Annotated in this window: 56 protein-coding genes, 3 pseudogenes and 1 riboswitch (1 of these 60 cut by a window edge); of the genes and pseudogenes, 15 read left to right on the top strand and 44 right to left on the bottom strand. The window is 48.4% G+C overall.

Annotated features, from left to right (window positions below; all coding sequences use genetic code 11):
* Both AC27KL_RS19180 and AC27KL_RS19175 read right to left on the bottom strand, forming a co-directional pair.
* Positions 1-550, bottom strand: partial view of a winged helix-turn-helix domain-containing protein gene (locus AC27KL_RS19180; protein WP_487170690.1) — the 5' portion only. Its footprint begins 2,090 nt before the window's first position; the window shows 550 of its 2,640 coding nt (coding positions 1-550); the start codon lies at positions 548-550; its stop codon lies off the left edge, out of view.
* A gap of 446 nt (positions 551-996) precedes the next feature.
* Complete coding sequence (locus AC27KL_RS19175) at positions 997-1,611, bottom strand: nucleotidyltransferase family protein (RefSeq protein ID WP_487170689.1); 615 nt, start codon at positions 1,609-1,611, stop codon at positions 997-999.
* Between the two features lie 260 nt (positions 1,612-1,871).
* Between AC27KL_RS19175 and AC27KL_RS19170 the strand changes: the two genes are divergently transcribed.
* On the top strand, positions 1,872-2,084 hold the full coding sequence (locus tag AC27KL_RS19170; RefSeq protein WP_487170688.1) for a hypothetical protein: 213 nt from the start codon (positions 1,872-1,874) through the stop codon (positions 2,082-2,084).
* 10 nt (positions 2,085-2,094) lie between these two features.
* Here AC27KL_RS19170 and AC27KL_RS19165 read toward each other — a convergent pair whose 3' ends face one another.
* The 4 genes from AC27KL_RS19165 to AC27KL_RS19150 form a co-directional block, all read right to left on the bottom strand.
* Positions 2,095-3,645 (bottom strand): hydantoinase/oxoprolinase family protein, encoded by a 1,551-nt coding sequence (locus tag AC27KL_RS19165; protein ID WP_487170687.1) that lies wholly within the window; start codon positions 3,643-3,645, stop codon positions 2,095-2,097.
* On the bottom strand, positions 3,638-4,741 hold the full coding sequence (locus AC27KL_RS19160; RefSeq protein WP_487170686.1) for an S-methyl thiohydantoin desulfurase family protein: 1,104 nt from the start codon (positions 4,739-4,741) through the stop codon (positions 3,638-3,640). Before AC27KL_RS19160 ends, AC27KL_RS19165 begins: the two co-directional genes overlap by 8 nt.
* Entirely contained in the window at positions 4,742-6,007 is a 1,266-nt protein-coding gene (locus AC27KL_RS19155; RefSeq protein WP_487170685.1) for a cytosine permease, read from the bottom strand. It lies immediately after the preceding gene.
* 131 nt (positions 6,008-6,138) lie between these two features.
* Positions 6,139-7,611: a PucR family transcriptional regulator gene (locus AC27KL_RS19150; protein ID WP_487170684.1), complete on the bottom strand. Its 1,473-nt coding sequence runs from the start codon at positions 7,609-7,611 to the stop codon at positions 6,139-6,141.
* A gap of 176 nt (positions 7,612-7,787) precedes the next feature.
* Here AC27KL_RS19150 and AC27KL_RS19145 point away from each other — a divergent pair, with 176 nt between their 5' ends.
* Positions 7,788-9,014 carry an IS256 family transposase gene (locus AC27KL_RS19145; RefSeq protein ID WP_474325210.1) on the top strand — a complete coding sequence of 409 codons (1,227 nt, stop codon included), beginning with the start codon at positions 7,788-7,790 and terminating at the stop codon, positions 9,012-9,014.
* Between the two features lie 543 nt (positions 9,015-9,557).
* Here the strand turns inward: AC27KL_RS19145 and AC27KL_RS19140 are convergent.
* The 3 genes from AC27KL_RS19140 to AC27KL_RS19130 form a co-directional block, all read right to left on the bottom strand.
* A complete protein-coding gene (locus AC27KL_RS19140; RefSeq protein ID WP_487170683.1) occupies positions 9,558-10,211 on the bottom strand; it encodes a lysozyme inhibitor LprI family protein in 654 nt (217 codons plus the stop codon).
* Between the two features lie 53 nt (positions 10,212-10,264).
* Positions 10,265-11,779, bottom strand: coding sequence for a serine hydrolase domain-containing protein (locus AC27KL_RS19135; RefSeq protein ID WP_487170682.1), 1,515 nt, complete (start codon positions 11,777-11,779; stop codon positions 10,265-10,267).
* 947 nt (positions 11,780-12,726) lie between these two features.
* On the bottom strand, positions 12,727-12,978 hold the full coding sequence (locus AC27KL_RS19130; RefSeq protein WP_487170681.1) for a DUF3024 domain-containing protein: 252 nt from the start codon (positions 12,976-12,978) through the stop codon (positions 12,727-12,729).
* A 416-nt stretch (positions 12,979-13,394) separates the two neighbouring features.
* Between AC27KL_RS19130 and AC27KL_RS19125 the strand changes: the two genes are divergently transcribed.
* Entirely contained in the window at positions 13,395-13,478 is an 84-nt protein-coding gene (locus tag AC27KL_RS19125; RefSeq protein ID WP_220687457.1) for a putative holin-like toxin, read from the top strand.
* Positions 13,479-13,847: 369 nt separating this feature from the next.
* Here the strand turns inward: AC27KL_RS19125 and AC27KL_RS19120 are convergent, their stop codons facing one another.
* From AC27KL_RS19120 to AC27KL_RS19105, 4 genes and pseudogenes are all read right to left on the bottom strand, one after another.
* Positions 13,848-14,873: a serine hydrolase domain-containing protein gene (locus AC27KL_RS19120; RefSeq protein ID WP_487170680.1), complete on the bottom strand. Its 1,026-nt coding sequence runs from the start codon at positions 14,871-14,873 to the stop codon at positions 13,848-13,850.
* A 242-nt stretch (positions 14,874-15,115) separates the two neighbouring features.
* Positions 15,116-15,619, bottom strand: coding sequence for a hypothetical protein (locus AC27KL_RS19115; RefSeq protein WP_487170679.1), 504 nt, complete (start codon positions 15,617-15,619; stop codon positions 15,116-15,118).
* Between the two features lie 242 nt (positions 15,620-15,861).
* Positions 15,862-16,236 (bottom strand): annotated as a pseudogene (locus AC27KL_RS19110) (lysozyme inhibitor LprI family protein); the annotation flags it as partial.
* Positions 16,237-16,296: 60 nt separating this feature from the next.
* Complete coding sequence (locus AC27KL_RS19105) at positions 16,297-16,917, bottom strand: GNAT family N-acetyltransferase (RefSeq protein WP_487170678.1); 621 nt, start codon at positions 16,915-16,917, stop codon at positions 16,297-16,299.
* Between the two features lie 317 nt (positions 16,918-17,234).
* Here AC27KL_RS19105 and AC27KL_RS19100 point away from each other — a divergent pair.
* A pseudogene (locus AC27KL_RS19100) lies at positions 17,235-17,433 on the top strand (hypothetical protein); the annotation flags it as partial.
* Between the two features lie 562 nt (positions 17,434-17,995).
* Here the strand turns inward: AC27KL_RS19100 and AC27KL_RS19095 are convergent.
* The 16 genes and pseudogenes from AC27KL_RS19095 to AC27KL_RS19020 form a co-directional block, all read right to left on the bottom strand.
* Positions 17,996-18,331: a hypothetical protein gene (locus tag AC27KL_RS19095; RefSeq protein ID WP_487170677.1), complete on the bottom strand. Its 336-nt coding sequence runs from the start codon at positions 18,329-18,331 to the stop codon at positions 17,996-17,998.
* Positions 18,332-18,560: 229 nt separating this feature from the next.
* Positions 18,561-19,016: a DinB family protein gene (locus AC27KL_RS19090; protein ID WP_487170708.1), complete on the bottom strand. Its 456-nt coding sequence runs from the start codon at positions 19,014-19,016 to the stop codon at positions 18,561-18,563.
* Between the two features lie 272 nt (positions 19,017-19,288).
* Positions 19,289-19,723 carry a hypothetical protein gene (locus AC27KL_RS19085; RefSeq protein WP_487170676.1) on the bottom strand — a complete coding sequence of 145 codons (435 nt, stop codon included), beginning with the start codon at positions 19,721-19,723 and terminating at the stop codon, positions 19,289-19,291.
* A 223-nt stretch (positions 19,724-19,946) separates the two neighbouring features.
* Positions 19,947-20,426: a GNAT family N-acetyltransferase gene (locus AC27KL_RS19080; RefSeq protein WP_487170675.1), complete on the bottom strand. Its 480-nt coding sequence runs from the start codon at positions 20,424-20,426 to the stop codon at positions 19,947-19,949.
* A 672-nt stretch (positions 20,427-21,098) separates the two neighbouring features.
* Positions 21,099-21,551 (bottom strand): NUDIX domain-containing protein, encoded by a 453-nt coding sequence (locus AC27KL_RS19075; protein WP_487170674.1) that lies wholly within the window; start codon positions 21,549-21,551, stop codon positions 21,099-21,101.
* A gap of 242 nt (positions 21,552-21,793) precedes the next feature.
* On the bottom strand, positions 21,794-22,504 hold the full coding sequence (locus tag AC27KL_RS19070; RefSeq protein ID WP_487170673.1) for a 3'-5' exonuclease: 711 nt from the start codon (positions 22,502-22,504) through the stop codon (positions 21,794-21,796).
* Between the two features lie 253 nt (positions 22,505-22,757).
* Positions 22,758-23,234, bottom strand: coding sequence for a GNAT family N-acetyltransferase (locus AC27KL_RS19065; protein WP_487170672.1), 477 nt, complete (start codon positions 23,232-23,234; stop codon positions 22,758-22,760).
* 225 nt (positions 23,235-23,459) lie between these two features.
* Complete coding sequence (locus tag AC27KL_RS19060; RefSeq protein ID WP_487170671.1) at positions 23,460-23,999, bottom strand: hypothetical protein; 540 nt, start codon at positions 23,997-23,999, stop codon at positions 23,460-23,462.
* Positions 24,000-24,262: 263 nt separating this feature from the next.
* On the bottom strand, positions 24,263-24,799 hold the full coding sequence (locus AC27KL_RS19055) for a GNAT family N-acetyltransferase (protein WP_487170670.1): 537 nt from the start codon (positions 24,797-24,799) through the stop codon (positions 24,263-24,265).
* A 258-nt stretch (positions 24,800-25,057) separates the two neighbouring features.
* On the bottom strand, positions 25,058-25,696 hold the full coding sequence (locus tag AC27KL_RS19050; RefSeq protein ID WP_487170669.1) for a YdbC family protein: 639 nt from the start codon (positions 25,694-25,696) through the stop codon (positions 25,058-25,060).
* Positions 25,697-26,320: 624 nt separating this feature from the next.
* Positions 26,321-26,749: a hypothetical protein gene (locus tag AC27KL_RS19045; protein ID WP_487170668.1), complete on the bottom strand. Its 429-nt coding sequence runs from the start codon at positions 26,747-26,749 to the stop codon at positions 26,321-26,323.
* Positions 26,750-26,869: 120 nt separating this feature from the next.
* Positions 26,870-27,323: pseudogene (locus tag AC27KL_RS19040) on the bottom strand (tyrosine-type recombinase/integrase).
* 138 nt (positions 27,324-27,461) lie between these two features.
* Positions 27,462-29,000: a copper amine oxidase N-terminal domain-containing protein gene (locus tag AC27KL_RS19035; RefSeq protein ID WP_487170667.1), complete on the bottom strand. Its 1,539-nt coding sequence runs from the start codon at positions 28,998-29,000 to the stop codon at positions 27,462-27,464.
* Between the two features lie 295 nt (positions 29,001-29,295).
* The gene (locus tag AC27KL_RS19030; RefSeq protein WP_339322144.1) at positions 29,296-29,805 is read right to left on the bottom strand and encodes a GNAT family N-acetyltransferase; all 510 of its coding nucleotides are present in this window, start codon (positions 29,803-29,805) and stop codon (positions 29,296-29,298) included.
* Positions 29,806-29,935: 130 nt separating this feature from the next.
* Positions 29,936-30,487, bottom strand: coding sequence for a DUF2569 domain-containing protein (locus AC27KL_RS19025; protein WP_339322145.1), 552 nt, complete (start codon positions 30,485-30,487; stop codon positions 29,936-29,938).
* Positions 30,484-31,359 carry an SDR family oxidoreductase gene (locus AC27KL_RS19020; protein WP_487170666.1) on the bottom strand — a complete coding sequence of 292 codons (876 nt, stop codon included), beginning with the start codon at positions 31,357-31,359 and terminating at the stop codon, positions 30,484-30,486. The genes AC27KL_RS19025 and AC27KL_RS19020 overlap by 4 nt, the downstream gene beginning before the upstream one ends.
* A 231-nt stretch (positions 31,360-31,590) precedes the next feature.
* Here AC27KL_RS19020 and AC27KL_RS19015 point away from each other — a divergent pair, with 231 nt between their 5' ends.
* Together AC27KL_RS19015 and AC27KL_RS19010 are read left to right on the top strand one after the other, a co-directional pair.
* Positions 31,591-32,328: an MBL fold metallo-hydrolase gene (locus tag AC27KL_RS19015; protein WP_487170665.1), complete on the top strand. Its 738-nt coding sequence runs from the start codon at positions 31,591-31,593 to the stop codon at positions 32,326-32,328.
* Between the two features lie 207 nt (positions 32,329-32,535).
* Positions 32,536-33,627, top strand: a complete 1,092-nt coding sequence (locus AC27KL_RS19010) for a M24 family metallopeptidase (RefSeq protein WP_487170664.1) — start codon at positions 32,536-32,538, stop codon at positions 33,625-33,627.
* Between the two features lie 143 nt (positions 33,628-33,770).
* On the opposite strand, the gene AC27KL_RS19005 is transcribed toward AC27KL_RS19010, so the two are convergent.
* The 13 genes from AC27KL_RS19005 to cobD form a co-directional block, all read right to left on the bottom strand.
* On the bottom strand, positions 33,771-34,493 hold the full coding sequence (locus tag AC27KL_RS19005; RefSeq protein ID WP_487170663.1) for a queuosine precursor transporter: 723 nt from the start codon (positions 34,491-34,493) through the stop codon (positions 33,771-33,773).
* 310 nt (positions 34,494-34,803) lie between these two features.
* Positions 34,804-36,198 (bottom strand): L-cystine transporter, encoded by a 1,395-nt coding sequence (locus AC27KL_RS19000; protein ID WP_212952801.1) that lies wholly within the window; start codon positions 36,196-36,198, stop codon positions 34,804-34,806.
* A 358-nt stretch (positions 36,199-36,556) separates the two neighbouring features.
* A complete protein-coding gene (locus AC27KL_RS18995) occupies positions 36,557-38,101 on the bottom strand; it encodes a cobyric acid synthase (RefSeq protein ID WP_487170707.1) in 1,545 nt (514 codons plus the stop codon).
* Between the two features lie 77 nt (positions 38,102-38,178).
* Positions 38,179-38,988 carry an adenosylcobinamide-GDP ribazoletransferase gene (cobS, locus tag AC27KL_RS18990; RefSeq protein WP_487170662.1) on the bottom strand — a complete coding sequence of 270 codons (810 nt, stop codon included), beginning with the start codon at positions 38,986-38,988 and terminating at the stop codon, positions 38,179-38,181.
* A complete protein-coding gene (gene cobU / locus AC27KL_RS18985; protein ID WP_487170661.1) occupies positions 38,985-39,542 on the bottom strand; it encodes a bifunctional adenosylcobinamide kinase/adenosylcobinamide-phosphate guanylyltransferase in 558 nt (185 codons plus the stop codon). The genes cobS and cobU overlap by 4 nt, the downstream gene beginning before the upstream one ends.
* Before the next feature lie 5 nt (positions 39,543-39,547).
* Entirely contained in the window at positions 39,548-40,603 is a 1,056-nt protein-coding gene (cobT, locus tag AC27KL_RS18980) for a nicotinate-nucleotide--dimethylbenzimidazole phosphoribosyltransferase (RefSeq protein WP_487170660.1), read from the bottom strand.
* Positions 40,603-41,409: an ABC transporter ATP-binding protein gene (locus AC27KL_RS18975; protein ID WP_339322153.1), complete on the bottom strand. Its 807-nt coding sequence runs from the start codon at positions 41,407-41,409 to the stop codon at positions 40,603-40,605. The genes cobT and AC27KL_RS18975 overlap by 1 nt, the downstream gene beginning before the upstream one ends.
* Positions 41,406-42,452 (bottom strand): FecCD family ABC transporter permease, encoded by a 1,047-nt coding sequence (locus AC27KL_RS18970; RefSeq protein WP_339322154.1) that lies wholly within the window; start codon positions 42,450-42,452, stop codon positions 41,406-41,408. The genes AC27KL_RS18975 and AC27KL_RS18970 overlap by 4 nt, the downstream gene beginning before the upstream one ends.
* On the bottom strand, positions 42,452-43,450 hold the full coding sequence (locus AC27KL_RS18965) for an ABC transporter substrate-binding protein (RefSeq protein WP_487170659.1): 999 nt from the start codon (positions 43,448-43,450) through the stop codon (positions 42,452-42,454). Before AC27KL_RS18965 ends, AC27KL_RS18970 begins: the two co-directional genes overlap by 1 nt.
* 276 nt (positions 43,451-43,726) lie before the next feature.
* Positions 43,727-43,936: riboswitch (cobalamin riboswitch) on the bottom strand.
* A gap of 163 nt (positions 43,937-44,099) precedes the next feature.
* Positions 44,100-44,723 carry a histidine phosphatase family protein gene (locus AC27KL_RS18960; protein ID WP_487170658.1) on the bottom strand — a complete coding sequence of 208 codons (624 nt, stop codon included), beginning with the start codon at positions 44,721-44,723 and terminating at the stop codon, positions 44,100-44,102.
* A complete protein-coding gene (cbiB, locus tag AC27KL_RS18955) occupies positions 44,714-45,679 on the bottom strand; it encodes an adenosylcobinamide-phosphate synthase CbiB (protein ID WP_487170706.1) in 966 nt (321 codons plus the stop codon). Before cbiB ends, AC27KL_RS18960 begins: the two co-directional genes overlap by 10 nt.
* Positions 45,676-46,398: an adenosylcobinamide amidohydrolase gene (locus AC27KL_RS18950; RefSeq protein ID WP_487170657.1), complete on the bottom strand. Its 723-nt coding sequence runs from the start codon at positions 46,396-46,398 to the stop codon at positions 45,676-45,678. Before AC27KL_RS18950 ends, cbiB begins: the two co-directional genes overlap by 4 nt.
* A 218-nt stretch (positions 46,399-46,616) precedes the next feature.
* The gene (gene cobD / locus AC27KL_RS18945) at positions 46,617-47,720 is read right to left on the bottom strand and encodes a threonine-phosphate decarboxylase CobD (protein ID WP_487170656.1); all 1,104 of its coding nucleotides are present in this window, start codon (positions 47,718-47,720) and stop codon (positions 46,617-46,619) included.
* A 288-nt stretch (positions 47,721-48,008) separates the two neighbouring features.
* On the opposite strand from cobD, the gene lplA reads away from it, so the two are divergent.
* The 7 genes from lplA (at position 48,009) to AC27KL_RS18910 (ending at position 54,459) form a co-directional block, all read left to right on the top strand.
* Positions 48,009-49,013, top strand: coding sequence for a lipoate--protein ligase (gene lplA, locus AC27KL_RS18940; protein ID WP_487170655.1), 1,005 nt, complete (start codon positions 48,009-48,011; stop codon positions 49,011-49,013).
* Positions 49,014-49,758: 745 nt separating this feature from the next.
* Positions 49,759-50,220 carry a CBO0543 family protein gene (locus AC27KL_RS18935; RefSeq protein ID WP_487170654.1) on the top strand — a complete coding sequence of 154 codons (462 nt, stop codon included), beginning with the start codon at positions 49,759-49,761 and terminating at the stop codon, positions 50,218-50,220.
* Between the two features lie 59 nt (positions 50,221-50,279).
* Positions 50,280-51,071, top strand: a complete 792-nt coding sequence (locus AC27KL_RS18930; protein ID WP_487170653.1) for a hypothetical protein — start codon at positions 50,280-50,282, stop codon at positions 51,069-51,071.
* Between the two features lie 4 nt (positions 51,072-51,075).
* Entirely contained in the window at positions 51,076-51,537 is a 462-nt protein-coding gene (locus tag AC27KL_RS18925; RefSeq protein ID WP_487170652.1) for a hypothetical protein, read from the top strand.
* Between the two features lie 347 nt (positions 51,538-51,884).
* On the top strand, positions 51,885-52,331 hold the full coding sequence (locus tag AC27KL_RS18920; protein WP_487170651.1) for a copper amine oxidase N-terminal domain-containing protein: 447 nt from the start codon (positions 51,885-51,887) through the stop codon (positions 52,329-52,331).
* Positions 52,332-52,416: 85 nt separating this feature from the next.
* Complete coding sequence (locus AC27KL_RS18915; RefSeq protein ID WP_487170650.1) at positions 52,417-53,298, top strand: AraC family transcriptional regulator; 882 nt, start codon at positions 52,417-52,419, stop codon at positions 53,296-53,298.
* Positions 53,299-53,355: 57 nt separating this feature from the next.
* Positions 53,356-54,459 carry a DUF1835 domain-containing protein gene (locus tag AC27KL_RS18910; protein WP_487170649.1) on the top strand — a complete coding sequence of 368 codons (1,104 nt, stop codon included), beginning with the start codon at positions 53,356-53,358 and terminating at the stop codon, positions 54,457-54,459.
* Between the two features lie 82 nt (positions 54,460-54,541).
* On the opposite strand, the gene AC27KL_RS18905 is transcribed toward AC27KL_RS18910, so the two are convergent.
* Positions 54,542-54,802 (bottom strand): YqkE family protein, encoded by a 261-nt coding sequence (locus AC27KL_RS18905; protein WP_212952288.1) that lies wholly within the window; start codon positions 54,800-54,802, stop codon positions 54,542-54,544.
* 167 nt (positions 54,803-54,969) lie between these two features.
* Here AC27KL_RS18905 and AC27KL_RS18900 point away from each other — a divergent pair, with 167 nt between their 5' ends.
* Complete coding sequence (locus AC27KL_RS18900) at positions 54,970-55,872, top strand: DMT family transporter (protein ID WP_487170648.1); 903 nt, start codon at positions 54,970-54,972, stop codon at positions 55,870-55,872.
* Positions 55,873-55,911: 39 nt separating this feature from the next.
* A complete protein-coding gene (locus tag AC27KL_RS18895; RefSeq protein ID WP_036715721.1) occupies positions 55,912-56,709 on the top strand; it encodes a Cof-type HAD-IIB family hydrolase in 798 nt (265 codons plus the stop codon).
* A 133-nt stretch (positions 56,710-56,842) separates the two neighbouring features.
* Here the strand turns inward: AC27KL_RS18895 and AC27KL_RS18890 are convergent, their stop codons facing one another.
* Positions 56,843-57,613: an MBL fold metallo-hydrolase gene (locus AC27KL_RS18890; RefSeq protein WP_487170647.1), complete on the bottom strand. Its 771-nt coding sequence runs from the start codon at positions 57,611-57,613 to the stop codon at positions 56,843-56,845.
* Positions 57,614-57,671 lie beyond the last annotated feature (58 nt).

The following is a 57,671-nucleotide window of genomic DNA, read 5'->3' as shown; positions in this document are numbered from 1 at the left end:
GCTCTGTTAATTCGTTTTTTGCCCGTAATCTGGCGATCGGCAGCTGCGGCTCTTCGCGTGTCATGATGATCGAATGCATCCGTGATGGTTGATGATCGATAAGAAAAGACAGAGCATTTTGTACGGTTTGAGATTCAATGGCGTGGTAGTCGTCAAGAACGAGAATGAATGGATCTGAACCGGATGACGATATTTCATTGACTAAAGCCGTAAGTATGTATTTGACCGGCAACGGTTGCGGAGAATGCAACGCTTTCCATATACCTTGGTCGTTAACGTTAACGATGTTCTTTATTGCAGCAATAAGATGAAGAAGGAATCGCACAGGATCATTGTCCCCTTCATCCAGCGACAACCAGGCGGCCGGGCGTCTACAGTCAGCAAGCCACTCGCTGACCAACGTGGTTTTACCATAGCCGGCAGAAGCGGAGATCAGCGTTAGTTTTCTTTGCTGACCTTCGTACAAGCGTTCGAACAAATGTGAGCGGTGGACCACTTTCGATCGCGCTGGCGGAATGTGCAGCTTTGTGGTTAATATAGGTATGTTCATAAAATATCTACACCACGCTTTTCATTTTTATTACGCTTTCACCGCTATTGTGGTTAATACATTCATTCAGATGAATTATATTTGTTAGTAAAACTCTTTCATCCATACGGGAGATGATACCTCTGCCTTCTCGGTCCTATCCAATTACTTCCTTATTACATCTATATTTAACGATACAAATCCCAAATTTCCGTTCTGGTTTCGGTGGTCAAATTATGTACTACCTTATGACTTGCTGGCGGGTGATCTAGTTGGCCCTGGCCCATTTTTTCCCCTCTCTACTTGAATTACTTAAAATAAAATATTTGCGCTTGTGCAGTTAGCCGATGCGGATGTGTCCGCTAAATCCACCCTCTGCCGATCGCTTCTCCCGGACCGAGGGGCGGCGAAAGCCGACCCAAAGCTGAATACTTTGTTATGTGAAGTTCCTTGACTTCATCGAATTGCTAAAGCAATTCTTTAAACTGTTCTCTATTTGCATTTGATAATGCCTTCTTAAATAATTCCATATCATATCCATATGTCATTAATGCATTCAAAATTGCATCTATTCGATCTTGTCTATTTCTTCTAATGTTTGATTCCAATTGAATCTCTAAAGGAACTACCGGTATTTCATGGTTCTCGAATTTAACATACTTCATTAATTCCCAAATATATTTACCGCCTTCCCATATTCCTTCCCCTGTATCCGAATCGGGTATTCCAGCTGAATTTGATATTTGAACCACTTCCACAGTGAAATCCTGAATTTTCCATTTTCCTTTAGTCCAAGTGAAGCCAGAAGAAAATGATTGAGTAAAGAATGGTTCTTCATTTGAGGATAGCCATCCAACATCAGAATAAGAAAGATCAGATTTAGTCTTTAAGTTGAATGCCTTTAGGAGTTGAGCAATATCTTTAACATCTTCAATCTTCCGAACATAAATATCTAAATCATTTGGTATCATGATTGCTTTCTGCAATACAGATCCAACGGATCCGACGACAATCCATTGATTTGTTAGTTTGGATTCAGAGTAGAGATCGCAGAAAGTCTTTAGGGCTTGCTTCCAAGTCATAAAATTTAGACTCCTTTCTATTTCGCCCTTCATAGGAATTTCACATAACGTCGCTGTATTCACGAACCGAGAGGCTTAAGGCGCGTATGCACCGGGTCCAACGGACTTAGGCCTCGCGTGCATGATCTTCTCTGAAAATCCTCCGGCGGACCAAGGCAGTTTGTCCCCCCAGCGTAGATCGCTCTTATCTTGGGCTGGATCGTTTGTTGTCTGAGCTTCTTCCATGATTATACAACTGACCCCCAAGGAGCGAAAGCCCGATGACGCCAATCGGAATGCTGGCCATGTCCGGGGAAAATAAATTCCGTACCCATGATTTTATTCCGCTGCTCAGGATACCGATAATCATAAGTGCAAAGGTTCAGGGAGATTGCTTCATTCCAACTTCGATCCGGTTTTGGAAGAATGCTGGAATGAAAGACCCGCCGATAAACAAAAAAAGAGCCCCACACAAGTTGTCCAAACTCATGTGAGGCCTCTCTTCTACTTCATGTTTCCAACGACTTTCACTCTCAGTCTCGTCGCATTTCCCGGATGATAAGCCAGCGGGGTTTCTTCCACTTCCACGAGTTCCACCGTAGCCGGATCAGCGCCGGCCAGCACCGCTTGCTTCTCGGCTTTTTCACGCGCATCTCTTAATGATTCCTCGCGCGGCTCCGTAGAATAGATGTAAATTTGCTCATATTGTCCGCTGATTTGGGCAATACACGCGCCAATGGCGTTGGCTACGCCCCCGTTCTCAGGCTTAATCATACGGGATACCCCGCGAATAGTGTCCGGTATAACGACACTGCCGCCGCCTACCAAAACAAGCTCAACGTCTCCCGACGATGTCTTCATTTTATCAATGGCCTGCTCTATGATGGTTGCAATTTCAGCTTGCACTTTTTTAGCGAAGTCTTCATCCAGATGCGCCACCAAGCTCTTATCCCCGACATCCGCGAGACCCAGCCGAACGGCAATGTCTGTCGTAGTCAGCGTATTCCCGCCAAAAACCAGCGCTTCTTGTCCAATCTTGTACCCTACGCTGTCAGGGCCAACCGTAATTTTGCCGTTCTCCGAGCGCACAATGCTTCCGCCGCCCAGCCCGACGGAGATAATATCCGGCATGCGGAAATTCGTGCGGATATCGCCAACCTCGACCGCAACCGAGGATTCTCTCGGGAAGCCGTCCTGCAATACCCCGATGTCCGATGTCGTCCCGCCTACGTCGAGAACCATCGTATTCTTGATCTTCGCTAAATAGGAAGCCCCGCGAATACTGTTCGTCGGCCCGCAGGCAATGGTCAGGATCGGAAACTGTTTGGCATAATCAATCGACATCAAGGTTCCGTCATTTTGGCATAAAAACACGGCTGCGTCCGAGATGCCCTCTTCTTCCAACGCCTGAACAAAGCCCTCGGTCGTCGTTTTAATCACTTTGCACAATGCCGCATTGAGGATGGTCGCATTTTCCCGTTCGATCAAACCGACCGAACCGATCAATGAAGAACAGGAAACAGGAAATTCCGCTCCGTACATTTGATGGATGAGATCGCGAACTTGGAACTCCTGGTCATTTTTAAGGGATGAAAATACGCCGATGACCGCAATGGATTCAATACTACCGCGCCACTCTTCCAGAAGAGCCGTAATTTCGGTCTCATCGACTTCACCAAGCACTTGGCCGTCGTATTCATATCCGCCGTGGACGAGAGCGTATTTACCCGACAGCTTCTCCACCATATCCTCAGGCCAGGACGTATACGGGGCCACGGAAGCCGTTGCCGGGTAACCCAGACGAATGACGCCGACTTGGGCCAGCTTTTTACGCTCCACAATCGCATTCGTGCACTGTGTCGTACCTAACATGGCATGCGTAATTTGGGTTTTATCGATGTCCGCTTCCTGCAGCAACCTCCGGAGAGAGGTTTCGATGCCCGTTTTAATATCCAAGCTTGTCGGTGATTTCACCGCATGGATCAACTGGTGATTCTCATCCAAAATGATGGCATCCGTATTGGTGCCGCCCACATCGATCCCGATTCTATACATTTTCAGCCACCGCCTTTTTTACCAGTTCCTCGATCGGAACATAATCGTAATCATATCCGAAGTATCTTGGACCTGCCGTCTCGATTCCTTTTTCCGTTCTCCACTTTTCATGGGCCGGCAGCCCGATCACCCGTACGCGTTTCCCGTATTTCAGGCTCTCCGTGGTCACGGGCAACAGGGTTTCATAATCGACCAGACAGATCAAATCGGGAGTGATCGCGGCCACTTGACCATTCCGTTCGGCAACCAGGTTTTCATTTTGAAAATGAACCTTCATCTCCCCGGCTTTAAACGCTTCGATGCCTTCGAGATGCATCCGGCCGAGATTAAATCCGCCCTTGGTCTCCCGGATGACATCCACGATTTTACCTTGGAAAAGTTCATAGCCGGACACGAGTTTCAGCAGTTCTTGCAGCTTATCCTTGGCATCCCGGTTTTTCGATATAATGATTGCGCCAATCTGTTCGGACAGGGTCACGATATGGTGAACGCCGCTTTGCTTGATTTGAGCACCCGTTGCAGGATACAAGCTGACTAAGGCACTGGCCCCCATTTCGACCGTGGACACTCTGGCGAGCCGTTCTGTCCATTTATTATCAATGGTCTCAAAGATGCCGATGTTCCCTTTTTCATCCGTAATCGCCATCGGCGTCGCCGGAATGCCGTCCAGGTTAAACGTCACCATTTGCAGCTCCGGGAACGCCCGTCCCATACCGTCGCAGTCGATCAATGGCAATCCCAGCTGCGCCGCAACGACGATGGGAATCATGGAGTTGACGCCCCCCGCTTCCATCGGAAACGTGCCGGCGATCTGTTCTTTTCCCAAATAATTCGCTAATTTTTGGAACACCTTCACAAACTCGTCCCCTTTAGGGAACTTCTCCACCAATACGGAAGGCGCCCCCATCATCGCGGCCGGAATGAAAAAGTCCTCATCCTGAATCTCGTCGACCGAGTATAGTTTTACAGGACCATATTTATCAATGGCCGAAAGAGCCATCAATTTGCCGATATAAGGGTCTCCCCCTCCGCCGGTTCCCAGAAATGCCGCGCCGACGGCGATGTTTTCAACAGCTGCTTGATCTATATATCTCATTTACGTTTCCTCCAATATGACAGTCTTCTGAGCCGATAAACGATAACCGACATAATACATGACAAAAGAAATCACAATCCCGGCCAGCGGCTGATTCGGTACCTGCGGCAAGCTCGGGAAAAAGGACAACACGACAGGAGCACAAGCAATGACCGCGCCCGCAAGCCATGAGACAACGCCCAAAGCATTCACGCCTTCGACCTCCTGCCAGCGGCTCTTATCCCCTTTGCCAAGCACCCAGTACGAAGCGATCATCACGCCCGCCACCGGCGGAATCATAGCCGACAGGATGGACATGATCGGAGTAAAATAGTTGAGTATGCCGATGACAGCCAATACGGTCCCGATGGTTCCCGCAATGCCGATGGCCCACTTTTCCTTCTCCTTCGAAACGTTGAACACGTTGATTAAGGCAAAACCGCCTGAAATAACATTCACAAGGTTCGTCTTCCAGGTAGCCAGGATCAAAATCACACCGCCAATAAACGGCGTCGTGATGCTCAAAAAAGTGGCTGTAATATCGCTAGCCCGGTAAGCGATCGTCAGGACGGCTCCTGCACCGATCATCAGCAAACCCGCCGGAATAATTCCGAAAAGAGCAGCTTTCAGCACATCGGACCGTTTTCTCGAAAATTGCGAATAATCTCCCGCGATGACCGCTCCCAGCGCAAATGAACCCAGGGTTACCGCGAGTCCGTCCGTAAAGCTCATCACCGCCGCAGGTTTATAATTCTTGATGATCTGCAGGGAGTCTCCGGTCAAAGCTTCGATCAGACCAAACACGCTGATCCCGATCAATAAAGGAACGGCAATATAACTGATCACCCGCAGCACTTTAATGCCGTACATGGCTGAAGCTACCATCACGAGACCGCAGATGAGAGATGCCAGCGGCACCGGAAGGTGCATGCCGATCTCGGCCAGCAAGTTGGCCAGGGCTGCCCCGCACACATTCGCCTGGATCCCGAACCATCCGAGGCACGCAATGGCGAGGATGATCGAAAGAATCGTCCGAGATCCTTTTTTGCCAAACACTTGACCTGCGACCTGAACGGTCGGCCTTCCTAAATCCGTGCTTTGAATCCCCTGCAAAATCATGAGCAGCACAATGATGGCGTAGCCTGCCAACGTGACGAGCAATGCCTTTGATAACCCCATTCCTGCAACAAGCGCATTCCCTACCAACAAACTCGGGATGCTGATGACTGCACCAGCCCAGATGATCCCCAGACTGAACCAGGATTGATATTCTTTGGCGGATTTCATATGACCCCTCCTCACGTTTGTTCGTTCGAATCATTTTTCTCATTGTATAAGATGAAGCAGGGCAGCGTCTTTTTCAGAAAATAAAAAAAATCCCGAAGTTTTTGTCTGATTCGACAAAACCTCGGGACTTTTTAGTTATGAATAAGACGATAGACCATACAGGCGGTGTAAACATCGTACGATTCCGAATTGACGGTGACGTCATATCCGATGAGCTCGCTAATTTTTTTGATGCGGTATTTCACCGTATTTTTGTGGACGAACAAAAGCTTGCTGCATTCATCCATATTTCCCTTCGCATCCAGAAGAAAAGTCATCAGGGTTTTCAAAGCATCCGGGTCGTCCATGATCGGCTCCATGACGGACAAGCATTCCTCCGTAACCTCTTCCCCTTGCTTGCTGAGGTCTATGGCCCGTTTCATGGAACGGACTTCAGCCGCGGTATACAGTTTACGGTGATAATAGATGCGGTGAACCTCTTTTTCTACGCCGTTAACGAGTTGATACATCCGCCGTACGTCCTGCGTGTTCCGCATTCTCGGGGAATACACGACGCTAGAAATTTCAGCGACGAGACCCGTCGTTTCGATATATTCGGCTGCGATTTCATATTCATTGTATTTATAGGAGCAATTCCCCAGCAAAACGACAACGCAGTGATCGATCGTTTGAATGACCGCGGTTTTATAATATTGCGAAAGATGCGCTTTTAAGTCTTCCCTTATCCTTCTTTCCTCCGACAAATCCCGAATGTAAACGAGCCACATCATTTGGATGGCGGAAACGTCGATATGAAGCAAATGAGCCAGTCTTCGCATTTTTTCGCTTTCGTCGTTTACGATCGCTTTGACCAAAGCGTATTCGCTGACCTCGTTATGCTTGTCTCCCCACAAATTGATGGCCACCTGCACCACCTCGCTGATTTGATCCATCGTCTTCGGAGGCAGCTTCGCATTCTCTTTAATGAGAAACAGGTAAAGGATTTCCCCGTTTTTTTGATGAACACGTTTGTATTCAACAAAGCAGGATGAATTCAGTTCTCCTTCTCCCGTTCCGCCGTTCAAGATGGAAGGCGCCATGGACCGAATAAGACTCGCCACATCAAGCGATGAATTCCGCGGCCACATGACCCGGTTGATGATATCCAGGTTGCTGTTGGTCAGCACGATGTTCGCTTTCATCCGGTCTGACAGCAGTTTAAGGGTAATTTCCACGCTCCGCAAATGTTCCGGCAACAGTGAGACCTTTTCCAGCGATTCATTTACGAAATGCTCATTCACATTCTGATTGCTGACGATCGCCTCCATGACTTCATAAATGACTTCATTATACCTAAGAGTGTAGTCGTTTCTCGGCATGCAGATGATAATAAAATTCAGGGATTCGGCCAGCTCGACCACTTCATCGGCGATATCCGGCATCACAATGCCGACATAGTACAAAATCAATCCCACTTCGCCCAGGTCATGCAGATATTGAACCGTTTTGCACTGCTGCTCCACGCTGTCCTTAATGGAATAAAAAGAGCTGATGACCAGCTCTTCGGCATACCACTCTTCCTGAACGGTTTGAATGATTTGCGAAAAGAAATTGACATCTGCCACCTCTAAAACAGATAAAGAGGAAACGGTCTGATGAAGCCTGCTTGCTCCGGTGACAGTTGAGTCCGTATAATTGTGTAAAATGAATATCTCCTAAAAAATACTAGGAGCCATGTTCAAACATCCTCGGTTAGAATGAAGTTGACTAGACCACATTCCACAAGAGAGGAGAATTTGAAATGGCTCAATACCAGATTACCGTAGATTCACAACTTTTGCAGCAACTATTTTTGGGAAATTCTCAGGACACAGGGGTAGCTAAGTTGCTGGAATCGGTATTAAACCAAATTCTTCAAGCACAGGTGACGGAACAAATAGGAGCAGAACACTACGAAAGAACCGAAGAACGACAAGGATATCGCAACGGATCCTATCCCCATCAACTCACAACACGAGTAGGGACCCTCACCCTGCGGGTCCCTCGCATCCGTGGCGGCAAATTCTCCACGGAGTTGTTTGCCCGGTACCAGCGAAGTGAACAGGCATTAGTGCTGGCCCTCATGGAGATGGTCGTAAACGGGGTATCTACCCGAAAAGTTGCCCAAATTACCGAAGAACTATGCGGGACGAACTTTTCCAAGTCGACCGTCTCGGATCTGTGCAAGCGTCTCGATCCGGTCGTGACAGCGTGGAATAACCGCCCGCTCTCCGATAGCCGCTTTCCGTTCGTGTTGGTGGACGCTCTTTACCTCAAAGTTCGTGAAGACGGCCGCGTACGCTCGCGCGGTGTCATGATCGGTATCGGCGTCAATACGGACGGTTACCGGGAAGTGATGGGCCTTATGTTGGGCGATACCGAGTCCGAAGGGAGCTGGAGCGAGTTCTTTAACTGGCTCAAAAGCCGTGGCCTGCGTGGAGTCGACCTGATCGTCTCCGATGACCATGGCGGCTTGGTTCGCGCCGTTCGTCAGCATTTTCAAGGCGTAACGTGGCAGCGGTGCCAAACGCATTTCATCCGAAATGTGTTGGATGCTGCGCCGAAAGCGCTGAAAGAGGAGATTCATGGTCGCGTACGTACTATCCTGGATGCACCGGATGCGAAGATGGCCCGCCTCTTGCTGCAGCAAACCATAGCCGACTACGAAGACAAAGCTCCAAAAGCGATGGCTGTGTTGGAGTCCGGATTTGACGACGTTACAGCAGTGTTGGCGCTGCCTGAGAAGTACCGCAAGCGACTGCGTACAACCAACAGCGTTGAACGCTTGAATGAAGAAGTTCGTCGGCGGGAACGCGTGATTCGTATTTTCCCAAACCGCGAATCCGTCGTTCGGTTAATCGGTGCGTTGCTGATGGAACTTGACGAAAAGTGGGCTAGCGGCAAGAAATATCTCGACATGACCGAGTACTTGGAATGGCGCGAATCTCAAGCGACAAAGACCACGTCGAAGGTTACACGTATCGGGTAAAGGGGCTTTACATGGAGTGGCGGGCATGATAGGCTGTTCTGCCTTGGCGATTTAACGTCAGGACATATCGCCCAATCGCCAGTCATCATGCCTGCGGAGGCTCCATGTCAAGCCCCGGCTCGACACTTCTGAACCGAGGAAATTTACACAATATTTTGGACTTGATCCCGGTGACCACCTGAGCCCCTCTAAATGAAGGCAGCTGCAGTAAATCCTTAACGGTTACCCCAATTTAACCACCACTTTTTTGTTCGATTCAAGCTGCATTAGATAGGCTTTATTAATATTAGTATAACCCTCGTTAGGATAAGCAACCAAGTAAGTTCCATAATGTTCTTCCCTGTTAAGGATTTCTTATTACGAACCCAAATTCACGACAAAACCCAGTCTTAGATAGCTCTTATCTTAGGCCGGGTCGTTTATTGTCTGAGCGTTCTTCCATGATTATACATCTGACAACCAAGGGGTGGTAGTCCAGAAGGGTGAGTACATTGTTACGCGCAGTCTCTGTCTTCAAAACATCACTTGATCAAGATTCCAACTCTATTTTTTACTTTGGTATAAAAACTCAACTTCACCATCCAGCAAATATCGATATTCCAATAATTGCATTGTTCTTTCCCTTATTCTCTCCTTTATATCCGTGGCTAGACTTACAGGTCCTCGTGATCCAAGATATCCATTATAAATAAATGTCTCCTCTACAAATTTTGTCTCCTTTAAGTGATACTGTAACCATTCTTTCTGCGATTCAATGAGTGCTTCTCTTGGTTCTCTATCCAACTTCGAAAGAAGCTTCTTATATATTTGATTCAACTCTTTATCCCAAATCTCTGTATATTTGCCTTCCAACGCCCCCCATCCCAATGTTGTATTAATCTCTTTGGAATTTATTAATTCATTTAATTCGACTTCATAATCATGATCTATAGGATTTCGAAGCATTTCATCATAAAATTCTCCTTTCAATTCATAGTTCCCAATGCTCATGGTTAACACTTTATTGTTAGAAGAATCTGATCGACCTTCAGTTATTTCTTTCGATTCATTTCCATTACCTGTACTCACTACATCAGGAGGCAGTTCAGAATTCGTTATTGATTTAGTCTCGCTGTGCAAGGTAGTCGATTGACTACTATTTTGACAAGATGAAAACACTATCGTAATAAAAAATAATAAGAGTATCTTACCTTTCATAAATGATCTCCTTAAATATTATCTACCGGTAATGGCGCATAACGTTCAGGCATTCACGACGTTAAGAGATTTGGGAATCTAAATAAGATAATTCTGATTTTTTTAATATTAATTATGATCGATAAAATACAATTGATAGAAGTAAGCCCCATCCAAATAAATATTGAATACGACATCCACACCCATACCATTAAATAATTATTGTTTAATAAATAAGGAAAAATCATTACCAATACCAAAAGCATAATGCTTAAGATTAGTGCGATACTACTACCTGTCATTTTTCTGAATCTTGTCTTTTCATCTTTAATATTTAGTTCTATTCCTCTAAAGAATTTAATTACTTGGGCACATAAGATAACGACGGCTATTATTATTAAGAATGAAAATACCAAATCAATGAATAGATACACGTCCTCATAATTAAATTTATTCATGTGATTTCCATTCATATTCTCATAAATGTTATTAGCAATTTGCGATGGTGCAGTTGAATTCAAATTAGCCAAAACAAATATGGCCTGCTGCTTTTCTAAATCAATAAGAACCTGTGAGGAGTAATTAGGATTAGATCCATTATGACTAACAACTCTATTTTTCGTATCAATACTCCATCCGAATGAATAGTATTGATTTTCATCTTCGTATCCCGCCGTTTTGATGTCGACTTGATGAGATTGTTGTATCGCTTTCAATAAATGATCTGGTATGTCGCCTATCCCCATTTGGGCATTAATCCAGCGTTCTAAATCTTTTGTATTCGTTACCAAATAACCTGCAGCGATATTCCCATAATATCTAGGGGCATCATATTCTAAACTTCTTCCAAAAAAAACACGATAACCTTTGGTAAGTTTATCAGTTTTCTTTTCTTGACCTGTTGAAAAATAACTATCAGTCATCCCTAAAGGAACCAGTATGTTTTCAGTTATGTAATCCTGATAACGTTTGCCTGTAACTTTTTCAATAATCATCGCTAAAATATCATAATTAACTGTAGCATAATTATATGCTGTCCCAGGATACGTATCTAATGCAATGTCTGACACATTATGTATCGTTTTTTCAAGCATATCCTCCGTGGTACCTTCAGGAATTAACCGAATACTCCACGGTGGAATTCCACTTGTATGAGCTAACAACTGATGAATCGTAATATTAACTTTCTTACCCTTAATAGTTGGCTCAAACGATGGAATATAATCTGCAGTAGAATCTGAAAGAGATAAGTACCCCTCATTTTCTAATAGAATAACCGCCAAAGCCGTAAATGCCTTTGTAGTCGATCCCAACTCAAATAATGACTCTTCAGTTACCATCTTCTTATTATTAACATCTGCATATCCGTAATTTTTATATATTGTCTTGCCATGCTCTGATACTACCATAGCCACCCCTGGAGTCGCTGATTTGGCCATTATGGTTTCCACCATATTATCCGTATTATCATAATTCCCTGTCCTTATCAAACTTCCAAGTTCATCCCAACACGCTATAGTAGTAATGATTGTGATAAGTAGAATGACACATACTGTTGATGTGCCTGTTTTACTTAGCATTTTCTTCATTGTGGTTCTCCCTATTGTAAGTCTTCTAAAAAATAATGAACCAAACTATATCATTAAACACCATCCATAAATACCTACTTTGTGCCGTTATGGCATAGAGAGAAACATGTTCTTAAAGCCATTTAATTCTTTGCGCTGATTTCCGATTACGTTCTTGTATTCACGAACGAACCCAAGAGCCTTAAGGCGACATAGTCGCCGGCTGCGCTTGAGCAGTTAGACAGGATTGTCCGCCTGGGTTCACTTCCTCGAAACCGCTTGGGACGGACCAAGAGACGACGCCAGCCTATGTTAGCTGATGCCAGTGACATCTAGAGCTGCGTCCACATCTTCTTGATTAAAAATTTAAACCATCCTTGATATAAGGAATAAAAATATAGTTATGATCTATATAAATCAGGTAGTAAAGATAGCTTGCAATAATTATATGAACCAAAAAAAGATAGTAATAAACTCGCGGCTTTCTATAGAATAAATACAATAAAATCAGATTTACTATAATTCCGGCACAAATCCCTATGTATCTACTATAGATATTTATATTTAATATATGAGCTGCAGAGACTTGTTTGGTTTTTAAAGCCCATTCGAACGTAATTTTATCAGCTATTAAATAAAAAGAAATTGAATATATAAAAATCAAAAAAACTGTTAGAAGTACAATTAAAGCTGCTTTTATTATTTTCAATTTACCTTTCCTTCCTTGTATTGTTTAGATCGAATTCCCACAGTTGCTGCTAACGTTATTGTATCTTCGAACCCGAGAGGCTTAATGGAGCGCACGCGACCGGGTCCGGCGGACTTAGCCTCGCAGAGTTATCTGCCTGATTCAATTCACTGATATTCCTCGGTCAGATCAAAAGGGCTTGCCCCCGAAGCGGTGATATTTTGTTATAAGATGTCAATGCCTTCTCTGACTAACCCCAAAACATTCCTCTTTCATCTATCTACGATTTCCAATTGTTTTTCAAAGCTTTCATTCGGTTTAAAATCATCCACATATGCCATTTTCCCTTGCTATCTTTCCAATAAATCTTCCACTGATCGCCTCGAAATGCTGGTCGCTCCTCAATTAATGTCACATTGTTTCCTCTAATTTTGTAACTGATTTTAATTTGGTTTTGTAGATGTTTTGGTATTTTATCCTTTGTATAATTATCCATAATTCTACTTATTCTTGTTTTCGTAAATTCATCCATGAGATTACTCCTCCTGGCTTGAATTTAGATACTTTGGCGTTATTATCACGTGTTTCTAATATCGAATGCATTGATTTCTTATCACGTTACCACATCTATGACGCGACCCGGCTTTAGATAGCTTTTATCTTAGGCCGGGTCGTTTGTTGTCTGAATTTGCCCCTATGAGCTTCTTCTGACCAAGGGGCGAATGCCCCGCAACATAGATGCATTGTGAAGTGATATTACTGCCTTCTCTGTATTTACATTCCATATACGGTTTAGATAAATACATTTGTTTCCTGTTATTTCCTATGTATTCTAGTTATTTATAGTATTTTAATGATATTTCATCATGTTTTATATGTTATAATTTTCCAGTACAATATACGGCTATAAGGGCGGTCGGCTAATCTCCCAGAAGGGAGGTGATGCCCATGGAGGTCAAAGATGCTCTTTCCTTAATGTTCATGTTCGGCATGTTCATTTTGGCATTGCTCACCTACATGAAAAAGAAATAGACCGCCCTGGCTAGGATAACGGTCTATTTCCGACCCATCTTACGTGGCCGACTGCTCTTTATGCAGTTATTGTGCTTTGGAGTCGTGTTCCCGCACGGCTCCTTACTTATTCTTACCTCAGTATAACTCATTTTATAACGGTTTTATAGGTTTTGTTGATTATTTTTATCTATATAAGTCCGTAATGTTGTCTGCAGTAATTTCACTTGACGGTTCCGTGTCTACGAAACGACCCAGCCTTAGATCGCTCTTATCTTAGGCTCGGTCGTTTGTTGTCTAAGCTTCATCCATGATGATACATCTGGACAACAAGGGGCGATAGCTCCGTAGCGTGAATAAGCTGTTAAGCAATGCAACCTTGTGTTATTTTCATAGTTCTTTAAGAATTAATTCGTCAATTTTACTTGCTATCATACCAGCGCCCTTATTAATATTACCGATGATATGTGCATGTATCTTACTCTTTGCATAAATGGATGATTGCATAATTACCCCTGGGTCACTACCCATTACAAAGTATTTAAAGATAGTATCATCAACCATCAATATCCAAACACCGTATCCATAATAAATCTGGCCGTCCTCTTGAATATGAGGAGTCAATAAAATTTTAGTGTATTCTTGAGACAACAATCGATAATTAAACAATGCATCCCAGAATCTACTCATATCATATACTGTCGTAAATGCACCTCCATCCGGTCCACCTTTGATCGGAAGTGAATAGATATTAGTCTTCCAAGTTTGATCCCCATCAATGTACCCGATAGCCGTTCGCTCAGGTAGTTGATCCAATCTAAAATAACCTGAATCTAACATCCCTGAGCGTTGAAATATATTCTTATCAACGTATTCTGAGAATTCAATCCCTGTTATTTGCTCCACAACTAAACCTAGTAGAATAAAACCTGCATTATTGTAAGAGAATCTTTCTCCTGGAGAAAATTTCATTTGGACATTCTGAAACAGAGGCAAAAAATCTTTAGGTGATTGCATAGAATACATCGAATATTTCTTCCATAATTCTTCAAAATCACCCATTGAATCTTCATCAAAGTAATCTGGAATACCTGAACTATGGGTTAATAAATGATGTATTGTAATTTCAGGATCAAAATACGGAAAGGAAAAATTCAAACAATCTTTTAAATATGAATCAAATGATAGTACCCCATCTTGAACAAGCTGACATATAGCAACTGAAGTGAAAACTTTGCAACCAGATGCAATTCCAAATCTGGTGTTTAAACCGTTTGGTATTCGTTCAGAACGATTTGCATATCCATAACCTCGTTCAAAGATCTCTCCCGTGTCTCGGACTAAAACTGCACCTGAGAAAGGTAGGAGTTTATTGTGATCCTTAATAATTCCTTCTATAGATGTTAAAAGACTCATTTTAGCATAACACTTCCTTTCTGTTCTCCTAGTGGTTTCGCCTAACATTCTTGTATTCACGAACCGGAGAGGCTTAAAGGAGCGTAGCGACGGAATCGAAGACTTAGGCTCACAGGTGGTGATCGCCTGATTTCGCTCCCCAGATTCTTATCTTCTGGCGATCCATGGGCCAAATGGTTTGAAGCGGCGTGAATATGCTGTTATCAGATGTCAGGGGCTTCTTGAACTACTTGCACAGTAACTTAATTCATTTTTAACTCGTTTGTCTTATACCAATTATCTTCTTCTATATAACTTAATATAGTTGACCGATCTTTTTCTTGGAATGTATCAAAATGATTTATTTTTCTTAAAGTGTCTGCCGAAATTTGATGAAGAAATACATCATTATTTTGGTCTATCACATATGCTAGCATTTTTTGTTCCTCAATATTATTTAATCCTTGATAATTGAACTTATAGAGAAATATTGAATTTATTGATGAGGAAATTGATGTGGGTGCATTTGTTGTAATCACAATCCAATTTTTTATTTCTTCTATTTCAGATTCCTCAAAATATACATTTATTAACTCAGGTTGGACTCTTACAGAATTGGTTCGATAAATACTGATCTCTACTGATTTCAATGAATTGTTGTTATAACTAAAAATAGTATTATGATTCTGATCAATTTTTGTATGATTAACACCGGAGCAACTGCATAGGAGAGAAATCAATAATAAGGAGGAGATGATTTTCTTCAAATAGATCTACCATCTTTCTATATGTTTTTAAATGCACTTCCCTGGTTTCTGATAACCGCATCTATGACGCGACCCGGCCTTAGATAGCTCTTATCTTAGGCCGGGTCGTTTTGTTGTTGAGCGTTCTTCCATTATTATACATCTGACAACCAAGGGGCGATAGCCCCGAAGCGTGAATACATTGTTATGCGCCGTTGTTGTCTTCGAACCATCACTTAAAATCTTTGATCGAGATGCCAACTCTATTTTTTACTTTGGTATAAAAACTCGACTTCACCATCCAGCAAATATCGATATTCAAATAATTGCATTGTTCTCTCTCTAATTCTCTCCCGTATAACCGTGCCCAGGCTTACCGATCCTTGTGATCCAAGGTAACCATGATTAATAAATGTCTTCTCTACAAATTTGGTTTCCTTTAAGTGATACTGCAACCATGCTTTCTGCGATTCAATTAGTGCTTCTCTTGGTTCTTTATCCAATTTAGAAAGAAGCTTTTTATATATTTGATTCAACTCTTTATCCCAAATCTCCGTATATTTGCTCTCCAACGCCCCCCATCCCAATGTTGTAATAATCTCTTTGGAATTTTGAAATTCATTAAGTTCCACTTCATAAATCCCTGCATATTTCTTCCATATATTCCTACTTGGCCTGAAGAAACGATTAAATCCGCTTCACTCGGCACAATCGTTAGGTGTGTATTCTCCCATTGGCAAAACAATACCAGGGGTGTTTTTTCCAATTACTTTCGAATCGTTCTCTTCATTATTAACAATCGCTAATATTTGATGATTCTCCCACCTTCCATTAATCTTGACATTCTCTATTGCTATTCCTTCTTTATGAAACCCTGCTTTTTCCAGCACTTTGATGGAAGGTATATTATGAGGCATAACTCCAGCTTCAATTCGATGTAACTTCAATTCATTAAATCCATAGTCTACAGCTAATTTGACGGCCTTTGTCATGTATCCCTTCCCATTATGCTTACGGTCTAAGGAATACCCAATCCAACAACTCTGATAGTTACCTCTTGCAACCTCAGATAGTGTAACATTCCCAATCAGTTGCTTACTGTCTGTCAGAAATATACCAAAAGAATAAGCTGAGTCCTGCTTAGCTAGTAAAACATACTTTTCAATTCGCTCAATTTGTCCATCAATTGTATAAAACTTTTCATCTTTTAGAGGTCCATAGAGTTGGAAAAAGTCTCTATTTTCAACCTCTAACTTAAGACAATCCTCCGCATCTGATAATTCCAATTGCCTAATAAATATTTCTTGCGTTTTCTCCATGTTCTTTCCTCCTTCTGAAAATAAAAAAACCACAGGAAAATCCCTGTGGTGGTTTTTAGTAACATGTTTTAATAATTTCCACAGGAAACGACCTGTGGTTTTTATCCCACTACTTTAATTAGAGATTCTAACCAAAGGATTTAAGTCGTTATTTCTGAAATTAGACAGACTTCTCCCATGATTAGCAAACACAAAAAAAATGGCGGTTGAGTACCCTACACCTTTAGATAAAGAATTCAATGATCTTTTTTTCATTATGGTACCCCTCCTTTGTCTTACTCAAGGAAAACTATAACACCATATTCAAACGTTTTCAATCTTTGCATCCATCCGAATCCAATAAAACGATATTGGGTTGGTTAAAGGAACCACCGGGTCATCCTTCACCCGAAACATTTCTAAAAGTAATAGAACGACTCGAATACATACGTGGAATAGAAGGTAAAAATGATTCATTTGCATCGCAATCGCCTATTACAACTATCCCGTTTAGGTTCAAGATATGAGCCTTATGCATAGTTAAAAGGACACCACTGCAGCCGGAGTACATAACAACTGCTGCACAATCACAGTTTGGATCCGCGTTGGGGCTAAAGAATTGCATGTACGAAATTGGAGTCAAAATGGATCTGGTTATGTCCGCCGGAAATGAAATAATGCCAGGTAATTTGGTAGATGCCACAGCTTTTATTACGACGGGAGAGAACGGAAATGGTGTCCCTATCTCTAATCAGGACCTCAAAAATATGCGGGCATTAAAGGTTCTAAACTCAGAAGGTGATTGTCTGTCTTTTTCCGAATAATCTATAGTTCTCGACGCTAATACTTTTGATTCTAATATAGCTCATAATCAAACGTCTCCTTTTTAATTCGTTCTGTCGTATAACGTTCCCGTATTCACGACGTCTCACCGACTTAAGCGACCAATGGGAGCGGCCTCGATGCGGTTAGTCGGTGCGGATATGTCCGCTGTTTATGCTTACCTGCCGATCGCTTCTCGCGGACCGAGGTATCGTCAGGCACCGATGCGTGAATATATGTTATATGAAGTTGCTGCCTTCTTGATTCTGCTATAATTCTATTTATTCCTATCATATATGTAATTCATAAAGTCATCATGTAAATGACTTCTGTCTTTAATCGACTCTCTCGTCTCCTTATCAATTAGATCTAACTCATATTTTAATCCATCATCATATCCATCAATCAATTCCATTATTCTATAGATGGTTTCATCTAGTATTTCTAACTGTAATGTTTTGAATAGTTTCCTTTTAGATTGTGAATTAAGACTTTCACCAAGTAACTTATATTCGACTTTATCCAAGCTAATTAAAGCAATTTCTGAATATGATTCTCTTATCGAAAATAATCTTTCAATAAAATTATTACGTTTATCATCTAAGAGTGACATAGCGATCTCCTTTAATTTAATGTTTAATAATAGCTATTGCAGTAATTTCATATAACGTTGTTGTGTTCCTGACGTCGCTTCCCCTTAGATAGCTCTTATCTTAGGGGAATTGATGTGTCTGCCTGAATCTGCTTCCTTGAAATCCTTCAGGCAGACCGAGCGGCGATAGACGCGAAGCTGGAACACAGTATTATAAGATGTTGGGGCCATCCCTGAATTCGCTTACACTTTATTGTATTGACTTTACGTACTTTTCAATTTGTTTTTTATGGTGTTTATCGTGGGGAATAAATCCTCTTAAATATCCCCTAATCGAAAACTTCTTTCTGTCTCCGTCTTTATATTCCTTTATATAATCTTCCTCTGGTAATCCGGTGATATCATCAATGATCTTGTTTCTGTATTCAAAGAATTGGTTAATGATAGAATCTCTTGTTTGAGTCTTTGCATATTCCCTTGCATTAGCGTTGAATTCATCAAAGTTCAAATGCCTTACAGTCACGGATTGACCAAGCTTGATCTTCTCTATACCTTCCTCATAAAAATATTTGTCCCAAAGCATGATATGACTTATAACATCTTTCAATGACCATTTCCCTTCTGAAATGGGACTATTCCAATGTTCCTCATCTATAGTCTTTAACTCTTGTACAAAGTCAATAAAGGTTTTGAATTCTTCTACCATTTCCAAAGAGGTCTTCAGGTCTTCGCCATGTATATTACTCCTTTGAGTTGTTTTTTATATCCTTTGCCCCAATTTCTTATAACGTTACCGTATCCACGGTCCCGACTTAAGCGACCAACTGCCGCGATGCGGTTAGTCGGTGCGGATGTGTCCGCCTGATTCCACTTCCCTGCCTATCCCCCTTCGGGCGGACCGAGGAGCCGTCAGGCTCCGATACTGGATATGATGTTATAAGATGTTGGCGCCATCTTCGAACATTCTAATATCAGCAGTTATACTTTTCTATTTTTGATGAACTTATAATCTCTATAAATTCCATTTATAAAAAGTAAGAGAAGTGCTACTAGTGCAAAGGTCGATGTAAATACCATTAGCCATAATATTGCACCACCCATTATTAGTAGCGATAGAAATGCACCAATATATAAATTTATAACTATTAAAGGATAATTCAGACTTACCAAAAAAGTAATCTTACGAATATAAAATAATAAAAATACTACATAGCCAATCAGGATAGGAGAACATATTATTGAATATTTAAATGCTTCAGTTCTCTTTGGTATTTCATTCTCATTAAAAAAGCCCTTATTATCAGCGTATGGTACAATAACATAAAATATATAAATCAAAATAATCAATGATACAAATAATGCTATTAGATTTATTTTATGTTTTTTTATTTCTCTTATAAATCCGCTTTGCAAATTAATATTTTCACCCTCTTCCTGTGCTTACTATCAATAATTTGCGCCAATTTCTTATAACGTTCTTGTATTCACGAAACGACCCAGTCTTAGATAGCTCTTATCTTAGGCTGGGTCGTTTGTTGTCTGAGCTTCTTCCATGATTATACATCTGGACTACCGAGGGGCGATAGCCCCGATGCGTCAATATGGTGTTATGTGATCTAACAAGCCCCTCTACGAATTATTTTATAAAGGTTTGTATTCTTCTCTCGCATTCTATAAAATCGTTGAACTCTCCATTGGTATAGTTTGAAATCACCTTAGTCCAAAATATTTGTGAGGGTTCATTAGTTAATAGTTCACTTACCTTCCAGTTTCCATCAAACATATCAAAGACTTTATAAGCAATTTCTCGTCCTATCCCTTGTTTCCTAAACTTCTTTAAGACAAAAAAATGCCTCAAATAATTACCTTGGTCAATTGGGTCTTTCTTATTTTGTATTATTACAAAACCAACGATTTTCTCTTCCATCTTTGCAATATAAAATTTATATTCATTTACTCTCCACATGTCATCAAAGTCTGGCATCAAATTATAAAGACCTTCGCTGTTTAAATCAGACTCTGTGTATTCAGAAAAATCATATATGTAAAATTGCATTATTCTTTTGAAAAGTTCCTTATCTTTACTAGTGGTTAATTGCAATACGATATCCGGCATCTTTGATTCTTCCTTAACTATTGGATTTATAATGTTATCGCTTGTTATTTCACATAACGTTCTTGTATTCACGACCCGAGAGGCTTAAACGCTATAGCGCCGGGTTGCTTGCCGCTTAGCCTCGCAGGGTTGTCTGCCTAATTCACTTCCACGAAAATGCATCTGGCAGACCAAGCGCTACCAGGCCCGACGCGTGAATACGGTGTTATCTAATGTATATGCCTTCTCGAACTACATTCACATTACTCTTGTATCATTTGAATTTTAAATGTCATTTAGCAACTTCAAAATAGTCTGCGGTCTTGTAAACTACGATTACAAATACCAAATAGGATATATACGAATTCGAGTAAATCTAAGTTTGCGAATGAAAGCATTTAATGAAACTTAAAGAATTATTGCTCTCCAAGTTGTATAAGGTATTCCGGGTCAAAATCAGTTGGTCCACTTGGTCTTGATTTATATCCTCCGTATCCAGGATACCCCGGGTATCCGGGGTATCCAGAGTATCCTCTATATGGGAAATTACTTAACTTATAAAATCTATCATTATCAAAGTTACTACCTAAGTATTTCCCTTATCTATTCGGTCCAGACCAAGGGCGAATGCCCGCCGCATGAATACATTGTTAGATGATGGTGACGGCTTCTTGAATTACCTGCAATTTCATTCTAATAGTAGTTCAATAACTCCCTATCAATTTCATCAATGGATCCAATGTCTTTTATTCCATCCCAAAAAACTATTTCGTTTGCCTCATTATTTCTTATAAAGGGTCTTTCTAATTCAATGTCTGCACTAAAAAGCCCACCATACTCTACCTTTCCAGTCTTAAGCGTAAATTTCATTAGTCCTTTAAATCTAATCCTCTCTGGAATCTGATTGGTTTCTTCGAGCATCTCCCTCAATACACATTCTCTTAGAGTTTCCCCAGGTTCCCTTATACCGCCGGCTAACTCCCAATTGTTCTTCCAACTATTATACAAGAGTAGAAATCCGTCATTATTCTTCGCAACAACAAATGCATGTGTAATTGGACTTAAATCTATATTATTTATCTGATCTTCTGTAATATTAATAAGCTCTTCAAATACATCTCCATTTTTGTTTTTACATATTGGCACCACTGATCTCCCCCAGAAAAATATAGTCCTTTGTCACTTTCATCTAACGTTTCCGTATTCACGAACCTGAGAGGCTTAAGGCGCCAACGTCGCTGGCTGCGCTTGCGCAGTTAGCCTCGCAGGGTTGTCCGCCTGATTCATCCTTCTCGAAATGCCTCGGGCGGACCAGAGGGACGACGTCAGTCGGCCCGCAGCGTGAATATTATGTTAGCTGAAGTTACTGACTTCTTTGAAATACTATACTATAATAGCTTTTGCAATTTAACTTTCTTTACTATTATAGGCTTCTCGATATTTATTTCATCAATTTCATTTATTCTATAATCTTTTAATAGTTGTAGAAATATTCTTCGAATCAATTCGCAATCCCCTATTGCACTATGACGCCTAATGTCCGAATCATCAATCGTATAATGTTTAATCAGAAAGTTAGTTGAAACAATGTCAATTATCTCCGGATGTAAATACGTAAATAATGCTTTAGTATCGAGCAATTGATTGGTCAACATAGGGAGAGCATATCTTTCGCATTCATTTACTAAGAGGGGCCAATCATATTCGTAACCAGCTTGAGTAACCAGTATTGCATCTTGACAAAAGTAACTAAAATCCTCATAAATTTCTGATAACATCGGGGCTTTTTCTATATCGCTATTATTAATCCCCGTTAAGCGTTCTATTATTTCAGGTATAGGTTTTAAAGGTTTTATTAACGTATCAAACGTCTTTTCAATTCTTCCTGAACTATCTATTAAAATAGCTCCAATTTGAATTATATTATCCTCATTTTCATTGGGGCCAGTTGCTTCTAAATCGAACACGCAATACTTCTGTCTATGTATGTCCTTGATATTAATATCAGTTAAACTATACTCATTTTTTGAGATATTTACTATCTTCATTGAAATACCATCCTTTAAGCCAGTAATTTCAGCTAACGTTGTTGTGTTCACGACGCCCCACCGACTTAAGTGGGCTAAGTCCACGGCTGCGCTTACGCAGCAAGTCGGTGCGGGTGTGTCCGCTGAATCTGCTCCCCCGAAAATTCTTCGTGCGGACCGAGGGCGAATGCCCAATGCGTGAATATGGCGTTATACGAAGGAACTGCCTTCTTTGAAATTCCCCTCATAATCGTCTTTAAGAATTGAATATAACTTTCGGTCCATAAATTCACCTTTGATTTTTAGTTGTTTTCTTAATGTTCCTTCAAACGTTAATCCGAGTTTTTCCATTAACTCTATATGAGCCAACATTATTAGCTCGACATCTAGCCTCTATTCTATTAAAACCAACTTCATTAATCACAAATTCAAGTAATGGATAAGTAGCTTCTGTTGTAATCCCTTGGTTCCAGTATTGGTTCGACAGAACATAACCTAGCTCTGCCTTCTCGTGTATGGGGTCGATGTTTATCAAACCCGTTCTACCGATTAATTTATTTGTTTCTTTGAAGATGATTCCCCAATGAACTTCTTCCCTGTTCTCAAATCGTTTCGTAATTCTTTGCAAATAGTTGATTGAGTCATCTCGGGTCTCATGTCTATCCCATATTGTTTCTGCAGATACGATAGGATTTGAGGCAATATCATAGTATTCTTCAGTATCAGCTGATGTTAATCTCCGAATAATCAATCTCTTTGTTTCAAATGTTGGTGTAGGATTGAATAATTTATTTACATCCATGATTCATCTTCCTTTCATATGCATTGCAGTTCTTTCGTATAACGTTCCCGTATTCACGAACCCTCACCGACTTAAGGCTCCGGAGGAGCCGGCCGCGACGCGGTTAGTCGGTGCGGATGTGTCCACCTGCTGCAGCTTGCTCGAAATGCCTCGGGCGGACCAAGGGGCGGCGCCAGCCGGACCGCCGCGTGAATATAATGTTAGATGAAGTCTTCGGCCCTCAGTTCAGCTATCAAAATATCTCTTTATCAATTCATTGTCCCAGATTTGGACTTCTATATATCTTTCTGGACCTTTATCTCCACTACTATTCCATTCCTGCGGTATTCCAAATTCTTCAATTACCTTGATTATCTCCTTCTTCGTATATACCTGTCTACGATAAGGTTTGTTGTCATGATACCTCATTGTGGGAAAAAGATCTCCATATGTAAAACTAATTGATGTCTCTTCAAACTCTCCCCAGTCAATTGCAATCCAATCGGGGTTTGTATACCAAGTCTTAAGCCAATCACAAGCTTCAAATGTCATGTAGTGTGGAAAAGAATTTTTGGGTTTCCCACCCTTGGCTATAAATTGATCCCTTGCGAGCACTTCTAAATCTCTTCTTATAAGCAAGTAATCATCCGATCTTTGACTTGCAAACGACTTTCCTTCACTCTTAATTTGATTCGAAATTTCCAGAGCTTTATCAATTGTTAAACTTGAAAGATTTCTAAATGGTCCTATCTTTTTGTCAAAATAGTGATACAGATAATAGGTCATTTGAATGTTCCTTTGTTTTTATACTCATTCGAAGATTTCATCTAACGTTACTGTATCACGACGTCCCACCGACTTAAGCCCCGCCAGGGGCGGCCGCGATGCGGTTAGTCGGTGATGTGTCCGGCTGATTCTGCTTCCTAGGTGACTGCCAAATGCCTCATTGAATCTACTTCCGACTGCTTCGGCCGGACCAAGGATCGGCGCCAGCCGATCCGCAGCGTGAATATTATGTTATATGACGTACCACACTTCTTGAATTGCATTCAATTAGTAATGATTCTTCTCCATTCAGCTTCTAGTATGCTCATTTCTATCAAATTCCAAAATGAGTCTTTATATCTTCTAGCATCTCTAATAAGTCCTTCTCTTACAAATCCAACCCTCTCATAACAATTTATAGCCGAGGTATTAAAATCAAATACACCTAAGCTAATTCGGTGTAATTTAAATTCTTCAAAACCGATTCTAAGAACACTATTAATCATCTGCTTCCCATAGCCTTTACCTCTATGATCATTACTTAGTAGTACTTTACCAATTCGTGCTGATCGATTATATCTATCGACTTTTCCAAGGGAGATATGACCTACAAGTTGCTTTGTGTCTTCTTCAACTGCTTTATAAATGAATTTAGTAGAGGTTGTCTTATCGTTAGCATCATTTAAATAATCATTCAATTGGTCTGTAGTTAGAGGATAAGTAAATTGAGGACCAGACCATTGAAGTAAGAATGCTTCATCTCCACTCCATTCAATAAGTTTATCAAAGTCTGGAGGCTCAAAATACGTAAGAGTAATCATATGAATCTATCCTTTCTGCGCTTGTGGTATGTCTTATAACGTTCCAGCATTCACGACGCCCCGCCACCTTACGGTTGGAGGACCCTGCCGCGATGCGGTTAGGTGATGCGGGTGTGTCGCCTGAGTCCTCTTCCTCGAAATGCTACGGGACCGAGGGACAGCGAATGTCGGCCCGATACGTGAATGCAGTGTTATTGGAAGTCCGCGCCTTCTTCGAAATTACTAAACATAAAATGTTTTCTTACATGTGTTAGTAGTTTAAGGTAGCACTTTCCATGAGTCCTCACTTACAAAGTGTTGACTTGAAATTCTAATTATGTCTAACTCCGTGTTCGCTCTCAATTTAAGATTAGTGAAAAGATGATTTGTGTAATTCTCATGTGCTTCTTGACTTACCCAACCAGTTAGGGTTAAATACCGATTATTGTCTTTAGAAGAACAGGCAAACTTTCCACCAAGCATCGCATTAGTCGTTTTCATTCCTGGATTCCAAACTTGATTTTGGACCTCTTTAAAATGATTAATTCTATCTTCTTTTACATCGGTTAATGCAGTTCGAATGAACTTACTTTTTCTAAGAACTGAAATAAAATCATCTAAAAGCCCTGTGATGTTATTTACTTCTTCAAAAAGTTCAACATTAATTGATGAATACGTCCTTGACTGATTAGATTCTGAGACTATCTCATCATGTACATTGCCCATAAAGTAATCATAATCTTCTTTATTTTCCCAAAATGAATATATACAAGCCGATAACTTATTTTTTATATCCCAACCGCCTATTTGGCCTATGAATCCTTTTAGGTTATTTATTAATTCCCAATTTGTTTGTAACCTTGAAAAAGTATCAACTTCATTGCTTTTTACTTGACATGTAATTCTTTTAATTAACATTTCGATGTACTCCTTTTGAATTTTTCATCTCTTGCGCTGATTTCTAATAACGTTGTGTTCACGACGTCCCACCGGCTTAAGGCGACGCAGTCGCCGGGCGCGATGTGCTTAGTCGGTGCGGATGTGTCCGGCTGATTCTACATCTCTGCTGCTGAAATGCCTCCCCGATTCACTTCTAACCCCTGCCGGACCGAGGGCGAATGCCCAATGCATGAATATGGTGTTAGATGATGTGGCCTGGTTTCTTGATACCTTTGTCCGATCTCCAATCAAGACCAGAATCCCCAACACCAATCAGCGAAATGTTTATGAGAGTATTTATTTTCATTGCTATGAATCAATGTAAGTAATAAAAGAAGGTTTTCTTTATTGTATTTAAATTCTTGCATTATAAGTAGTTTTCGTTTTTCAGACTTATCCATCCTTTTGGACATTTCATCTAACGTTGTTGTATCTACGAACCCGAGAGGCTTAAGGGAGCGTATGCGACCGTGTCCGACGTACTTAGCCTCGCAGGGTTGTCTGCTGAATCACTCTCCAGGAAATGCCTCTTGCAGACCAAGGGCCGTGCGGCCTGCAGCGTAGATACTTTGTTATGTGATATCGATGACTTCCTTGAATACTCTATATCCCCAATATTGAAATATATTCATTGTCTATTAATTTTTCATTAATCCATGTTTTGAAGTCCAATATCATTTCTTTTAAACTTTCGAGATTTTCTTCGTATTTCTTTATAAAGTCTTCATCAGTACATTCATATAAAAATCCTACATATGATCTTAGTGATTCAATGTTAGGTTGTTCTTTTAATAGAAGATTAAGCTCATCTAATCTTCTCAAAATCTTTATCCAAGTCTCTTTTGGAATCTCATTAAATGCATAATGATCATATGTTTCAAATTCCTTCTCTATTGATTTTTCAAGTAGTGCAAAATCTTCTTCTGTGAAAAAAATAGAACTATCATTCCAGCACTTATTTAAGTATTTACCAGGCAACACTTCTATGTAACAGCTTCCTTCAAGTTCTTTAATATCTTTGATAATCATCATGGTTTATTCCCTCTTTACAATTTCTCATCGATTTCACATAACTCTTATTCTGCGAATGTCTTAATCCCTTCTCTTTCCCGAATGATTACGACATTCGCATTACATCCATTTATTATAATGTTATGCGAAGTTTCCAGTATATTCAATTCGTTCTTGCATTCGGTTCAAAGGACTTTGGATTCGTCGGATATCTCTAATGCTCACATGAGTGTAGATTTCAGTAGTCTTGGAACTCGTATGGCCCAGCAATTCTTGAATATATCTTATGTCTGTACCTGCCTCCAAGAGATGGGTAGCAAAGGAATGCCTCAGCGTATGAATAGTCGCGGGCCTTTGAATGCCTGCCTTTTGTTTTACTTTTTCAAATACATGTTGAATTGGTTCTCGCGGTGATCGGACTGTTTTTGCTTTGCCCAGGAAAAAACCAGATTTCAGGCCCTTCTACTCGGATATACTGCTCCAGCAGCTTGTATGCAATCTGTGACAAAACCGTATATCGATCCCTTCTTCCTTTTAACTGGCGTATGTGAATGATGCCACGCTCTACATCCAGATCACGGACCTTCAAATGCACAGCCTCACTGATTCGCAGTTTTGCCGAATAAGAGCGCGTCTCCTAGAACGTAAAAAAGAGACGGTCTTTCAACCGTCTCCAATTCTTTCGGAACATGTTGTCTCTTCAAATAAGCATGACCGAGACTAAAAGTCCCGCTTAATCCCTCTCAATCGTCAAAACTTTCCCCTTGGCATCCCAATGCCCTTGCGCGCCCAGTGCCTTGGTGATAAAACGCATCGGCACGTAATTGGAGCCCTCGAAGTTTTGCACCGGCTCGGCAAGCACCTCGGCGGTACCGTTGATGGATGCCTGCTTGGAGCCTACTTTCATGACGATTTTGGCGCCGGTCAGGTCTTCCGTGAGCGTGATTTGTTTGGTCGCTTTGTCCCAGGACAATTTTGCGTCCAGCTGGTTCGCGACGTGTTTCACCGGCACCATCAGCGTGTTATTCACGATGACCGGCTCGTATCCCGGAACCAACAAAATGGTCGGGTCATCCTCCGCATACATGTCGAACGATTTACGCGTGATCTGCATATCGTTCTTCAATAAACGGTACAGTTCCGACTTGCTGTCCAGATGGCGCAGCACCTCGCCCGGCGTTCCTTCGCCCGGAGCCACGTTCCAGAAGCCTTTGGAGCCGTCCACCGGATGGATGGTCACAGGCTCGTTGATTTTCCACGTTTCCGCTTCGGAATGCACCTTCACCTGCTTCACCGGAATGTCCTTGTTCGCCGGCAGCTGCACGGTCAGGTCCATGTTTTGCTTGCGGATATTCATTTTGCTGTCGAGCAGGAAGTCGAGCGAAAGCACGGTGTCTTTGCCCAAAACGGTGCGCAGCTCAGGCGTTCCCTCGAACAGCTGGTTTACGTTTTTATCGAAATCAGGCAAAATCTCGTTCACGGCGCTGATCAGCTGGTCCGCAACGAGAGCGATTTCTTTCTCCTTTTCCGCACTGGTTAGCGCATCCTCTTCCATCCCCGGAACGCCGGCGTAGTAAGCAGCGATGATCGGATAATAGGTGTCGTACAAACGGGTAATCAATTCTTTGAGGCCTTCTTTGTCCTTGGACAGGCTGGTCAGGAAGCCTTTGGCCAGGCCGGCCAGCTCATCCCCGCGGATTTCGACGTGCAGCTTTTGCAGCGACAGCGACTCCCCGTTCACTGTATCGTTCACAGGCGTAATCGAAATCTTGGACGGATTCGGCGTATGCTTCAGCAGAAAACCGAGCATGTCCTTGTACATTTGAATAACGCTTTCGTTGTTCATTTGCGGAACCGTAAAAGCAGGATCCAACGTTTCCGGTTCAAGCGATACGGAGATCGGCTGCGTCATGCCTTCGACCGACAGATTCAATGTTTTCGCATCCATCGCCAGGTGGAAAGGAAGCTTTTTGCCTTGGAACTGAACGGCCCCTTCCATAGACGCATGATTCAAGTCCTGCGTAATGGCTTGGTCGATCGTAATGGACAAGGAGCTCAGCAGATCGATCGCCTTTTGGTCCTCTGCGCTCAGTTTGCCGTCAGCCGGAACCAGCTGCAAGGACACGGTCTGCTTGGACATCGACGATTTGACATCCAGCGAGCTCAGCGCCGCCTTGCCGACATCCACACCGCCAACGGCTTGGCAGCCTGCCATTACGACCAGGAGCAAGGACAGCATGGCAGCCAGTCCCCATTTGAAACGCTTCTTCATCATGTTCCTCCTTATGTACCCATCGTATTTTTCTTTCAAGAAAAAACACTCGGGAATCTCCCGATTGTATATAGTATGCCAGTGCGCGTAGGCCTGTGTAAACACTATTTTTGCATGATTTTGGAATCCGACACGAACTCCCCCAAACAAGCAAAAGCCGACTCTCGCACTGTTTCGTAACAGACAAGATCGGCTTTTGAATTGAATGGTGAAAATGGAATGCGGCTTCCAGCGTATGTTTAGGGTCTGCTTTTGGCGGCTCCGCTATCTTTACGCCTGGACTTTCATCTCGAACTTATGCCTCCACCTTTTTCCCCACGATCACGAGATCGCGCTCGATGCCATCCAGTTCGGCCACGCCCGGCAGCAATCCCCAATCCTCAAAACCATACTTTCTCAGCAGCTTGAGGCTCGGATCGTTGTGGCCGAACACGAAACCGACCAGTCTTTTGAGCCCCAGACGCGGACAGGCTTCAAACGCTTTTTCCAGCAAAATACCGCCCGCGCCCTTGCCGCGGCACTCCTCCGACACATAAATGCTGATCTCCGCCGTCGCATTGTAAGCGGCCCGGCCATAAAAGGATTGAAAGCTCAGCCAAGCGACCGTCTTCCCCTCCGACTTCATGACCCACAGCGGGCGGTGATGGCTGTTATGCTCGTCAAACCAGCGCCGGCGGCTTTCCACCGTTACCGGCTCCAAATCCGCTGTCACTTGCCTTCCGGCAACGGTTGAGTTGTAAATGGCGACGATGTCCGGCAAATCTTCAAGTACGGCATCTTCGATCGTATAGTTGTCCCATGTCATGCTGCAAACAGTCCTCCTCGAGCGAGTCCGATAGATTTTGTTTTCTATTGTAATGGAAGAACGGCGGGAGCGCTATACGGCAGATTTTAGGGATGACCCTCCGTCACAGGCCGGGCCTTCCCGTCATGGGTTAGTTCACGAACGTATTTTTCACCCGTTGGGAACGGAGCAAATACGCCGTCCACACGACGCAAAAGGTTAACCGCTGAATGACCAGCCCGGTTTTCGTATATTGATCCCGTTCGGCTCCTCCCAAATCCTCATACGTCAAAAACCGGTCGAACACCATGCTTGTTCCCAAATCAAACAACACGGTCAGCACAAAATAACAAATCATGATCCATGGAAACGCGGACTTTTTCCGGTAGAGCAGCACCAAGGCGACGACGAGCAGGCCCAGCATGACGGCCGTGGACAAGGTTTCCAGCATAAACAGCCGTTTGGCGTGCGGATTGTAGTATGCGCCGTCCGGGGACGTCAAGGAATGCCAAGTCTCCGAAGAATAGATCGGAAGCAAGCCCCGGAAGAAATAATCGGAAAACAATAACAGCGAATAATACATGTTGATCTGCAAAAGCACTAACCATCCGCCCAGCCCTTGGGGCACATCCGTCCGCATGGATAACGGCGGCTGCCCCCTCGCCGGCCTCGTCTCGCGTTCCAGGTTATCGTTTGGATTCATCGCGTTCTCCTTTCGTTGCGCTCGACAGGTTCGTCTTCGATCCCCACCTGACGGCAGCTCCACGCCCACAGACGTTTGGCATCCTCCATGTTTTCGGCTTTGGCCGCGAGCGGCTGCGGTTTTTTCTTGTAAAAATATTGCCCGCTAAACTGCCCCGCCTCCGGGTCGGAAGCGAGATACACCGCCGTTTCGGCCCCTTTTTCAGGAGTGAGGAAAAACGGCTTCAGCATGGCCAGCACCGTTTTGCCGAACCCGGTATCGCGGTTGACGCCGATTTGGGTTCCGACCGCTCCCGGATGCAGGCAGTTGGCGGTGACCGAAGTACCGGCCAGGCGCGAAGCGAGCTCCTTCGTAAACAAAATGTTCGCCAGCTTCGACTGCCCATAAGCTTTGGCCGGGTTGAATCCGCGCGTCAGGAACGGATCGTCGAAATGGATTTTCCCCGCCTTATACGCGCCGGAGGCGACCGTCACGACCCTTCCCTGCTTGGCGGCCAGCAGCGGCTCCAGCAGCAAATTCGTCAGCAAAAAATGACCCAGGTGATTGACCCCCATGTCCATTTCGAAGCCGTCGGCCGTCTCCTGCCTTTTCAGCATGACGACGCCGGCATTGTTGAGCAGCACGTCAAGCTTGCTGTAACGCTCCCGGAACGCCTTGGCGAATTCCCGTATGCTGTCCAAACGGCCCAAGTCGCAAAGCATCAATTGAATACGATCCGAACCGCTTTGCCGCACAGCCTCTGCCAGCGCTTCCTGCCCCCGTCGTTCGTTGCGGCACACCATCACGACGTCCGCTCCCTGCTTGGCCAGCGCAATCGTGGATGCAAGCCCCATGCCCGAATTGGCCCCGGTGACAACCATCAATTTGCCCATCGTTTCGTTCCTCCCGTCCCTTTTTTAGCTTCACATCATCCCAATGTCTGCCCGCCGTCCAGTCTTTTCCTATTTCTCCCTATCTGTAATTAAACATGCCCGCACGAGGAAAGCAACCGTTGGTTTTCCTTTTGACCCAAGGCCTGCGTTTTTTATTTGCCGCTCTGACGGATTATAATGAAGTAGAATAGAAAACCGAAGGAGGTGTGCCGGATATTATCCGGAGAACATATGAAACTTGGAGAACGCATCGTGTCGATCGAACTATACGCGCAGCCTGGAGCTGCCCAGCCTTATTACCAACCCGTGCTGCTGTGGGATCAAGAGGGGGCAACGCTGGTGGATACCGGCATGATCGGGCAAATGGACCAGATGACCCGGGCGATCCGCGAAGCCGGACTGCAGCTGTCGGACATTAAACGGATTATTTTGACGCATCAGGATATTGACCATATCGGAAACTTGGCGGCGTTTATCGCCGAAAATCCGAATATCGAGGTGTGGGCGCATGCCGATGACATTCCGTACATCACGGGCGAAAAACGCATCATCAAAATGACGGACGAGCGCATTTCCCAAATGCCCGAAGCTGCGCAAACCGCCATCCGCTCCCTTTTCGACAAGCTGCCTTCCATCCGGATCTCCCGCGTGCTCGCAGACGGCGACGTGCTCGATATCCACGGAGGCATGCGCGTCATTCATACGCCGGGCCATACCCCTGGCCATATCTGCTTGTATCTGCCTGAAGAACAGCTGCTGCTGGCCGCGGACGAGCTGCGCGTCGTTGACGGGGATTTGGCGGGACCTCCGGAAGGTTTTTTCACCCTGGACATGGACGAAGCCGTACAGAGCATGCACAAGCTGACCGGTTTGCCGCTGCAAAAAATCTTTTGCTATCATGGGGGCCTGTACGATGACCATCCATCCGAACGCCTTGCCGAGCTGATCCGCACGCTGGAACAGGCATAAAAAGTCCACGCAAGCAAGCTTTCTTGAAAAGTGCGGATCGTCGATTCCGGCTGAAAAACCGCCATCTTTAACGTTCCGCGTAAATTCTTTTTACAGGGAGTTTTTTGGTGAGAGCGCCGGAAAACTGTTCATCCCCCTAACGCTTGGGTGTACAATGGAAGAGCGATTCGCACGGGAGAGCTTTGTTAAAGAAAGGAAGATGGGATGATGAGCAGTCGTATCGAACAATTGGAACAATCCATGAATGAAAAGGGATGGGACAGCCTGCTGGTGACCGATCCCAAACATGTATACTATTTGACCGGATTTGCCAGCGATCCGCATGAACGTTTTCTCGGCCTGCTGCTCGTTCGCGGCGAAGAGCCGACGCTGATCGTGCCGGCCCTGGACGCGGAAGCGGCAAACGCCGCATCCAGCGTCAAAAACATCGTGACCCACAGCGACACGGACAATCCGTATGAGCTGCTGCAGCGGCTGTTTAAAGGCAGCATCGGCACGCTCGGCATCGAGAAGGAACAGCTGACCGTCGCCCGTTACGAAGAGCTGTCCGCAGCCGTTTCGGCCAAGCAATACGCGGATATCGGCCCGCTGCTGCGCAGCATGCGCGTGAACAAATCGCCGGAAGAGATCAAACGGATGAAACACGCGATGGAACTGATCGAAGAGGTGCTGCGCCAAGGGCTGAGAAGCGTCAAAACCGGCGTGACCGAAATCGAAATCGTCGCCGAGCTGGAATACTTAATGAAGAAACTCGGTGCGCAGGGCCCTTCCTTCGAAACGATGGTCTTGTCCGGACCGAAAACGGCCTTGCCGCACGGCACGCCGGGAGACCGCAAAATCCAGCACGGCGACCTGCTGATGTTCGATATGGGGGTTTACGCGGACGGCTACGCCTCCGACATTACCCGCACGTTTGCGGTGGGAGACATCTCTCCGGAACTGAAAAAGATATACAACGCCGTATTAGAAGCCAACCTGCAGGGCATTCAAGCCATCAAACCGGGCGTGACGCTCGCGTCGGTGGACAAAGCGGCCCGGGATGCGATCGAAAACGCAGGCTACGGCCCGTATTTCCTGCATCGCCTCGGCCACGGCCTCGGCATGGATGTGCATGAATATCCTTCCGTGCACGGCAACAACGCCGATCTTGTGCAGCCCGGCATGGTGTTCACCGTCGAACCGGGCGTCTATGTCGCGGGCCTTGGCGGCGTGCGGATCGAAGACGACATTTTCGTGACGGACAACGGCGTGGAAGTGCTGACGTCCTATCCGAAAGAATTGACCATTCTCGAAGGCTGACCAAGCGTTTAGAGCACTCGTTCGCCGCTTGAAAAACAACAAAAAACCGGAATGCCTCATCCTTTTGGGATGCTGCATCCGGTTTTTTTATGCGTACAGAATGTATATGCTTTCGCCGACCGTTCAAGAGAAAAAGCTCGCAGTTACGATTGTGCCGGACGGTTTGCGCCAGGTTCCTCATCGGCAAACTTGAAGTCGCGGGCGATATACAAAAACGGCGTCCCCACGGCGGTCAAAATGAACTTGATGATATACGTCGTCAGGAAAACTTCCAGCCATACGGTCCACGTAAAACCTTCTCTTCCCGCAAACGCGATGACGCAAAAGACGAGCGTATCCACCAGCGAGCTGATCATCGTGCTGCCGTTGTTGCGGATCCAGAACTGATGGCGTTTGCCGTAAAACTTGCGGATCCAGCTGTACAGCTTCACGTCCAGGAACTGGCTCACGAAATACGCGGTCAAGCTTCCGAGCGCCAGACGCGGCATCAATCCGAAAATGCTTTGCAGCGCCTTCTGCATTTCGTCGTCCGCGCCGCCCATCGGCTTGAAATAAAGCGCCATCTGCATCAGCACCGTCGTGATGATCAGCGTAAAAAAGCCGAACCAGACGGCCTTCCGCGCCTCCTGCCTGCCGTATTTTTCGTTCAGCAGATCGCTGGTCATGTACAGGCTGACATACATCGTATTGCCCAGCGTCATGGCGATGCCGAACATTTCGATCGTTTTGGTCACCTGAATGTTGGCTACGACGGTGGCGACGCCGATCCAGGCGTACAGGCCTTTTTTGCCGAACAGCCGGTAACAGAGCAAGTACAGCGAAAAATTGACGAGTACGTACACGATACCCCAAAGCAAATTAAACATGATGTTTCCTCCTAGTTTTGATTACGCGGGATGGTTTCGAACCGCGGTTTCCGGGCGTCTTGGCCCAAAAACATGTTCTAATGTAACATAATTCGTCCCCTTGTGGCTATTGTTTTTTTCTGAAAAAACATGCGGGCAAAGCCGGGCGTGAACGAAAAAAAGAGCCCCGGCATCCGCCGAAGCTCCAAACCATCTATATGTCGGGATGTTGCAGGCAAGCCCTAGAGAGACCTCGTTCAACCTACGCACATGTTAAATCGAAGCGCCGCAAATCCCGGGAGAAGAACGTTCTGATTAAACGTTGACCGGATTATGCCTGGACGGCATGGTCCAGATCCACGTCCTTGTTGAAGACGTCATGGTCGTTCTCTTTCAAAATTTTGCTGGATACCAGCCCCGCGACCATCGAGTCGTTGACGTTCAGCGCCGTACGGCCCATGTCGATCAGCGGTTCAACCGAGATCAGGAGGCCGGCGAGCGCCACCGGAAGGTTCATCGTGGACAAGACGATCAGGGAAGCGAACGTCGCCCCGCCGCCTACGCCGGCAACGCCGAAGGAACTGATGACGACGATCAGGATCAACTGCACGATAAAGCTCCAGCTCAGCGGATCGATGCCGACCGTCGGCGCGATCATGCAGGCCAGCATGGCCGGGTAAATGCCGGCGCAGCCGTTTTGCCCGATCGTGGCCCCGAAGGTTGCGGACAGGTTGGCGATCCCTTCGGAGACGCCCAGCTTCTTCGTTTGCGTCTCCACGTTCAGCGGAATCGTCGCCGCGCTCGAACGGGAAGTGAAAGCGAAGGTCAGCGTCGGGAATACCTTTTTGACGTATTGCACCGGATTAAATCCGAAGAGAGCAACGATAATCAAGTGAATGATAAACATCACGATCAAAGCGACATAAGATGCAATGACGAATTTGATCAGCTTCAGAATTTCGTCGACGTTGGTGGTCGCCACCGTCTTCGTAATCAAGGCGAGGATGCCGTACGGCGTCAGCCTCAAGACGAGCGTTACGATCCTGAGTACCACCGCGTAGACCGCTTCAACCATTTTTCGGAAGGTGGCCGCCTGCTCCGGCTTTTTGCGGTCGATGCCGAGCACCGCCACACCAATGAACGCGGAGAAAATAACGACGGCCAGCGTGGACGAACGGCGCGCGCCCGTCATATCGGCGAACGGATTCGTCGGCACGAATTCCAGGATTTGCTGCGGAATCGTTTTATCCTGGACATCGCCAAGCTTCTGCTCCAGCTTCTGTCCCTGCTGCGCCTCGCGGTCGCCCGCTTTGATGTCGATGGCTTTCAGGTTAAAGCTGAGGCTGGTCGCGATACTTACCGCGGCTGCAATCGCTACGGTGATCAGCAGCACGGCGATGATCGAACCGCTCATTTTGCCGAGATTTTGTCTGCCCTTCAAATTCATGATGGCGGAAATGATCGAAACCATGATCAGCGGAATGACCACCATCTGCAGCAGGCCGACATAGCCGTAACCCGCCAAATTGAACCAGTCGACCGACTTCGATATCACTTTGGAATCGACGCCGAAAATCAACTGCAGTACGACGCCAAACACGACGCCGAGTCCGAGACCGGCAAACACGCGTTTCGTGAACGATACATGCTTTTTCTGCATCCACAGCAGAAGGCCGATCAAGGCCAGCATGACGATCACATTGACAACAACCCATAATGTGTTCATCTCTTTTATAGCACCCCTTGTTATTCTTAAGGCCCTTCAGCGTTCCCCGTCCGCAGGCGGAAATTGCTTGGCCTTTGATGATGTATGATGACTGGCCGAAAGCAAGCTTTAACGCCGGTAGAATCGGCAAGCTCCTCAATCAGCTTCGAAAGTGATTTTAAGTTTAGCACAATTCATAGTATTTGGATAGGATTAATTTTAGGACAATTTCGGGGATATGACGCAAAAAGAAGTCATCCCTTGTAATTTTGGATGACTTCTCCTCAGTTTTTTCCTATTTCGTTCAATTTATAACCGTATCCGCCGGTTTCTGCTTTTTTTATCCGAAGGCGGACATGCCCCGCAGGAACCTCGCATCTCATTTCATGCCGAGCAGCTTGTAAATCTCGTCCATGCTCACATGCCGTCTCACCGTTTCCGCGACGCGGTCGAATTCCCGTTCCTTTAGCGCTTGCACCGAAAAAGTCTCCGCCTCCCGCCGCAGCCCCTTCGCCGCGCGGATCGCATTCAGCCAGCTCCTGCGGAACCCGTCGTTATGGAAAATGCCGTGCACATACGTGCCCCACACCCGGCCGCTGGCCGTGCCGCATCCTTCCGCTTTGGCTTCCCCGCCGGACTCATGGATTTGGAAAAGCGGTTGGACCTTCAAATGACCGCTTTCAAGCACGGCGGTTCGTCCCATATGTATCTCGTAACCTTCTACCGTGAAAGATTCACGGCCTGGATCGCGTTCCAGGCGCAGCGGGCATTCCGGCAGCACTTGGCCGCTGACCCGCACCGTTCGTTTGTCTTCGGCAAAAACGGTGGCAAGCGGCAGATAGCCGAGGCCTTCCGTCTCCGCCGCATGCGGGTTTTCCAGCCCTGCCGGATCGGACAGCGTTCTGCCCAGCATCTGGTACCCGCCGCATATGCCGATGAGCTGGACCGTTTCGGACCGCATCGCCTCGGCAATCGCAGCTTCGAAGCCCTGCTCCCGGATGAACCTGAGATCGCCGATCGTGTTTTTCGTACCGGGCAAAACGATGACGTCCGGCTGCCCCAGCTCTGCGGATCGGCTGACGAAACGCACGGACACGCCGGCTTCTCCGCCGAGCGGATCGAAGTCCGTAAAATTGGAAATGCGCGGCGTGCGGATCACCGCAATATCGATGCCGCCGGAAGGCGCTTTTTCAGCCGCGGGCTGTTTTCGCTCTTCAAGTGCTACGGAGTCTTCCGCTTCCAATCGAAGATCATGGATATAGGGGATCACGCCAAGCACGGGAATGCCGGTCCGCTCCTCCAGCCAGTCCAGCCCCGGCTGCAGCAGCGACAGGTCCCCGCGGAACTTGTTGATGATAAATCCCTTGACGCGCGCACGTTCATGGGGCTCCAGCAGCTCCAGCGTGCCCACGAGGAAGGCGAACACGCCCCCGCGGTCGATGTCCGCCACCAGCACGACGGGCGCGTCCGCCCAGCCGGCCAAATTCATGTTGACGATATCCCGGTCTTTCAGGTTGATCTCGGCGGGGCTGCCCGCGCCTTCCATCACGACGATATCGTATGCGGAGCGCAAGCGTTCCAGCGCCTCCATGACGGTTGCTTTGGCCGTCGGCAAATACCGGCTGCGGTAGTCCGCCGCGCTCATATTCGCCAAAGGCCGGCCATGGACGACGATCTGGGAATGCATGTCGTGCGTCGGCTTGATCAGGATCGGATTCATGTCCGTCGTCGCTTCGATCCCGCACGCTTCGGCCTGCATGCCTTGAGCCCTCCCGATTTCCTTGCCGTCGGCCGTCACATAGGAATTCAGCGCCATGTTTTGCGATTTGAACGGAGCCGTGCGGAAGCCGTCCTGCACGAAGATCCGGCAGAGCGCGGCCGTAAGGACGCTTTTGCCCACATCCGAAGCTGTCCCTTGCAGCATCAGCACCGCCGCTTGTTTAACGCTCCCTGTTCCCTTGTCCTCCGTCACCTGCGGTTTCCTCCTCTATCTATATCCATTTATAACCGATACTGAATGATCGTAAGCACGAGCAGCAGCAGCGTTTCGATCCCCTCGTTCAGCGCGCCGTACGTGTCGCCGGTCAGGCCGCCGAGCTTGCGGGCCATGCGCCGCGCCGCCCACGTTCCCCCCGCCCAGGCTGCAAGAGGCAACGCCACCCAGGCCAGGCCTGCCTGCAAATATGTCCACTCCCCGATGCCGAGCAGCGGACAGAGCGCCGCCGCGGCTGCGGCAAGAAGAAGGGCCCCCGGCAGTGCCGCCAAACTGTGGCGTTTCTCCATGCCGTTAAAATTGCTGCCGGCGAGTCCTTTGTTGCCGCGGGCCATCGGCCACGACGCCATCGCATGCACCATAAACCACCGGCTCCAGACCGGCGGCAGCAGCAGCACGAGCGGCGGCAAGCCCCCGACCAGCAGCGAATAAAGCAGCGATGCCTTCAGCAGCAGAAGCAGCACGCAGGCCATGACGCCCATCGCGCCGACCCGGCTGTCCTTCATAATCTCCAGCATCTGCTCCCGCGGCCTGTAGCTCAAGAGCCCGTCCGCGGTGTCCATCCATCCGTCCAAATGCAGCCCGCCGGTCAAGGCAACCCACACGGCCAGCGTCAGCACCGCGGCAGGCAGCGGCGGAAGCAAGTACAGAGCAGCGGCCGCGACACACCATACCACCGCGCCAATCGCCGCGCCCGCAAGCGGATAATGGCGCGTGCTCCGCCGGAACAGCTCGGGCGTGTAATCCAGATGCGCTTTGACCGGAAACCGGGTCAGAAATTGAAAAGCCGCCGCCACGGCTTGCAGGCCCGGATTCATAACCGGTACTCCCTGCTTTTGAGTTCGATCGGGATGCCGACCGTCACCAGAAAGACCTGCTCGCAGACGCGGGCGACCGATTGGTTCAGAATTCCCGCGTAATCGCGGAACAATCTGCCCAGCGGATATTCCGGCACGATCCCGTCCCCGACTTCGTTCGTGACGAGCACGAGCGGCCCGGGGTAAGCTTGGACCGCTGCCACCAGCCGGTCGATGGCTTCCCGGATCGACCGCTCCAAATGTTCCTGTTCCTCCGCCGCCAAAATCACGTTGGTCAGCCACAACGTCAAGCAGTCCACCAGCACCGCCGGCGTTTCGGAGCCGGCATGCAGCGACGAAAGCAGCTCCGGCAGCTTCAGCGGCTCCTCCATCGTGTTCCAGCGGAATTCCGCCCGATCCCGCTGCTGCTTATGCAGGGCGATCCGCTGTTTCATCTCCGCGTCGAACGCTTGGGACGTCGCCACGTACACGGCCTCCTGCGCGTTCGCCATGATCCAACGCTCGGCAAACGAACTTTTCCCGCTCCTGGCCCCGCCGGTAACCAAAATGCCCATCGCCCTCACGCTCCGTTTCCGGAGATGCCGGCGCTTTCGAACGTCGCCATCTCGCTGACGATGCGGCAGGCCGCATCCACCAATGTAAGCCCAAGCACGCCGCCCGTTCCTTCGCCGATCCGCATGTCCAGATCGAGTCCGGGACGAAGATCCAGCGCCTCAAGCAGCTGGAGGTGCCCCTTCTCCTGGGAGATATGGGAGGCCACCATGTACCCGGCGGCTTCCGGGGAAATGACACGCGCCAAAAGCGCCGCGGCGCTTGAGATGAAGCCGTCGATCACGACCGGACAGCGGTTCGCCGCCGCGCCCAAAATCACCCCGATCAATCCGCCGATCTCGAGTCCCCCGACTTTGGCCAGTACGTCGATCGGATCCGCCGCATCCGGCGCATTCAGCTGCAAAGCTTTTTCAATGACTTCAATTTTATGCTTCAGCCGTTCATCATCAAGCCCCGTGCCGCGTCCGGCTGCTTTCGCCGGATCGGTGTTGGTCATGGCGCACATGACGGCGGCGCTGGCCGTCGTGTTGCCGATCCCCATTTCGCCGGTCACGAAAATGCCGACGCCGCGCCGAACCTCGTCTTCGACGATGCGGATGCCGGTCTCGATGGACCGGATCGCCTCTTCGCGCGTCATCGCGGGGCCTTTGGCCATGTTGGCCGTGCCGAAGCGGACTTTGCGGGAAACGAGCGCCGGATGGGAGATATCGTTATTGACGCCGATATCCACGCATACCACCTTCGCCCCTGCTTGGCGGGCAAGCACGTTAACCGCGGCGCCGCCTGACAGAAAGTTGTGGATCATCTGTGTCGTCACTTCCTGCGGAAATGCGCTGACCCCCTCTTCGCATACGCCGTGGTCCGCCGCCATAATGATGACCGCTTTTTTTTCGAACGAAGGTTTGATTCGTCCCGTAATGCCCGCCAGCTGAACGGCAAGCGATTCCAGCTTCCCCAAGGCGCCGGGAGGAACCGTCAAGTTCCCGATATGGGCCGCTGCCGCGCGCGAGGCTTCCATATCCGGCGCGGGGATTCGTTCCACATACTGCTCTAGAAAACCCATTAATTTCCCTCCTCCTTATTTCGCTTTAACGCTGCCTTGGACAAAAGAACCTGGGGCGCGCCATAGACGGGATGAGCCACGATGACGGGCTCCACGTCGTATACGGACCGGATCCGCTCCGATGTCAGCATGTCCTCCGGCGTCCCCATGCTGACGGCCCTTCCGTCACGCAGCACGAGCAGCTTGTCGCAATAAAGCGCAGCCAAATTGAGATCATGCAGCACGGCGACCACGGTGATCCCTGCCTCATCCCTCCACTTGGCCACAAGTTCCATAAACTGCTGCTGGTAATGAATATCCAAAAAGGTCGTCGGTTCGTCAAGCAGTAATATTTGCGGCTCTTGCGCCATGACCTGACCCAAGGCCACCCGCTGCCGCTGTCCGCCGCTCAATTCATCCACATGACGGTCCGCCAAATCAAGGAGATCGAGCTTCTCCATAATGCCGTCGATCATCACGTCCACGTTTTCTTTCGGGTCCTGCCCGAGCCAATTCAAGTAGGGGTGGCGGCCCATTTCCAGCACTTCGCGCACCCGGTAAGGAACAGGCATCATCCCTTCCTGCTGGAGGACGGCCATCATCCGCGACAACTCCTTGCGGCCGTAGTCTTCGACCTGCCGGCCCCGGATGCGGATCATCCCGGAGCTTGCGCGTTCCACGCCCGACAGCAGGCGCATCAGCGTCGATTTTCCGCTTCCGTTCGGACCGATGATCCCCCACCATTCGCCTTCCCGGACCGTCCAGTCCAATCCATGCAAGGCCGTGACGCCTCCATACGCCTTCCCTGCGCCGATGGCCTCGATCATGCGCCCATCCCCTTTCGCTGTTTCTTGCTGCGGTATAGCAAATAACCGAAAAACGGAGCTCCGACAAAGGCGGTCACGACGCCAAGCGGAATTTCGGTCGGCGCCAGCAGGGAGCGCGCGATCGTATCCGCCCAGACCATAAATATGCCGCCGCCGATCGCGGAAAGCGGCACGATCAGCCTGTAGTCGGAGCCCGCGATCAGCCGGACCACGTGCGGAATCACGAGCCCCACGAAACCGATCACGCCGGCCATCGAAACGGCTGCCGCCGTCAGCAGGGTGCTGACGAGCAGCACCGTAAGTTTGAGCCCTTCGACGTTCACGCCCAAATGCGCGGCCTGCCGCTCTCCGAGCGCCAGCAGGTTCAGCGAGCGGGCCCGGCTCCAAACGAGCAGGAACCCCGCCAGAAAATAAGGCAAAAGGATGGCCGTATACGACCATCCACGCAGGCTCAGGCTGCCCATTGTCCAATATAAAATTTCGTTGACCGTTTCCTTGGACATCGCGGTTAAAAACGAAACCACCGCTCCGAGAAAGGACTGCATCACGACGCCCGACAAAATGAGGCTGTTCGTCGGAATTTTGCCTCTTTCGCGGGCCAGCGCCATCACGCCCCACAACGTCAACGCTCCCGTGACAAAAGCGACCGCAGGCAGCGTCCACGCGCCGATCAGCGAATACTGCAAACCGAAAAAGATCAGCATCGACGCGCCGACGGCGGAACCCGAGGAGACGCCGAGCGTAAACGGATCGGCGAGCGGATTGCGCAGCACGCCTTGAAAGCCGGAGCCTGCCACCGCCAGCGCGGCCCCGACCAGCATGCCCAGCAGCACGCGAGGCAGTCGCACCTTAAGGATGATTTGCTCAAACGACGGATCCCACGTCGGATGAATGAGACCGGAAACTCCCGGCAGACGGTGAAGCACGATCAACGCGATATCCTTCACCGGCAGCGCGACCGAGCCGATCCCCAGACAGACCAGCAGGGTCAGCACCAGCAGCGCCAGGCCGATCCCTCCGTAACCTGCCAGCTTTTTGCTCATTATTTAAACAACTCCGGATAAATGGCTTTGGCAACCTCTTGCAGGCCTTGCGTCACGCGCGGGCCCGGACGGCTGAGCAGGTTGTCGTCTAGTCCGATGACCGCTCCGTTTTTGACGGCCGTAATTTGATCCCAGCCGCTGCGGCCTTTGATGATGTCGCCCAAGCCTTTTTTCGTTTTATCGTCGACCACGCTTTTGGCATACAAAATGACGTCGGGATTATCTTTAATGATCTTCTCTTCGCTGATTTCATTCCAGCCCTGCGTGTCCGCGGCCACGTTGATTCCCCCGGCCAAGTTGATCAGCTCATCCATAAACTCGCCTTTTCCGACGGTCCAGCCCGGGGAAAACTCGATGTACACTTTTTTCTTCTTGTCGCCGGACAAGGATTTGACGGCCTCGACGACTTTGTTTTCTTCTGCTTTCATCTGGTCGACCACTTTTTGGGCTTCGGCCTGATGATCGGTGATTTTGCCGTACGTTTCGATATTTTGAATGACGTCGTCCACCGTTTTCGGATCGGTTTTGAAAATCTTGATGCCGAGCCCGCGCATTTTTTTGACCGCTTCCTCGCTCATGGAAATGCCCGTAAAAACGATATCCGGCTGGGCCGCGATGATCGCTTCCTCGTTCGGCTTCATGATGCCGCCCATTTTCGGCTTGCTTTTGGCCTCTTCGGGATAATCGTCAAAATCGGATACGCCGACGATTTCGTTCCCGAGCCCGATCGCAAACAGCGCTTCGGTTTCGGCCGGCGACACCGACACGATTTTTTTCGGGGCTTCGTTGAACGTAAAGGATTCGCCCGTCGCGTCCTGCAGCGTAAGCGGGTACGTCGTTTTCAGGCTGTCCGTCTGCGTTTGCTGCTGGGAGGCCTCCTGCTCCTGCTTGGCAGGCTCCTGAGGCGCGGATTGTTCCTTGCTGCCGCAAGCCGCAAGCGATAACGCGAGCAGCAAAGCCGCAAGGCCGGTGGACCATCTTTTGATAGACAAATTCATGTACTGTTCTCTCCTCTATGGGTTCTTTTTCTTTGACGCACAAGAGGCCTGGCAATAGAACGTTCATGAATGCGGCTTTGACGGTACCTCGCGAAAGTTTATCCTTGCTGATATCATCAAAAAAACCCTGATTCTTATCGTCAAAGAACCAGGGATCACGTTGCCTGCCGCATCTTGCGGAAAAACCGCGGGGACGGGCAGGCACACCTCATGGGCGAATGGCATGAATGCCTTCCGCCGGTAAGTGCTGCAACGTAATCCTTTTCCTCGAAGGACCGTCATTAAGCTCATGAGGCAGGTCTCCTGACTTACAGGCGGGGCGATATCGTCCCGGCCTTCCCATCCCGCCTTCGTGGCGGAACAGTGGCATATCGGGACATACCTGTTTTACAGTGGCGGGACCGTGCCGGATTTGCACCGGCTTCCCTTTTCACCCGAAGAAGCGGCGCTGCGCCGCTTTCCGGGACCTCATCAGCGTTCATTATTCATTTATTCCAGGCAATGCATCTCTAGTTGTTGATTATAGGGGAAGATGGAAGAGGTGACAATCTGATTTTGAGAGAATCGTTCGCGCCGACCGCCTCAAGCCAACGAGCCATTACGGTGTTCAGTGCGGAATCCGTTTATGGCCGGGCGTGGTTTCCTTACGTCAAACACTCCCAAGCTCCGCGCCGCTCCAGCCTTCCTCCGTCCGTTCCAGCGTCAGGACAAGCAGGTTTCCGGGTTCGATGCGGATATCCCAAAAAGCGACGGCGTGCATAAACACATGTACGATCTGCCGGATGACCCCGCCATGCGCCACAAGCAGGACGGGAGCGGACTCCCCGTGTTCAGGCGCTCCTGTTTCCGCTTCCTGCAGCATGCCTGCCAAAAACTTGGCGATTCGGCTTTCAAAAGCCTCCCAAGATTCGCCTTGCGGCGGGGTAGCATGTTTCGGATCGTCCAGCCATTGCCGGTACAAGGCGATATCCTTGAGCTGGTCGTAGGTGTGCCCTTCCCACGCGCCAAAATCCATTTCGCGCAAGCGGGAATCGTACACCGCTTTTTCGATCAAGTCCGGACGCACCTCGCGCAAACTTTCCCGGCACCGCGACAAATCGCTGCAATAGATCATGCCGAAGCTCCGGTCCCGCAGCTTTTCGCGGACGGCAGCCAGCTCGTCCCTGCCCCGAGGGCTAAGGCCGATGTCGGTGTGCCCCAAATATCGTTTCTCTTCGTTCCACGGCGTTGAACCATGTCTCATCAAAACGATCTCCAGCCGCTTTATGTCCATAACGCGCCTCCCGCCGCCCAAACGGCCAGCAAAGCCAGCAGGACGAACAACACCGAGACGGTCAAAAGCAGCCGGTTAGCCAGCAAAATGTCGCGGGATTCCATCGGTCTGAGCGCGTCTCCCATATAGGCCCTGAACGATTCGACGCCATGGTATACGTTGACCCCGCCGAGCCGAATCCCGAGCGCGCCCGCGACGGTCGATTCGGGAAAGCCGCTGTTCGGGCTCGGGTGCTTTCGCGCATCCCGGCGCATCGTGAGCCAGGCTCTGCGCCCATTCATCCGGAGAAAAAAAGCCGACACGGTAAGCAGCAGCGCCGTCAATCTTGCCGGAATCCAGTTGGCGATGTCGTCGAGCCGGGCCGAAGCCCAGCCGAGGTGAATGTATTTTTCGTTTTTGTAGCCGACCATCGAATCGAGGGTGTTCACCGCACGGTACGCCATGGCCAGCGGGGCTCCGCCGATCAGCGCATACAGCAGCGGGGAAATGACCGCATCCACGATGTTTTCGGCGACCGTTTCGACGGTCCCCCGGACGATCTCCGGATCGTCCAAATGCGAGGTTTCGCGCCCGACGATCATGCCGAGGCTCCGGCGCGCCGCCGTCAGATCGCCGGAAGCGAGATGACGGTACACCTCCATCCCCGCATCCTTCAGCCCTTTAACGGCAATCGTCGTGGCGATCAGCACCGCCTCCGCCGCCCAGCCAAGCCAGGGATGGATCGCGTTTAGTACCTTGAGCAGCGCCCAAGTGACAACCAATGCCCCCCCGGCGACAACGACAGGCAGCAGGATTCCCGCCAGCTTGAATTGTTCAGGCCGGAATTGCCGGCGAATCCCATTCTCCATGGCTTTGATCGCCTTGCCCATCTGAATGACGGGATGCGGAATCCAGCGCGGGTCGCCGATCAGCAGATCCAATGCAAAAGCCCCGGCCAACACGGCCATCGCCGTTATTGCCGCTCCGCCCATGCCGTCAGCAAAGCCTCCTTCACCGCGCCGTACACCGCGCGTCCCACCATGCCGCCGAGAGCGGTGGCCGTCCCCGCATACATATGCTCCACGGGATACGCTGCGCTTTGGCTCACCCCGAGCATGATCGCATCTGAGGTCGTTCCCGTGGCCACAAGCCCGTTCTCCGCATCGCGCACGTCAAGGTCGGCGAGAGCGGCCGCCTTCGCTTCCACCGCCGTCATGATCGTATTGACCATCGCCGCCTGGGTCAGCTTCGCATCGATCATCAGCATGATGTTCACCGTTCCGGGGCGATACGCCGGATAGGTCGTCCGTTCCGAGCCCGCTTTGGCGGCATTGGAGGTTCCGGCGGTCACGCAGCATAAGACGGCAGCCTCCCCGTTGTGCTCCTCCATAACCGAAGCGTGCTTCAGCTGAACCGCGGTCAGAAGCCCGGCGGTCGTATCCACGGGGTATCGCCATTCCCGCAGCCAATCGGCCACGTCGCGCACCGGGTCAGAGCAATCGTAATGTTTGTCCACATAAATGTTGGCCATTCTGCGCAGCCGCGCCACGCCCCCGCCGTACACCGCGCTTCCCATCGCGTCGAACGGTCCCGGCGCCTGAAGCAGCAGATGCCGCTCCCCTTTCCGAAGCACGAGCCCCGGCCAAACGTTTGATGCGTATTCAGTTTCTTTTTCGGTCAAAAAAGGTGTTGCCAAACCGCTTCCCCCTTAGATTGTATCTCTTTATTTTTCCAGTCCTCGTTCAAAAATCCCTATTGATAGACACGGCTTCGGCCGCAGGTTTTCACCCGTCAAAACGCCTCCGATCCGCCTACGGACCGGCAATCGCAGCCCGCTAAAGCCAATCGCAACGCTTGAAAAGTTACCTTCCCTTTAGCTGATCATCTTAATTTCCCCAAATTTTCTTTGGCTTCTCAGCTGCCCTCGATCCAGGGTGGCGTTCCGGCGATGACCTCTCCCATGACGTCCAACAGCCGCGTATTGTCCGCATGCGTTTTGACCGCAACCCGGATATGCTCTCGACCCAGCCCGGGGTACATGGCGCAGCTTCGGATCAGCACGCCCCGCCGGCCCATTTCCGTTTGCATCTTCTCCGCCGTCCATGGAGCCGGAAGGCCCGCCAGCAGAAAATTCGCTTCTCCCTCGGTCACGTCGCAGCCCAGCTTCCTTAACCCCGCGGCCAACAATCCTCTTTGTTCCGTGATGAGATTGATCGTATCCCGCTCGTAACCTTCGCCGCTTTGCAAACAGGCTTCCCCGGCAAGCAGCGCCAACCCGTTCACGCTCCACGTGACCTGCTTGCCGGTCATGGCCTGCACCAGATCCGGATGCGCCGCGGCAAACCCGAGCCGCAGGCCCGGAATCGCGTAAAACTTCGTCATCGAACGGACCAGCATCGTCCGCGGATACCGGGCAAGCTCCGGCAGCAGCGTCTGCCGGTCCTTGTCCGGTATAAAATCGATAAACGCCTCGTCGATCACCAAATAGGTGCCGCAGCGCTCCGCCGCGTCTGCCAAACGGCGCAAAACTTCCATATCGTATTGGATTCCGTTCGGATTGTTGGGCTGGCCGATAAACAGCAGATCGACGGCTCGCAGCAGCTTTTCGATCCCATCGGCCTCGGCCCTCCATCCGTTGTCACGCGTGCCGTACACCGACTGCACTTCGGCCCCGAACTGCTTCGACAACTGCCGGTATTCCGAAAAACAAGGTTCGACGATCCCCACCTTCCGGGGACGCAGCGCCAGCAAAATGAGCGCCATGCACTCCGCCGCCCCGTTGCCGATGCACAGCTGCTCCGGCCGAACGCCCAAACGGACGCTCAGCAGCTCTTTCAGCCCCCGGTGCCCCGGGTCGGGATAACGAATGACCGCAGACAGCGCGTCCCGCAGCTTCACCATGACGCCGGGAGGCGGCCCCAGCGGGTTGATGTTGGCGCTGAAATCCAAAAAAGCGCCCCGGCCGTAAGTTTCCGCAGCGCTTTCCAAATCCCCGCCATGCCCGTATCTTTCCAGCATATGCTGCACTCCTGTCTGTTCACCCTAATTGAATCCATTATGGCGTCAATGTTTTTGCGGCGTCAATGCAAATTCTTTTTTGTTTCTTGCAATCGATTGGTTTACAATAGATTCGTAAGCTGCTTTGGATTTTGCGAAAGCCGGTTTAAGCCGCATTCGGGCTATGTTTTTAGGGAGGTTGCAGGCGCGTTTGGCGTATGTATCCAAAAAGATCCCGGCGAAGCTCGTTTTTCATTTTGCAAAAACCAAAGAGATCGAATACAGGCCTTTAAACGGAGGAGTCAAGCCATGCTGTTTATCGATAACCAAGGCATCACCGACCCGGCCATCAACCTGGCCATCGAGGAATTTACCCTTAAGCATTTGCCGATGGAGGAAGACAGTTACCTGCTGTTCTACATCAACCGTCCTTCCATCATTATCGGCAAGCATCAAAATACGATCGAAGAGATCAACCAGGAATACGTCAGAGACCACAATATCCAGGTGGTGCGGCGGCTTTCCGGCGGGGGCGCGGTTTATCACGACCTCGGCAACCTGAACTTCAGCTTCATTACCAAAGACGACGGCCAGTCCTTCCACAACTTCCTGAAGTTTACCCAGCCGGTGATCGACGCGCTGCGCAGCATGGGGGTGAATGCCGAACTCAGCGGCCGCAACGACCTGCAGGTCGGAGAGCAAAAAATTTCCGGCAACGCCCAGTTCGCCACCCGGGGCCGGATGTTCAGCCACGGCACGCTCATGTTCAACCTGAACCTGGATGACGTCCAAGCTTCCTTGAACGCCAATCCGGAAAAATTCAAATCCAAAAGCACCAAATCCGTCCGCAGCCGCGTCGCCAACATCAGCGACCTGATGGACCACAAAATGACGATCGAGGAATTCCGCTCCGAACTGCTGCGTGCCATTTTCAACATGGATCCGAAAGACGTGCCGCAATATCGTCTGACCGAAGCCGATTGGGAAAAGATCAACCAAATCTCCAAAGAGCGGTACCAAAACTGGGAATGGAACTACGGCCAATCGCCGGAATCGAACGTCAAACATACGAAACGTTTCCCCGTCGGCATCATCGACATCCGGATGGACATCAAGGACGCGCGCATTCAGAACATCAAAATCTACGGCGACTTTTTCGGCGTGGGCGACGTGGCCGACATCGAGGACAAGCTGCGCGGCAAACGTTACGAAGAGTCCGAAGTTCGTGAAGCCCTTCAAGGCATCGATATTAACCATTACTTCGGCAATATCGAAATGGACGACTTCATCGGGCTCGTCTTTTTGGAAGATTAAACTTAGGCGATTACGCTTTTTAAACATAACTGCAAAAAAAAAAACAGCATCTTGCTTCCGGCAAGGATGCTGTTTTTTATTATTACGGGGCAATTACAATTCTTCATTGAAATCGTCCGTTCGCCCCGGGCAGCTCAGGATAGGATCATTCCTCTGCTGCCGGCATGAGCGCTTGGGCAGTTTCGATGCTCCGAGCATAAGCCCCGACTTCGGGTGCTCGTGGCTCCGGTATTCGTTGATTTTCCTCCTGCCGTCGCCCGCCTTGTAGCCGTTGATTTCAAGCCGTTACGCGCCAAGCGCCGTGGCGTACGCTCGGGCACGGACGATCCCTCCATCCAACCGGAAGCCGCTTGCAGCACATGCCTCTCCCCTTGGCCCGCCTCCAGCCTCCAGCTCTGTCTCGGCCGGATCGGCCCGATGCCGAGCGGACTCTTCATATATTCGCATCTCACATCATAAACGCGCAACCTCACGGACTGCTCCTTCTTCGCCCCATGTATCCTTTTCCTGTCTCTGGTATATTGAACCAAACAACATAAAAAATGAGGCATTCATTGCATTCGAATAGGGGATACCGGATCGCGGATTAAACCAGTCATCTCAGGCCCTGAACGGACATCATCAAAAAAGAGACCATTTGGCTAATGGCAACCATTGGAATGGACTGGGGTTTATTATGATCTCAATCGTCCAATAATAGAATTAGGCAAATTATGCGTGTAAAAAACAGGAAGGGTCAATTCTAATGGTCTATATTTTTGTGTTTTTTTTATTGCTGATCGCTGCATCCTTTTCAGTCTCTAAAAATTTAAGCAGGATCGAGATTTACGCTACTTCCTTCTTTGCCTACTCGTTTGGTCTCACAACGGATATGGTGCTCGATCTGCATTATAACCTTTACGGTTATCTCTCCCCCGGCTTTCAGTGGCTGGCCTTGTTGGGAATTCTAATGTATATTCCTTCCATTAGCTTTCTGTTCCTGAACTTTTTTCCTGTGCATGGGAAATTGCTGTCCAAAATCACTTATATCTTGGTCTGGTCGGCGTTTTCAACCGGCTTTGAGTGGCTCACGTTGCAGACCGACTTTTTTTATTACAATGGTTGGAAACTGTGGTATTCCGCTTTATTGTATCCCTTTATTTTCTGGATTCTTGTCTGTAATCTGAGTTTCGTGAAAAAGCAGATCGATCATAGTCAAGAACGGTAGAAGTATGCAATTTATCTGGAATTATGCGACTTTTAAATGGACATTCATGGAGGTAACCCTTGGACAATTACAGAAATGTAGAAAACAAGTTCCGCCGATACAAAGCCCATATCTCCATTGCCGGTACCACCCAAATACATATCCGCAATCCGTATTTCATTGCCTGGTGGTCTGCAGCCTTCCCTGGTTTTGGTCACCTCCTGTTAAGCAAATATTTACGCGGTCTCTCCTTGTTTATGTGGGAAGTGATTGTAAATTGCAACGCAAAGATCAATTTGGCCATGGTATATTCGTTTTGCGGCAATATTGAGGAAGCGAAAAAAGTGCTGGACCCCCGGTGGATGCTCATGTATATTCCGGTGTATCTTTTTGGCATTTGGGACAGTTACCGGACCTCGGTCGATATGAACAAAGTTTATTTGCTCGCGGAAAGGGAAAATGCGCCATTCAACTCATTTTCCATCGGAGCGATGGAGATCAATTATTTGGACAAACGAATGCCCGCCATGTCGGTCATATGGTCCTTATTTATGCCGGGGCTTGGGCAGCTGCACATCCATCGCTTGCTTACCGCGTTTTTCACACTGGCTTGGACAATTGTGTTTGTATATTTTTCCAAAATTCTTTTATCCGTCCATTACCTGTTTCTTGGTCAAATTGCAATGTCAACCGCCGTGCTTGACAAACAATGGTTGCTGTTTATGCCTTCCATATGGGGATTTGCAGTCTATGATTCATATGTGAACACCGTAGAAAACAACAAGCTATTTGACTCCGAGCAAAAGGACTTCCTGATCAAACATTACCAAAACCCCTCATTTCAAGTGAAAAAGGGAAAAGTGGTGGTATAAAACGATGGTACAGATATTTTCAACATTTGAGCATTCCACGAATTTAGAAATCGCGATTACTGAGCTGGAGAAAAACGGAATTAAAAAAGAACATATTTTCGCTGTCCCCTTAACGAATCGCAAAACGGAGCGGAGATTGTTGGATAGCATTCATAACGCCGACGGCATTTCACTGATTAGCACCGGAGCAACCCTTGGGACTGCGTTTGCTGTCATTGGGGCTAGCGTTGGTTTCAAACTGGCATGGGGGCCAATTTATTGGGGACTGATCGGTGCAGCAAGCGGTTTTTTTCTTGGGATTTGCATCGACGTATTCTACTATAAGGTCATCAAAAAGAAACAACGTTTGTTACGAGGAAAAAATTCGGAAGTAATCCTCATCATTGAGTGCGATGAAGCCCAAGCTGACACGGTGGAGGATATTTTGTGGCATTATTATGCATTCGGGACAGCACGAGTCATATAGGAAATAGATTTTGGAAGTCCGATCCTCCAAGCTTTGGATTTCAGCAGGCAATTGACCGAATAGATAAGGTTATTGCTGATTTGACATGACCAACGATTAACATATACAGATCTACGGGAGCTTCCGTTTCATCCATCGGCAGAGCTTCCGAATACTAAACGCAAGGCTTAGCAAGGTAGCGATCCATTTCATTCCTTGAGTTATCCCCAATCATGCTTATGTTACTCGCGACATCAATAACACCGTAACAATTACCGTAGATAGTCGTTATATAAATATCGTAGTTAATAGGCAATGGATGCAATGATATCTATTGCCTATTAAACTTCAAAGGAGGAATTTGCAAAATGAAGACTACGGTAAAATTATTCATTTCGACTATGGCCATTTCTATGATATTTGGGGTACATGCGGCCTTTGCTTCTCGAGAAAAACCTTCAATCTTCATAAATAATGAGAAAATGGATATTTACGCAAGCGTAACATACAGCGGAGCCACTTTAGTCCCGATGAGGCCTATTTTTGAAAAATTCGGTATGACTGTAGTTTGGGACAATAAGACAAAGTCAGCTACCGCAACAAAAGGTGAAACATCGATCAAACTTATTCATAATGGCAATGAGGCTTACGTAAATGGAAAAGTTCAAGTTCTGAATCAGGTCCCTACTTTTAATCCAGACAACAGTACTTTTTATGTAAACCTCAGATTTATCGCTGAGACATTAGGAGCAAATGTCGAATGGAAAAAAACAGCTAATGACGCATCCATATATATTCATTTCCCTCAAAGTTAAACCAATGAACCAAAGAACGTAAAAATGGGGCATTCATTGCATACGAATAGGGGATACCGGATCATTTCTAAAGGGAGGACTTCCTTTGAGAAAAAGCTCGTTTGTGATCATGCAGATCGATTCGTTGCTGAACCCGAATGAAAGCATCTTCGTGAACCGGATCGCGGAATCATTCGAAACACCGCAGCACGGCCATGATTTCGTCGAAATCAATTACGTCGCCGAAGGGCGGGGATTCCATTATATCGGCGAAGATCGGGTCGCCGCGGAGAAAGGCGACGTTTTTGTCCTACCCGTCGGAACGACGCATGTGTTTCGGCCAACCGCGGTGTCGTCGAAAGAGCCGATCGTCATCTATAACTGCGTTTTTCATCCGCGGACGATCGAGCAATGGTCCGAATCGATCCCGCTTCCTCAACGGCTTCTCGAATACCTGTCGCTGCGGTCTGACGAAAATTCGCCGCCCTCCTGGCTGAAAACGACGGACAACAGCGGCGACTTCGCGCTGCTTTTTACCGGCCTGTACTCCGAATATATCCGCAAAGCGGACGGCTATCGGGCCATCCTATGCGGAAAGCTGCTGGAATTGCTGGGACTTCTCGACCGCCAATTGTTCAGCACCGGGGAGGCATGCAATCAAGACCCGTTGTTCGAAGAGATGCTGAGCATCGTTCATAAACGCTGCGGCGAATCCCAGTTTACGATCGGAAAGTTGGCCGGACAGCTGAACGTTTCTACCGGATACGTCCAGCGCATGTTCAGGCGATACTGCGGCGTGACGTTTCTGACGTATTTGCAGAATGTCCGGATTGACCGGAGCTGCCGCCTGCTGCGAGAAACTTCGTTTAAAATCCCCTACATCGCCGAACTATCCGGGTACCAGGACCCGAAATTTTTCCACGGCATTTTTAAAAGAAAAACCGGGGCGACACCGCATCAATATCGGCTAAAGCATCGACGGTCTTAAGCGGTTAAAGCGGCGTTCCAGGCTATACAGTCATTTCGGAAAGAAAGGATTCGGAAGATGGACAAAATCGTGAAGATGAAAGAAGCATTGAACCAGCTTTCCGCGCAAGAACTGAAGCAGTTGCTGTTGCTGACGTTTCATCAGGTTGAGGCCGCTGCAATCGGCCAGCTTGCAAAAGAAGAGCTGTACCCTTTTCTAAAAGAGATGTACGACCATCTTCTTGACATCCGCCAAAACCAGGTCCGCCGCTGGCAGCCTGATGCGGGCACAAAAACGGTCCATGTGGCCTTCGGCCACTCGCCCGCCGGGAGTTTAAAATGCGTGATTGAGGCGCTGGGTCGTGTCGACACGGACAAAATCGTTTCGTTCGACCAGGATTATTTTGCGTTTGGCCCGCTGCATGATCTTCATACGGAAGAAGGCCGAAAACGCAGGGAGGAATGGTTCAGGGATCACATTAACAAGTCCCGAAAAGATGACGGGATTAGCTATGAAGAATACCATGAGGAGCTCGTAAAGCAGCTGTCCGAGATTCCTCCAGAAGCGCGCATCGTCATTTGGAGCTGTAAAAACGCCCATGAGCGGACGGGTTTGCTGTGGGCCGTTTATTTGCTGCGGCACCATCCGAACCCCATCCATATCATCGATGCGGACGAAGCCTGCGGCAAAAAATACAACACGCCGGATTATTGGTGCAAATACAACCATACGGGCGAGATCACCCCTGAAAAACTGCAAGAGGTATACATGGAAGCCGAACAGGAAGATCCGATCCCTGGCGAGATCCGGCGGCAGCTGGAGGACAAATGGCTGGAGTTGTCCGGTCGGCGCGAGGCGCTGCGTCTGTGGGAAGACGATGGTCTCCGGAGCGTCGGCTTGGACCACCTCGATGCCTATTTGCTTCAAACCGTAGAGGAACTTCAAAACAGCATCCCGGAGCATGAATTCATCAAAGCGGCCCGCGTGATCGGCCAAGCCATCGGCATGTGGGATGACTATATCGGGGATGTCTTTTTTGAGTACCGGCTCCGGCATCTCATTTATGAGGGGCGGCTGGAAATCAAAGGCGTGCCGCGGGCGATGCGATATTACGGGGTGAGGCTTAAAAAGCGGACCGCTCAGGACCGCATGAGTCCCGGGAGTTCAACGAATGTGCCATGATCCATGAATAACGCTCTCTGCCGTAATCATGAGCCTGACGCGACATACGAAAAGCTGCCTATACGGGCAGCTTTTCCGTCGGTCATTTATATTTCTTCCAGTCCATATTGCTGTTTTCAAGCAAATATTCAAAGTCGTTATCGCGGCGTTTTTGCTCGGCTTTGCGCGCTTCCTCCGCTTTTTTCAGCTCGGCTTCCTTTTGCTTCTGCTGCTCGGCTTTTAATTCCTCCGACTGCTGCTTCAGCTTGCTCAGCACCTCGCTGCTCAAAAGATCTTTCAGGGTTGCCGGCTTGTCCGCCGCCTGCGGCTTCACGGCCGCATCCTGTTTTCGTTTTTTGGCCATGTCATCAACTCCGTTTCACCCCACATTATAGCAGGTTTCCCGTTTAAGGTCAGGTAGGTTTTCGGCAATTTTTCTTGTCCGCCCGGCGGATTTGCGATACAATTTGGTCACTTGCCTTGGGGCTGATAGAAAGCGCCCGGGGTTCATGCATGAAAGGAATGACTTCATTGAACCGCTCTCGTCTTGCCGATCTCAGCCTGCTCATCGTCGCCGCGATGTGGGGATGCACGTTCCTGATCGTCCAGCATGCCGTGAGGGTGCTGCCTCCGCTGGCTTTCAACGGCATCCGCTTCGTCGGGGCGGCGGTGTTGCTTGCTTTGATCATCACGGTGTTTTACCGCGGCCAGTGGCGTGCCGTCAGCATCCGCATGCTGCTCCATGCCTGCCTGCTGGGTCTTTTTTTGTTTTTGGGTTATGCGTTTCAAACGGTCGGCCTGCTGTACACCACGACCTCCAATGCCGGCTTTATCACGGGGTTATCGGTCGTTTTGGTTCCCTTCCTGGCGCTGGTCTTGCTCAAGCATCCGATTTCGCGTTTTACGTGGCTGAGCGCCCTGCTGGCGGCCTGTGGACTGTACCTGCTGACCTTTGCCGGTTCCGCGTTTGAAATGAACAAAGGGGATGTGCTCGTTTTCCTGTGCGCGATCGGGTTCGCCCTTCATATCGCCTATACCGGCATTTTCGCGCCCCGTTATCCCGCGCTGCCGCTGGCGGCGCTGCAAATGGCCGTCGTCGGCCTGCTTAGCTTGATCGGATCGCTGCTGTTCGAGGATATAGGGCCCGCTGCCCAAACAATGGACAAGCTGCTGCAGCCGGAGGTATTATGGGCGCTGGCCGTTTCGATCGGACCTACTAGCGCGTTTGCGTTCTGGATTCAAACCGTCTGCCAAAAATATACGAGCCCGTCCCGGGTGGCGGTCATTTTTGCGATGGAACCGGTTTTTGCCGCCCTTACCGGCTTGTGGTTCGGGGGAGAAACGCTCGGCGTCGCCGCCGGGGTCGGCTGCCTGTTTATTTTCGCAGGCATGATTATTGCGGAATTGAAATCCGCGCCCCCTACGGTACAATAAAGGAAGCCGGATACTATAGAAAAAGGGAGAGAAGCCATCATGTACAAACTGATCGCCATCGACATCGACGACACGCTCATCAACGACGACAAAGAAGTGACCCCTGCCACGCAAAAGGCTTTGGAGGCCGCGATCGCCAAAGGCGCCGTCGTGACGCTGGCCACCGGCCGCGCTTACGCGTCCGCCCAAGCCATCGCCCGCCAGACCGGCCTGAACGTGCCGATCATTACGTATCAAGGTTCGCTCGTCAAAAACCTGATGGACGAAAAAGTGCTTTACGAGCGTTACGTCCCCAAAGACGCGGCGCATAAGCTTTTTGAATACTGCATTCAGCATGATCTCCACCTGCAGGTATACATCGACGACAAGCTGTACGCGCGCGAGGAAAACCAGAAGCTGATCGACTACTGCAATCTGAACCGGACGCCGTATTATATCGAACCGGATTTTGAAAAGCTGGTCGAACAGCCGACGCCGAAAATGCTGATCATCGACGACCCTGATTATTTGGACAAGCTGATCCCGATTTTCCGCGAGCTGCTCGGCAGCGAGGTGCATATCACCAAATCCAAGCCGCATTTCCTTGAGATTATGCATCGCGAAGGCACGAAAGGACATGCGCTGACCTTCCTCGCCAACCATTTTGGCGTGAATCTGGAAGAAACGATGGCCATCGGCGACTCCTGGAACGACCACGAGATGCTGGAGGCCGCAGGCCTTGGCGTGGCGATGGGCAACGCTATTCAAGGACTGAAGGATATTGCCGATTACGTGACGCTCAGCAACAACGAGGACGGCGTAAAGGCTGCGATCGAGAAGTTTGTTTTGAACGCCTGAGGCCGAAGTCCGCTCGTGTCGATCCATAATCCTAAGCCGCATCGCATCCTTGCACGGATAAAAAAACAGCCGCAGAGCAGGTTCGTTTCCGAACCCCTGCGGCTGTTTTTTACATTTAGCTGGCGCACGGTTTTCAGGCCAAATCCACCTTCATGCCGGTGCGCGCAAGCGCGACATTCGGCGGCAGCGGTATATCCCGACTCAAATCGACGTCGTGGGACATATGGGTGTAGAGCGCCCGTTTCGGGCGAACCTCAGCCAGAAGCTCCGCTGCTTCCCGCATGTCGTAGACGGAACGCGTCTCGTACGGAGCCGTTTCGTGCACGAAGCTTGTCCCCAGCACCAGCAAATCCAAATCATGCAAAGGCTGTTTTTCCTTCTCGTTCAAACCGATGGAATCGGAGCAGTACACCCAGCGGAAGCCGTTTTTTTCGAGCCGGTACGCGTAGCTGAACCCGTTGTAGCCGTGGCATACCTTCCAGCCCTGGATCTTCCAGCCGCCCAGTTCGATCCCCTTATCGACTGCCGTCGTCATCAAATGTCTCGCAAGCCATGGAAACTGCTTCAGGATCGTATCGATCACTTCCTGCGGGGCGTACAGCTCCCCTTTCCGCCCCAGCCAGCGGCAGGCATCCGCCCATTCCGGAAGTCCCCCGATATGGTCGAAATGCGCGTGCGTCACCAATATTTTTTCGGCAAAACGAATCCCTTGGCTTTCCATCTGACCTCGCCAATCCGGACCGCAATCGATCAAAAAGCCGCCTTCCGGCCCCTCGACCATCACGAGCGAGCGCAATCGGCGGTTGATTCCGGTCGTTCTTGCTTCCATGCATACGTCGCATTCGCAATAAACCCGGGGCACGCCCATCGCGTCGCCGGTTCCCAAAAACACAAGCGTATCCATTTTGTTTCCTCCTCCACGCCCCTTTTGGCGCCTATCATGTTCCGGGCCATTCAAACCT

The sequence above is a fragment of the Paenibacillus sp. YAE3 genome, assembly GCF_057546105.1.
This window is presented reverse-complemented; position numbering and strand designations above follow the sequence as displayed.

Excerpts from the sequence above, each read along its gene's own strand:
- AC27KL_RS19175 (WP_487170689.1), bottom strand. The coding sequence starts at position 1,611 with ATGACTTGGAAGCAAGCCCTAAAGACTTTCTGCGATCTCTACTCTGAA.
- AC27KL_RS19170 (WP_487170688.1), top strand. The coding sequence starts at position 1,872 with ATGACGCCAATCGGAATGCTGGCCATGTCCGGGGAAAATAAATTCCGT.
- AC27KL_RS19165 (WP_487170687.1), bottom strand. The coding sequence starts at position 3,645 with ATGTATAGAATCGGGATCGATGTGGGCGGCACCAATACGGATGCCATC.
- AC27KL_RS19160 (WP_487170686.1), bottom strand. The coding sequence starts at position 4,741 with ATGAGATATATAGATCAAGCAGCTGTTGAAAACATCGCCGTCGGCGCG.
- AC27KL_RS19155 (WP_487170685.1), bottom strand. The coding sequence starts at position 6,007 with ATGAAATCCGCCAAAGAATATCAATCCTGGTTCAGTCTGGGGATCATC.
- AC27KL_RS19145 (WP_474325210.1), top strand. The coding sequence starts at position 7,788 with ATGGCTCAATACCAGATTACCGTAGATTCACAACTTTTGCAGCAACTA.
- AC27KL_RS19140 (WP_487170683.1), bottom strand. The coding sequence starts at position 10,211 with ATGAAAGGTAAGATACTCTTATTATTTTTTATTACGATAGTGTTTTCA.
- AC27KL_RS19135 (WP_487170682.1), bottom strand. The coding sequence starts at position 11,779 with ATGAAGAAAATGCTAAGTAAAACAGGCACATCAACAGTATGTGTCATT.
- AC27KL_RS19130 (WP_487170681.1), bottom strand. The coding sequence starts at position 12,978 with ATGGATGAATTTACGAAAACAAGAATAAGTAGAATTATGGATAATTAT.
- AC27KL_RS19125 (WP_220687457.1), top strand. The coding sequence starts at position 13,395 with ATGGAGGTCAAAGATGCTCTTTCCTTAATGTTCATGTTCGGCATGTTC.
- AC27KL_RS19120 (WP_487170680.1), bottom strand. The coding sequence starts at position 14,873 with ATGAGTCTTTTAACATCTATAGAAGGAATTATTAAGGATCACAATAAA.
- AC27KL_RS19105 (WP_487170678.1), bottom strand. The coding sequence starts at position 16,917 with ATGGAGAAAACGCAAGAAATATTTATTAGGCAATTGGAATTATCAGAT.
- AC27KL_RS19095 (WP_487170677.1), bottom strand. The coding sequence starts at position 18,331 with ATGTCACTCTTAGATGATAAACGTAATAATTTTATTGAAAGATTATTT.
- AC27KL_RS19090 (WP_487170708.1), bottom strand. The coding sequence starts at position 19,016 with ATGGTAGAAGAATTCAAAACCTTTATTGACTTTGTACAAGAGTTAAAG.
- AC27KL_RS19080 (WP_487170675.1), bottom strand. The coding sequence starts at position 20,426 with ATGCCGGATATCGTATTGCAATTAACCACTAGTAAAGATAAGGAACTT.
- AC27KL_RS19065 (WP_487170672.1), bottom strand. The coding sequence starts at position 23,234 with ATGGATGTAAATAAATTATTCAATCCTACACCAACATTTGAAACAAAG.
- AC27KL_RS19060 (WP_487170671.1), bottom strand. The coding sequence starts at position 23,999 with ATGACCTATTATCTGTATCACTATTTTGACAAAAAGATAGGACCATTT.
- AC27KL_RS19055 (WP_487170670.1), bottom strand. The coding sequence starts at position 24,799 with ATGATTACTCTTACGTATTTTGAGCCTCCAGACTTTGATAAACTTATT.
- AC27KL_RS19050 (WP_487170669.1), bottom strand. The coding sequence starts at position 25,696 with ATGTTAATTAAAAGAATTACATGTCAAGTAAAAAGCAATGAAGTTGAT.
- AC27KL_RS19045 (WP_487170668.1), bottom strand. The coding sequence starts at position 26,749 with ATGATGATTATCAAAGATATTAAAGAACTTGAAGGAAGCTGTTACATA.
- AC27KL_RS19035 (WP_487170667.1), bottom strand. The coding sequence starts at position 29,000 with ATGAAGAAGCGTTTCAAATGGGGACTGGCTGCCATGCTGTCCTTGCTC.
- AC27KL_RS19030 (WP_339322144.1), bottom strand. The coding sequence starts at position 29,805 with ATGACATGGGACAACTATACGATCGAAGATGCCGTACTTGAAGATTTG.
- AC27KL_RS19025 (WP_339322145.1), bottom strand. The coding sequence starts at position 30,487 with ATGAATCCAAACGATAACCTGGAACGCGAGACGAGGCCGGCGAGGGGG.
- AC27KL_RS19020 (WP_487170666.1), bottom strand. The coding sequence starts at position 31,359 with ATGGGCAAATTGATGGTTGTCACCGGGGCCAATTCGGGCATGGGGCTT.
- AC27KL_RS19015 (WP_487170665.1), top strand. The coding sequence starts at position 31,591 with ATGAAACTTGGAGAACGCATCGTGTCGATCGAACTATACGCGCAGCCT.
- AC27KL_RS19010 (WP_487170664.1), top strand. The coding sequence starts at position 32,536 with ATGAGCAGTCGTATCGAACAATTGGAACAATCCATGAATGAAAAGGGA.
- AC27KL_RS19005 (WP_487170663.1), bottom strand. The coding sequence starts at position 34,493 with ATGTTTAATTTGCTTTGGGGTATCGTGTACGTACTCGTCAATTTTTCG.
- AC27KL_RS19000 (WP_212952801.1), bottom strand. The coding sequence starts at position 36,198 with ATGAACACATTATGGGTTGTTGTCAATGTGATCGTCATGCTGGCCTTG.
- AC27KL_RS18995 (WP_487170707.1), bottom strand. The coding sequence starts at position 38,101 with ATGCTGCAAGGGACAGCTTCGGATGTGGGCAAAAGCGTCCTTACGGCC.
- cobS (WP_487170662.1), bottom strand. The coding sequence starts at position 38,988 with ATGAATCCGGGCCTGCAAGCCGTGGCGGCGGCTTTTCAATTTCTGACC.
- cobU (WP_487170661.1), bottom strand. The coding sequence starts at position 39,542 with ATGGGCATTTTGGTTACCGGCGGGGCCAGGAGCGGGAAAAGTTCGTTT.
- cobT (WP_487170660.1), bottom strand. The coding sequence starts at position 40,603 with ATGGGTTTTCTAGAGCAGTATGTGGAACGAATCCCCGCGCCGGATATG.
- AC27KL_RS18975 (WP_339322153.1), bottom strand. The coding sequence starts at position 41,409 with ATGATCGAGGCCATCGGCGCAGGGAAGGCGTATGGAGGCGTCACGGCC.
- AC27KL_RS18970 (WP_339322154.1), bottom strand. The coding sequence starts at position 42,452 with ATGAGCAAAAAGCTGGCAGGTTACGGAGGGATCGGCCTGGCGCTGCTG.
- AC27KL_RS18965 (WP_487170659.1), bottom strand. The coding sequence starts at position 43,450 with ATGAATTTGTCTATCAAAAGATGGTCCACCGGCCTTGCGGCTTTGCTG.
- AC27KL_RS18960 (WP_487170658.1), bottom strand. The coding sequence starts at position 44,723 with ATGGACATAAAGCGGCTGGAGATCGTTTTGATGAGACATGGTTCAACG.
- cobD (WP_487170656.1), bottom strand. The coding sequence starts at position 47,720 with ATGCTGGAAAGATACGGGCATGGCGGGGATTTGGAAAGCGCTGCGGAA.
- lplA (WP_487170655.1), top strand. The coding sequence starts at position 48,009 with ATGCTGTTTATCGATAACCAAGGCATCACCGACCCGGCCATCAACCTG.
- AC27KL_RS18935 (WP_487170654.1), top strand. The coding sequence starts at position 49,759 with ATGGTCTATATTTTTGTGTTTTTTTTATTGCTGATCGCTGCATCCTTT.
- AC27KL_RS18925 (WP_487170652.1), top strand. The coding sequence starts at position 51,076 with ATGGTACAGATATTTTCAACATTTGAGCATTCCACGAATTTAGAAATC.
- AC27KL_RS18920 (WP_487170651.1), top strand. The coding sequence starts at position 51,885 with ATGAAGACTACGGTAAAATTATTCATTTCGACTATGGCCATTTCTATG.
- AC27KL_RS18910 (WP_487170649.1), top strand. The coding sequence starts at position 53,356 with ATGGACAAAATCGTGAAGATGAAAGAAGCATTGAACCAGCTTTCCGCG.
- AC27KL_RS18905 (WP_212952288.1), bottom strand. The coding sequence starts at position 54,802 with ATGGCCAAAAAACGAAAACAGGATGCGGCCGTGAAGCCGCAGGCGGCG.
- AC27KL_RS18895 (WP_036715721.1), top strand. The coding sequence starts at position 55,912 with ATGTACAAACTGATCGCCATCGACATCGACGACACGCTCATCAACGAC.
- AC27KL_RS18890 (WP_487170647.1), bottom strand. The coding sequence starts at position 57,613 with ATGGATACGCTTGTGTTTTTGGGAACCGGCGACGCGATGGGCGTGCCC.